At 62.9% G+C, this 57,671-nt stretch carries 48 protein-coding genes (2 of these 48 cut by a window edge); 26 read left to right on the forward strand and 22 right to left on the reverse strand.

All coding sequences use genetic code 11. From position 1 onward, the window contains the following. The 3 genes in view from P3T16_RS17865 to P3T16_RS17875 are tightly spaced (at most 4 nt apart) and all read left to right on the forward strand, a layout consistent with a single transcriptional unit that may run on beyond the window. A protein-coding gene (locus P3T16_RS17865) for an MFS transporter (protein ID WP_429258916.1) crosses the window boundary here: on the forward strand, positions 1-813 show its 3' portion. It extends 474 nt beyond the left edge of the window; the window shows 813 of its 1,287 coding nt (coding positions 475-1,287); its start codon lies off the left edge, out of view; it ends in the stop codon at positions 811-813. 4 nt (positions 814-817) lie between these two features. Then, positions 818-1,786: a 2-hydroxyacid dehydrogenase gene (locus P3T16_RS17870; RefSeq protein ID WP_429343268.1), complete on the forward strand. Its 969-nt coding sequence runs from the start codon at positions 818-820 to the stop codon at positions 1,784-1,786. Then, positions 1,783-2,829 carry a LacI family DNA-binding transcriptional regulator gene (locus P3T16_RS17875; protein ID WP_429343269.1) on the forward strand — a complete coding sequence of 349 codons (1,047 nt, stop codon included), beginning with the start codon at positions 1,783-1,785 and terminating at the stop codon, positions 2,827-2,829. The genes P3T16_RS17870 and P3T16_RS17875 overlap by 4 nt, the downstream gene beginning before the upstream one ends. Before the next feature lie 151 nt (positions 2,830-2,980). Here the strand turns inward: P3T16_RS17875 and P3T16_RS17880 are convergent, their stop codons facing one another. The 4 genes from P3T16_RS17880 to P3T16_RS17895 are packed head-to-tail and all read right to left on the reverse strand — an operon-like array spanning position 2,981 to position 7,636. Then, the gene (locus P3T16_RS17880) at positions 2,981-3,712 is read right to left on the reverse strand and encodes an ABC transporter ATP-binding protein (RefSeq protein ID WP_429258913.1); all 732 of its coding nucleotides are present in this window, start codon (positions 3,710-3,712) and stop codon (positions 2,981-2,983) included. Beyond that, on the reverse strand, positions 3,700-5,508 hold the full coding sequence (locus tag P3T16_RS17885) for an ABC transporter permease subunit (RefSeq protein ID WP_429343270.1): 1,809 nt from the start codon (positions 5,506-5,508) through the stop codon (positions 3,700-3,702). Before P3T16_RS17885 ends, P3T16_RS17880 begins: the two co-directional genes overlap by 13 nt. 3 nt (positions 5,509-5,511) lie before the next feature. Further along, positions 5,512-6,411 carry a branched-chain amino acid ABC transporter permease gene (locus tag P3T16_RS17890; RefSeq protein WP_429258911.1) on the reverse strand — a complete coding sequence of 300 codons (900 nt, stop codon included), beginning with the start codon at positions 6,409-6,411 and terminating at the stop codon, positions 5,512-5,514. A gap of 25 nt (positions 6,412-6,436) precedes the next feature. Beyond that, positions 6,437-7,636 (reverse strand): branched-chain amino acid ABC transporter substrate-binding protein, encoded by a 1,200-nt coding sequence (locus P3T16_RS17895; RefSeq protein ID WP_429258910.1) that lies wholly within the window; start codon positions 7,634-7,636, stop codon positions 6,437-6,439. A gap of 321 nt (positions 7,637-7,957) precedes the next feature. On the opposite strand from P3T16_RS17895, the gene P3T16_RS17900 reads away from it, so the two are divergent. Together P3T16_RS17900 and P3T16_RS17905 are read left to right on the forward strand one after the other, a co-directional pair. Next, complete coding sequence (locus P3T16_RS17900; RefSeq protein ID WP_429343271.1) at positions 7,958-9,202, forward strand: D-amino acid dehydrogenase; 1,245 nt, start codon at positions 7,958-7,960, stop codon at positions 9,200-9,202. Further along, positions 9,199-9,975, forward strand: coding sequence for a maleate cis-trans isomerase family protein (locus P3T16_RS17905; protein ID WP_429343272.1), 777 nt, complete (start codon positions 9,199-9,201; stop codon positions 9,973-9,975). The genes P3T16_RS17900 and P3T16_RS17905 overlap by 4 nt, the downstream gene beginning before the upstream one ends. 65 nt (positions 9,976-10,040) lie before the next feature. Here the strand turns inward: P3T16_RS17905 and P3T16_RS17910 are convergent, their stop codons facing one another. From P3T16_RS17910 to P3T16_RS17930, 5 genes are all read right to left on the reverse strand, one after another. Continuing rightward, a complete protein-coding gene (locus P3T16_RS17910) occupies positions 10,041-10,895 on the reverse strand; it encodes an urea carboxylase-associated family protein (protein ID WP_429343273.1) in 855 nt (284 codons plus the stop codon). Positions 10,896-11,005: 110 nt separating this feature from the next. Further along, entirely contained in the window at positions 11,006-11,680 is a 675-nt protein-coding gene (locus P3T16_RS17915; protein ID WP_429343274.1) for a GntR family transcriptional regulator, read from the reverse strand. 8 nt (positions 11,681-11,688) lie between these two features. Continuing rightward, positions 11,689-13,215: an amino acid ABC transporter permease/ATP-binding protein gene (locus tag P3T16_RS17920; protein WP_429258905.1), complete on the reverse strand. Its 1,527-nt coding sequence runs from the start codon at positions 13,213-13,215 to the stop codon at positions 11,689-11,691. Positions 13,216-13,288: 73 nt separating this feature from the next. Next, a complete protein-coding gene (locus P3T16_RS17925; RefSeq protein ID WP_429343275.1) occupies positions 13,289-14,158 on the reverse strand; it encodes an ABC transporter substrate-binding protein in 870 nt (289 codons plus the stop codon). Between the two features lie 503 nt (positions 14,159-14,661). Next, positions 14,662-15,240 carry a TetR/AcrR family transcriptional regulator gene (locus tag P3T16_RS17930; RefSeq protein ID WP_429258903.1) on the reverse strand — a complete coding sequence of 193 codons (579 nt, stop codon included), beginning with the start codon at positions 15,238-15,240 and terminating at the stop codon, positions 14,662-14,664. Positions 15,241-15,363: 123 nt separating this feature from the next. On the opposite strand from P3T16_RS17930, the gene P3T16_RS17935 reads away from it, so the two are divergent. Both P3T16_RS17935 and P3T16_RS17940 read left to right on the forward strand, forming a co-directional pair. Further along, complete coding sequence (locus tag P3T16_RS17935; RefSeq protein ID WP_429343276.1) at positions 15,364-16,341, forward strand: SDR family NAD(P)-dependent oxidoreductase; 978 nt, start codon at positions 15,364-15,366, stop codon at positions 16,339-16,341. Positions 16,342-16,705: 364 nt separating this feature from the next. Further along, positions 16,706-17,128: an ACT domain-containing protein gene (locus P3T16_RS17940; protein ID WP_429258901.1), complete on the forward strand. Its 423-nt coding sequence runs from the start codon at positions 16,706-16,708 to the stop codon at positions 17,126-17,128. A 404-nt stretch (positions 17,129-17,532) separates the two neighbouring features. Here P3T16_RS17940 and P3T16_RS17945 read toward each other — a convergent pair whose 3' ends face one another. The 4 genes from P3T16_RS17945 to P3T16_RS17960 form a co-directional block, all read right to left on the reverse strand. After that, on the reverse strand, positions 17,533-18,528 hold the full coding sequence (locus P3T16_RS17945) for a tyrosine-type recombinase/integrase (protein ID WP_429343277.1): 996 nt from the start codon (positions 18,526-18,528) through the stop codon (positions 17,533-17,535). Next, on the reverse strand, positions 18,521-19,453 hold the full coding sequence (locus tag P3T16_RS17950; protein ID WP_429343278.1) for a tyrosine-type recombinase/integrase: 933 nt from the start codon (positions 19,451-19,453) through the stop codon (positions 18,521-18,523). The genes P3T16_RS17945 and P3T16_RS17950 overlap by 8 nt, the downstream gene beginning before the upstream one ends. Continuing rightward, positions 19,450-20,697 (reverse strand): tyrosine-type recombinase/integrase, encoded by a 1,248-nt coding sequence (locus P3T16_RS17955; RefSeq protein WP_429343279.1) that lies wholly within the window; start codon positions 20,695-20,697, stop codon positions 19,450-19,452. The genes P3T16_RS17950 and P3T16_RS17955 overlap by 4 nt, the downstream gene beginning before the upstream one ends. Positions 20,698-21,234: 537 nt before the next feature. After that, positions 21,235-21,705: a cupin domain-containing protein gene (locus tag P3T16_RS17960; protein WP_429343280.1), complete on the reverse strand. Its 471-nt coding sequence runs from the start codon at positions 21,703-21,705 to the stop codon at positions 21,235-21,237. 226 nt (positions 21,706-21,931) lie between these two features. On the opposite strand from P3T16_RS17960, the gene P3T16_RS17965 reads away from it, so the two are divergent. Beyond that, entirely contained in the window at positions 21,932-23,329 is a 1,398-nt protein-coding gene (locus P3T16_RS17965) for a molybdopterin-dependent oxidoreductase (protein ID WP_429343281.1), read from the forward strand. A 352-nt stretch (positions 23,330-23,681) separates the two neighbouring features. On the opposite strand, the gene P3T16_RS17970 is transcribed toward P3T16_RS17965, so the two are convergent. The 3 genes from P3T16_RS17970 to P3T16_RS17980 are packed head-to-tail and all read right to left on the reverse strand — an operon-like array spanning position 23,682 to position 28,138. After that, positions 23,682-24,113, reverse strand: coding sequence for a hypothetical protein (locus P3T16_RS17970; RefSeq protein ID WP_429343282.1), 432 nt, complete (start codon positions 24,111-24,113; stop codon positions 23,682-23,684). Beyond that, positions 24,076-25,020, reverse strand: coding sequence for a hypothetical protein (locus tag P3T16_RS17975; RefSeq protein ID WP_429343283.1), 945 nt, complete (start codon positions 25,018-25,020; stop codon positions 24,076-24,078). Before P3T16_RS17975 ends, P3T16_RS17970 begins: the two co-directional genes overlap by 38 nt. After that, positions 24,998-28,138: a hypothetical protein gene (locus P3T16_RS17980; RefSeq protein WP_429343284.1), complete on the reverse strand. Its 3,141-nt coding sequence runs from the start codon at positions 28,136-28,138 to the stop codon at positions 24,998-25,000. Before P3T16_RS17980 ends, P3T16_RS17975 begins: the two co-directional genes overlap by 23 nt. A 1,194-nt stretch (positions 28,139-29,332) precedes the next feature. On the opposite strand from P3T16_RS17980, the gene P3T16_RS17985 reads away from it, so the two are divergent. From P3T16_RS17985 to P3T16_RS18015, 7 genes are all read left to right on the forward strand, one after another. After that, positions 29,333-31,387, forward strand: coding sequence for an eCIS core domain-containing protein (locus P3T16_RS17985; RefSeq protein WP_429343285.1), 2,055 nt, complete (start codon positions 29,333-29,335; stop codon positions 31,385-31,387). Then, positions 31,384-32,085 (forward strand): hypothetical protein, encoded by a 702-nt coding sequence (locus tag P3T16_RS17990; protein WP_429343286.1) that lies wholly within the window; start codon positions 31,384-31,386, stop codon positions 32,083-32,085. Before P3T16_RS17985 ends, P3T16_RS17990 begins: the two co-directional genes overlap by 4 nt. A gap of 249 nt (positions 32,086-32,334) precedes the next feature. Then, the gene (locus tag P3T16_RS17995; RefSeq protein ID WP_429343287.1) at positions 32,335-32,967 is read left to right on the forward strand and encodes a ProQ/FinO family protein; all 633 of its coding nucleotides are present in this window, start codon (positions 32,335-32,337) and stop codon (positions 32,965-32,967) included. A 382-nt stretch (positions 32,968-33,349) separates the two neighbouring features. After that, the gene (locus P3T16_RS18000; protein WP_429343288.1) at positions 33,350-34,531 is read left to right on the forward strand and encodes a quaternary amine ABC transporter ATP-binding protein; all 1,182 of its coding nucleotides are present in this window, start codon (positions 33,350-33,352) and stop codon (positions 34,529-34,531) included. Further along, complete coding sequence (gene choW, locus P3T16_RS18005; RefSeq protein ID WP_429258896.1) at positions 34,524-35,426, forward strand: choline ABC transporter permease subunit; 903 nt, start codon at positions 34,524-34,526, stop codon at positions 35,424-35,426. The genes P3T16_RS18000 and choW overlap by 8 nt, the downstream gene beginning before the upstream one ends. Before the next feature lie 7 nt (positions 35,427-35,433). After that, the gene (locus P3T16_RS18010) at positions 35,434-36,432 is read left to right on the forward strand and encodes a GlxA family transcriptional regulator (protein ID WP_429343289.1); all 999 of its coding nucleotides are present in this window, start codon (positions 35,434-35,436) and stop codon (positions 36,430-36,432) included. Between the two features lie 63 nt (positions 36,433-36,495). Beyond that, on the forward strand, positions 36,496-37,431 hold the full coding sequence (locus tag P3T16_RS18015; RefSeq protein WP_429343290.1) for a choline ABC transporter substrate-binding protein: 936 nt from the start codon (positions 36,496-36,498) through the stop codon (positions 37,429-37,431). Between the two features lie 60 nt (positions 37,432-37,491). On the opposite strand, the gene P3T16_RS18020 is transcribed toward P3T16_RS18015, so the two are convergent. Further along, entirely contained in the window at positions 37,492-38,574 is a 1,083-nt protein-coding gene (locus P3T16_RS18020; RefSeq protein ID WP_429343291.1) for a GlxA family transcriptional regulator, read from the reverse strand. 351 nt (positions 38,575-38,925) lie between these two features. Here P3T16_RS18020 and P3T16_RS18025 point away from each other — a divergent pair, with 351 nt between their 5' ends. The 6 genes from P3T16_RS18025 to P3T16_RS18050 all read left to right on the forward strand — a co-directional run bounded on the left by P3T16_RS18025 (position 38,926) and on the right by P3T16_RS18050 (position 46,083). Further along, positions 38,926-40,326, forward strand: coding sequence for an L-serine ammonia-lyase (locus P3T16_RS18025; protein ID WP_429343292.1), 1,401 nt, complete (start codon positions 38,926-38,928; stop codon positions 40,324-40,326). A gap of 37 nt (positions 40,327-40,363) precedes the next feature. After that, complete coding sequence (locus P3T16_RS18030) at positions 40,364-41,608, forward strand: sarcosine oxidase subunit beta family protein (RefSeq protein ID WP_429258891.1); 1,245 nt, start codon at positions 40,364-40,366, stop codon at positions 41,606-41,608. 205 nt (positions 41,609-41,813) lie between these two features. Then, positions 41,814-42,113, forward strand: a complete 300-nt coding sequence (locus P3T16_RS18035; protein ID WP_429258890.1) for a sarcosine oxidase subunit delta — start codon at positions 41,814-41,816, stop codon at positions 42,111-42,113. Then, positions 42,110-45,112: a sarcosine oxidase subunit alpha family protein gene (locus tag P3T16_RS18040; protein WP_429343293.1), complete on the forward strand. Its 3,003-nt coding sequence runs from the start codon at positions 42,110-42,112 to the stop codon at positions 45,110-45,112. Before P3T16_RS18035 ends, P3T16_RS18040 begins: the two co-directional genes overlap by 4 nt. Next, the gene (locus P3T16_RS18045; protein WP_429343294.1) at positions 45,102-45,758 is read left to right on the forward strand and encodes a sarcosine oxidase subunit gamma; all 657 of its coding nucleotides are present in this window, start codon (positions 45,102-45,104) and stop codon (positions 45,756-45,758) included. Before P3T16_RS18040 ends, P3T16_RS18045 begins: the two co-directional genes overlap by 11 nt. A gap of 61 nt (positions 45,759-45,819) precedes the next feature. Beyond that, the gene (locus tag P3T16_RS18050; RefSeq protein WP_429258887.1) at positions 45,820-46,083 is read left to right on the forward strand and encodes a hypothetical protein; all 264 of its coding nucleotides are present in this window, start codon (positions 45,820-45,822) and stop codon (positions 46,081-46,083) included. A gap of 216 nt (positions 46,084-46,299) precedes the next feature. On the opposite strand, the gene betA is transcribed toward P3T16_RS18050, so the two are convergent. Genes betA through betI form a run of 3 tightly spaced genes read right to left on the reverse strand, consistent with a single transcriptional unit; the run spans position 46,300 to position 50,089 of the window. Beyond that, positions 46,300-47,994 (reverse strand): choline dehydrogenase, encoded by a 1,695-nt coding sequence (gene betA / locus P3T16_RS18055; RefSeq protein ID WP_429343295.1) that lies wholly within the window; start codon positions 47,992-47,994, stop codon positions 46,300-46,302. Then, entirely contained in the window at positions 47,991-49,475 is a 1,485-nt protein-coding gene (gene betB, locus P3T16_RS18060) for a betaine-aldehyde dehydrogenase (RefSeq protein ID WP_429258885.1), read from the reverse strand. Before betB ends, betA begins: the two co-directional genes overlap by 4 nt. 26 nt (positions 49,476-49,501) lie before the next feature. Beyond that, positions 49,502-50,089: a transcriptional regulator BetI gene (betI, locus tag P3T16_RS18065; RefSeq protein ID WP_429343296.1), complete on the reverse strand. Its 588-nt coding sequence runs from the start codon at positions 50,087-50,089 to the stop codon at positions 49,502-49,504. 238 nt (positions 50,090-50,327) lie between these two features. Here betI and fdhA point away from each other — a divergent pair, with 238 nt between their 5' ends. Further along, complete coding sequence (gene fdhA, locus P3T16_RS18070; RefSeq protein ID WP_429343297.1) at positions 50,328-51,527, forward strand: formaldehyde dehydrogenase, glutathione-independent; 1,200 nt, start codon at positions 50,328-50,330, stop codon at positions 51,525-51,527. 146 nt (positions 51,528-51,673) lie between these two features. On the opposite strand, the gene P3T16_RS18075 is transcribed toward fdhA, so the two are convergent. Together P3T16_RS18075 and P3T16_RS18080 are read right to left on the reverse strand one after the other, a co-directional pair. Next, positions 51,674-52,669 (reverse strand): GlxA family transcriptional regulator, encoded by a 996-nt coding sequence (locus tag P3T16_RS18075; protein ID WP_429258870.1) that lies wholly within the window; start codon positions 52,667-52,669, stop codon positions 51,674-51,676. Positions 52,670-52,869: 200 nt separating this feature from the next. Then, entirely contained in the window at positions 52,870-53,094 is a 225-nt protein-coding gene (locus P3T16_RS18080; RefSeq protein ID WP_429343298.1) for a hypothetical protein, read from the reverse strand. Between the two features lie 9 nt (positions 53,095-53,103). Here P3T16_RS18080 and P3T16_RS18085 point away from each other — a divergent pair, with 9 nt between their 5' ends. The 4 genes from P3T16_RS18085 to P3T16_RS18100 all read left to right on the forward strand — a co-directional run. Continuing rightward, complete coding sequence (locus P3T16_RS18085; protein WP_429343299.1) at positions 53,104-54,378, forward strand: serine hydroxymethyltransferase; 1,275 nt, start codon at positions 53,104-53,106, stop codon at positions 54,376-54,378. Positions 54,379-54,396: 18 nt separating this feature from the next. Further along, a complete protein-coding gene (locus P3T16_RS18090; RefSeq protein WP_429343300.1) occupies positions 54,397-55,368 on the forward strand; it encodes a dipeptidase in 972 nt (323 codons plus the stop codon). Positions 55,369-55,415: 47 nt separating this feature from the next. Then, the gene (locus P3T16_RS18095; protein WP_429258867.1) at positions 55,416-55,952 is read left to right on the forward strand and encodes a DUF5943 domain-containing protein; all 537 of its coding nucleotides are present in this window, start codon (positions 55,416-55,418) and stop codon (positions 55,950-55,952) included. Positions 55,953-56,014: 62 nt separating this feature from the next. Further along, positions 56,015-57,671, forward strand: the 5' portion of a protein-coding gene (locus P3T16_RS18100; RefSeq protein ID WP_429343301.1) for an FAD-dependent oxidoreductase. 407 nt of this gene lie beyond the right edge of the window; only the first 1,657 of its 2,064 coding nucleotides appear in the window; its start codon is at positions 56,015-56,017; its stop codon lies beyond the right edge, outside the window.

The following is a 57,671-nucleotide window of genomic DNA, read 5'->3' on the forward strand; positions in this document are numbered from 1 at the left end:
GGCTATCTCGTGCATTCGTTCGGCTGGCGTCACATGTTTATTGCGGAAGGCGCGCCGGCGATCCTCTGGGCCGTGATCTGGTGGTTCATCGTGCAGGACAAGCCGGCGCAGGTGTCGTGGCTCGCGCCGCACGAAAAGAAGGCGCTCGACGACACGCTGCGCGCCGAGCAGGCCGCGATCAGGCCGGTGCGCAATTACAGCGAGGCGTTCCGCAATCCGGCTGTCATCAAGCTGTGCGCGCAGTATTTCTGCTGGAGCATCGGTGTCTATGGTTTCGTGCTGTGGCTGCCGTCGATCCTGAAGAACGGTTCGACGCTCGGTATGGTCGAGACCGGCTGGCTGTCGGCGCTGCCGTATCTCGCCGCAACGATCGCGATGCTTGCGGCCTCGTGGGCTTCGGATAAACTCAATGCCCGCAAGGTGTTCGTGTGGCCGTTCCTGCTGATCGGCGCGGTGGCGTTCGCGGCCTCGTATGCGCTCGGTTCGACGCACTTCTGGATGTCTTACGCGCTGCTCGTGATCGCAGGCGCCGCGATGTACGCGCCGTACGGCCCGTTCTTCGCGATCGTGCCGGAACTGCTGCCGAAGAACGTCGCTGGTGGCGCGATGGCGCTGATCAACAGCATGGGCGCGCTCGGATCGTTCGTCGGCTCGTATGTGGTCGGCTACCTGAACGGCGCGACCGGATCGCCCGCGGCATCGTATGCGTTCATGAGCGTGGCGCTTGTCGCCGCCGTGATCCTGACCCTCGCGGTCAAGCCGCAACCTGCGCAGCACACACCTGCACTCGCTACGCCGTTGCAAGGAAAATAAGCCGATGAAGAACAAGATTGTCGCGTACAAGCCGTTGCCCGCCGATGTCATGTCGTATCTGAGTGAACACGCAGACGTGGTCGAAGTCGACGCCGCGCAGCACGATGCGTTCGTCGCCGCGTTGAAGGACGCCGACGGCGCGATCGGCGCGAGCGTGAAGATCACGCCCGCGATGCTCGACGGCGCGACGAAACTGAAAGCGCTGGCGACGATCTCGGTCGGCTTCGACAACTTCGATGTCGCGGATCTCACGCAGCGCGGTATTCTGCTGGCGAACACGCCGGACGTGCTGACCGAATCGACGGCCGATACGGTGTTCTCGCTGATTCTGGCAACGGCCCGGCGCGTCGTCGAACTCGCGAATGTCGTGAAAGCGGGCGAATGGAAACGCAGCATCGGCGCTGAACATTTCGGCGTCGACGTGCAGGGCAAGACGCTCGGTATCGTGGGTCTGGGACGCATCGGCGGAGCGGTCGCGCGACGCGCGGCGCTCGGCTTCAACATGCGTGTGCTGTACACGAACCGCAGCCCGAATGAACAGGCGGAAAAGGCGTACGGCGCACAACGCGTCGAACTCGCGGAGCTGCTGGCGCAATCCGACTTCGTCTGCCTGCAGGTGCCGCTCACGAAGGAAACTCATCACCTGATCGGTGCGGCCGAATTCAAGGCGATGAAGAAAAGCGCGATCCTGATCAACGCGTCGCGCGGCCAGACCGTCGACGAAGCCGCGCTGATCGATGCGCTCAAGGCCGGCACGATCCATGGCGCGGGGCTGGACGTGTTCGAACACGAACCTGTCGGTGCGGATTCCCCGTTGCTGTCGATGAAGAACGTCGTCGCGCTGCCTCACATCGGTTCGGCCACGCACGAGACGCGTCACGCGATGGCGCGCTGCGCAGCCGAAAATCTCGTCGCGGCGCTCGACGGCAGCCTGCGCACGAATATCGTCAACCGTGATGTACTGAAGTCATGAGCACGCCCGTTCGCACGGCCGCTTTGCGGCGCGCCACCATCAGCGACGTTGCGCGGGAAGCGGGCACCGGCAAAACCAGTATCTCGCGCTATCTGAACGGCGAGACGAATGTGCTGTCGCCCGATCTGCGCGCGCGGATCGAAGCCGCGATCCAGCGTCTCGACTATCAGCCGAACCAGATGGCGCGCGGTCTCAAGCGCGGCCGCAACCGGCTGATCGGCATGGTGGTTGCCGACCTCACCAATCCGTACACGGTCGAAGTGCTGCAGGGTGTCGAAGCGGCGTGCCACGCGCTCGGCTACATGCCGCTGATCTGCCACGCGGCGAACGAAGTCGAGATGGAACGTCGCTTTCTGGCGCTGATGACGACGTATCGCGTGGAGGGCGTGATCGTCAACGCGCTCGGCGTCTGCGAGGAAACGCTGCGGCCGGTGGGTGGCGGCGGTATTCCGGCGGTGCTGGTCGACCGGACCGTGGAAGGGCTGAGCGCCGATATGGTCGGGCTCGATAACGCGGCGGCCTCGCAGCTCGGCACACGTCATCTGCTCGAACGCGGCTTCGACGAAATCTGCTTCGTCGTGCAGCCGTTCGACAACATCAGTTCGCGACGCCAGCGTGAAGCGGCATTTGGCGAAGTGATGCGCGGCGTGAGCGGGGCGCACGGTCTGACGGTCGTGCTCGATCTTGGCGACGAAACCGCCACCCAGCGCGCGCTGGACGCGCTCGACCACACGGTCGACGCCGCTGCCGCCGCGGGCAGACGGATCGCGTGGTTCGCGGCCAATGCGCCGGTCGCGCTGCGCCTCGCGCTGCATCTGAAGACGTGCTACGGCGCGCACTGGCAGGAGCGCGTCGCGCTGCTGTCCTTCGACGATCCCGACTGGGCCGAACTCGCCGGCATCTCGACGATCCGTCAGCCGACGTACGACATCGGCTATCGCGCAGTCGAGTTCCTGAGCCAGCGCATCGATGGTGCGACCGAGGCCGCGCGTGACTGTCTGCTGCCGGGCGAACTGATCGTCCGCGCGTCAACCGGGCGCTGATCTGCGATCATCGATTCTCAACGGTGCTAACAGGGTCCGAAAGTAACGAACGCTCAATGTCCCAACCACAATGCCGCCGAATGAACCGTCGGCCCGCGTAATGCGGCGACTGGGCGCGATGGTCCATTCCCCGTGGCGCAGTCTTGATTTGTCACTCTGTCGCGACGGCACTGCCGCCCAGATACGCTGCGCGAACCCGGCTATCCTGCGCCAGATCCTGGGCGGGGCCGGCGAGCGCGATGCGGCCGCTTTCCAGCACGTAGGCCCGATGGGCGATTCGCAGTGCCTGGCGTGCGTTCTGCTCGACGAGCAGGATCGAGGTGCCTTCGCTGCAGATGTCGGCAATCATGCCGAAGATCACCCGGACCAGTTTCGGGGCCAGTCCCATGGACGGTTCGTCCAGCACGACGACGCGCGGCCGCAGCATCAGGGCGCGTGCGATTGCCAGCATCTGTTGTTCGCCACCGCTGAGCGTGCCCGCCAACTGGCTGCGTCGCTCCCCGAGCCGCGGGAAGGTCCGATAGACCTCAGTCATGCGTTGTTCCAGCAAGGCGCCGTCGGCCCGGATCAGATAACCGCCGAGCCGCAGATTTTCCTCGACTGTCAGCGCCCCGAACATGCGACGGCCTTCCGGCACATGACCGAGACCCAGGGCCACGATCTGGTGGGCCCGCAGTCCGGTGAGCAGGTGCCCGGCCATCACGACCTGTCCAGCACGTGGGCGAATCAGGCCGGAAATGGCGCGTAGCGTCGTGGTTTTGCCCGCCCCGTTGCTGCCGAGCAATGCCACGATCTCACCTTCTGCGACGTCCAGCGATATGCCATGCAGAACCTCTACGTTCCCATAGCTCACGTGCAAATCGCGGATTTCTAGGAGTCCCACAGCGACTTCTCCCCGGCGGCATCGTCAGCCGCTTCGTCTATTCCGGCTGTACCGAGATACGCGTCGATCACACGCGGGTCGGCCTGGATCTCGATTGGCGGACCCTCGGCGATGATGACGCCATGGTCCATGACGATGATCCGGTCCGACACGCCCATCACCAGCATCATGTCGTGTTCGATCAGCAGCACCGTCACGCCAAGATCCCGAATACGCCGGATCAATTCCATCAGCGCGTGCTTCTCGGTCGGATTCATCCCCGCGGCCGGCTCGTCCAGCAGCAGGAGATGCGGGTTGCTGGCGAGCGCACGAGCGATCTCCAGCCGGCGTTGATCGCCATAGGGCAGGTCGGCCGCGCGTTCGCCCGCCCGGGCGCGGAGGCCGACGAAGCTGAGCCAGCCCAGGCCCTCTGTCGCGTGATCGGCCGCCTCGGAATGAGCGGAGGGTAGCGCAAGCAGCTCGGCGATCAGTTGCGTTCGGAGCCGATGGTCCATGCCGATCAGCACGTTCTCGAAGGCAGTCATGTTGGCAAACAGGCGGATGCCCTGGAAGGTGCGCGCCATGCCGCGGTGGACGATGCGATGCGGCGCTCCGCCCACTAGCGAGGCGCCGCGCCAGAGAACCTGACCGCCGGTCGGACGCGTCACCCCTGTGAGACAGTTGAACACCGTGGTCTTTCCGGCGCCGTTCGGGCCGATCAGGCTGAGGATCTCACCGCTGCGCACCGTAAAGCTGACGTCGCCGACTGCCAGCACCCCGCCAAAGCGGCGCTGCATGTTGCGCACCTCGAGCATGATTTCATCGGCGACGGTCTCCCGGGGCACGGGCTTTGCGGCGCCGGCGCCCTCGCGCGGCGGCGCCACGCGGCGCAGTGGCGCCGGCCACAGGCCTTGCGGCCGGAGCAGCATCAGGATCACCAGCCCGATCGCGAACCCGAAGATGCGCCAAAGGTTGAGGAAACGCAGCATCTCGGGCAGGCCGGCAACGATCACGGCGCCGAGTATCACGCCAGGAATGCTCCCTCGACCGCCAAGTACGACGATGATCAGGATCGTGACGGACTGCAGATAGGTGAAACCGGTCGGGTCGATCGTCCCGAAGCGCGCAGCGAACAGGCTGCCGCCAAAACCGCCGATCAATGCGCCCATGACGTAGGCCAGCAGTTTGACGCGCAGCGTCGGCACGCCGACGGCCTCGGCAGCCGCCTCGTCCTCGCGGATGCTGGTCCAGGCGCGGCCGAGCCGCGACTGGCCGAGCCGGATCGCGAACACCAGCACCAGCACGAGGAACGCGATGCCCAGTTCGTAGACCGCATGGGGCGAACTGATCTCATAGCCGAACAGGCTGGGGCTGTCGATGCCGTAGATGCCGTTCGGGCCGCCCGTAATCCGAAGGTTGGTGGCAATGATGCGCGTGATCTCGCCGAACCCGAGCGTGACGATCGCCAGGTAGTCGCTGCGCAGGCGCAGGGTGGGGTAGCCGATGACGATGCCCGAAGCGCCGGCAAACGCGAGGCTGAACGGCAGCGTTTCCCAGAACGAGAAGTGCAGCAGTGTTTCCAGCAGCGCCGTCGTGTAGGCGCCGATTGCAAAGAAGGCTGCATAGCCCAGATCCAGCAGCCCGGCATAGCCGACTACGATATTCAGCCCGAGGCCGAGGATCGAATAGGTGGCGATGGTCAGGCCGACATCGACGATATAGCTGCTGGCGACAGCCGGCAGCGCCACGGCAGCGACAAGAAGACCGGCGCCGGCCGCAGGGCGGCGCCAACGCGCTGAAGCCGGCGTCGTGCCCATGGCCTACATTCTCTCGACGACGCGTTCGCCGAACAAGCCAGTCGGCTTGATCACGAGCACACCGATCAGCACGCCGAACACCAGCACATCGGTCCACTGCGACGAGACATAGCCGGCGCCGAAGGCCTCGAGCAGGCCAATCAGGATGCCGCCGGCCATCGCACCTGGAATGTTGCCGATGCCGCCGAGAACGGCGGCGGTGAAAGCACGAAGACCCAGCACGAAGCCCATGAAGAAATTGATCTGGGTGTAGAAGAGCCCTTCCATGACCCCTGCGACGGCGGCCAGCACGGAACCTAACAGGAAGGTCAGCTGGATCAGCCGCTCGACATTGACGCCCATCAGACGTGCCGCGTCCTGATCGATCGCCAGCGCGCGCATGGCCGTGCCGAGGAACGTGTGATGGACGAAGAAATACAGCGCCAGCATCAGCGCAAGGCTCACCGCGATGATGCCTATCTGTGTGAAGCTGACCCGCACGCCGAGCAGATCGAATCCTGCCTGGCTGAGCACATGCGGATAGGTGTCGAAGCCCGCGCCGTAGAGCAGCAGCACGCCGTTCTCCAGCGCGAGAGAAACGCCGAGCGCCGTGATCAGAATCGACAGCCGCGGCGCGCGCAACAGCGGCTGGTAGGCCAGCCGCTCGATGGCGAGGCCGAGGGCGCCGGTGACCGCCATCGAAGCGACGAGCGCAATCAGCAGCGTCAGGGCGAGCGGCAGGTGCACCGCGGCGAGCGCCGTCAAAGCGGTCCAGCCGACGAACGCACCGACCATGAACAAGTCGCCGTGAGCGAAGTTGATCAGCCGGATAATCCCGTAGACCATCGTGTAGCCGAGGGCGACGAGGGCATAGAAAGAGCCGGTCGTCAGCCCTTCGACGACGAACTGGAAAAAGGTGCTCATGGCCAGGCCCGGCGCGCGTCAGGGCCTACTTCATCGCCACCCAGTGTCCACCTGAGTCAAGTCGCTGGTAAGGCGTGAAATTGCCGCCGCGCACGGTAATGACGATATACACCGCGTTGCTGCGGTCGCCTTTCGCGTTGAAGCCGATCGTCCCAGTCACGCCCTGATAGCCCGAGATCTTGTGCAGAGCAGCACTGACGGCCGCAGGCGCCGTCGATTTTGCGTCCGCGATCGCTTTTGCGGTGACTCCGACGGCATCGTATTCGTACACGGAATAGGGGCCGGGACCTTGCCCGTAGGCCTTCGTATAGTCGTCGACATAGCCGTGCGCGGCGCTCAGGAACTGCGCCAGCGGCGCCGTTGTGATGACCATGTCGTCGGCCGCGGGGCCGGCTGTTTTCATCAGCGTGGGGTCGTTGGTGGCGTCGCCGCCCATCAGCGTCATCTTCAGGCCCAGTTGCCGCGCCTCCTTCACCAGCAGGCCGGCTTCGGCGAAATAGCCGGTGTAATAGATAACGTCCGGCTTCAGTGCGGCGACATGGGTTAGCGTCGGCGAGTAATCCATCTGGCCGGGCGTGATCGCATCGTCGTAGACGACGTCGACGCCGTTCTTCTTCAGCGCTTCCACCGTGTTGTCGGCGAGGCCCTTGGAATAGGTCGTGTTGTCGTTGATGACCGCCGCACGTTTTGCGTGCAGGAAGTTCTTGATGAAGTTGGCGGCGAACGGGCCCTGCTCGTCGTCACGGCCGATCGTGCGGAACACGTTCTGGTAGCCCATCTCGGTCAGTTTGGGATTGGTCGACGCGTCCATCACGTAGGGAATGCCGACACGGTGAAAGGTCGTCAGTTCTGGCAGCGCTGCGCTGGAGCAGTAACCGCCTGCCACCGCGACGACGCCCGCATCGACAAGTTTCTGCGCCGCCTGCACCGCTGTCTGCGCGTCGCAGGCGTCGTCTTCCGGCACGAGCTCGATCTGCTTGCCGAGCACGCCGCCAGCCGCATTGATTTTCGCGGCGGCCAGCTTGGCGCCGTTGACGATGTCCTGGCCGGCATTGGCGCTGCTGCCTGATAGCGGCGCGGGCACGCCGATCTTGATGGTGGCGCCCTGGCTTCGGGCCAGGCCGGGGACCGTGCCGGCGAGCACGGCCAGAGCGGCCATGGCCGCGATTGTCGTTCGCCGCAAGACGCGAACCGCGTCGGGCGTGCCATTCTTCTGAGCAATCATGTTAGTGACTCCTTATTGTGAAAGGGATCAAAGCGATCCGCCACGCGGATAGACCGGTGACATCAGAAAGCGGACGAAAACGTGTGTTCGCGTGCAATGCATGATCTGCTGGATCAACAGCCTGGCGGGCAGGCTCACCGCGGCGCCGTCAGGAAAGTGCTCCTTTCATGATAGGTCTCGCCGCCCATTGGACGGGCTAGGGTATCCGCGTATAAACCACCATCCAACGCGCCGGCGGCGCTATATTTGAACGGCTGGCAGCTTTGCATGGGACCGGAGTAAGCGCTAAAGCGCTAACTCCGGTCGACACGGGAGTTACGCATGAAAAGCGTCGTACTGGGGGGCGGAATCGCAGGCGTCACGGCAGCCTGGTACCTCGCGAAAGAGGGGCGCGAGGTCACGGTGATCGACCGCCAGCCGGACGTCGCGCTCGAGACCAGCTTTGCCAACGCCGGCCTGGTCGCACCGGGGCATTCGTATACATGGGCCTCTCCGCGTGCGCCGAAAATCCTGCTGAAGTCGCTTTTCGTCGAAGGGCAGGCGCTGCGGCTCAAGCTCAACGCGGACCCGCACATGTGGATCTGGTGCCTCCAGTTCCTGCGAAACTGCACGGCGGAGCGCTCCCGCGTGAACACGACGCGCAAGGTCACGCTTTGCCGCTACGCGCAGACGCAACTGCAACAGCTGACCGCCGCCGAGCACCTGCAATACGACCGCATTAGCCGCGGCCTGTTGTATCTCTATCGCGACGAAGCGTCTTTTGCGCGCGGCAGGCAGAACATGTCGATCCTTAAGGACAACGGCCTGCCGCTCAAAACGCTCGATGCGGACGCGGTCGTCGCGCGGGAACCCGCGCTTGGGGCTGCGCGAGACAGGATTGCCGGAGCAATCTATTGCCCTACCGACGAAAGCGGCGATGCACACCTCTTCACCCGTGCCTTGAAGACGGCGTGCGAACGCCTTGGCGTGCGTTTCGAATTCGACAGGCCGATCAGTTCCATCGAGGCATCAGGCGACCAGATAGTCGGGGTGCATACGCCGGCGGGACTCGTGCGCGGTGACGAGTTCGTGCTGGCGCTCGGTTCCTGGTCGCCAGTTGTGGCGCGCCGTCTGGGCTATCGGCTACCCGTATATCCGGTAAAGGGCTACTCGGCCACTTTCCCGGTCGGGCCGGATCACCGTCCGCCGGATCTTGGCGGCGTCGATGAGAACAACCTCGTGGCGTGGGCGCGTTTTGGCCAGCGGCTGCGCTTTACTGCAACCGCGGAATTCGCCGGCTATGACACCCGCCACACACCCGCCGACTTCACGACCATGCTGCGGGCCGCACGCGAGCTGTTCCCCAGCGGCGCCGACTATGACAGGCCGTCCCACTGGGCCGGTCTGCGCCCGATGACGCCAGAGGGTACGCCGTTGATCGGCCGCACGCGGCACAGGAACCTGTATCTGAACACCGGGCACGGACACATGGGGTGGACGATGTCGTGCGGCACCGCGAAACTGCTGGTCGACATCATGGCCGGTCGTGAGCCCGAGATTGACATGACAGGGATGACACTGAAATGAACACGAGCGCACTGCCCAACGACGCCTACGCAAGACTCGATTTCGTGCTGGATGACGGCATCTGCCGGCGTGCCGCCATTGGCCTCGTGGTGCTCGCCACCGATCATACGATCGAACACGAATGGCGCAGGCTGCTGACGCAGGATGGCGTGGCGTTCTACGAAAGCCGCGTGTACAACTCGGCGGACATTACGCCCGAACGGCTGATGGAAATGGACTCCCGCATTGCAGCGGCGGTGGCGCTGATTCGCCCTGGCGAGCGGATCGATGTCGTGGCGTTCGGCTGCACGTCGGCCGCGATGGTGATCGGCGAGGAAAACGTGTTCGCGCGCATCCGCGAAGCACGTCCCGGCGTCGCATGCACCACGCCCATCACCGCTGCGCTCGCTGCGTTGCGTGCGCTCGGCGTGCAGCGGGCCGCACTGCTGACGCCCTATGTGCGTGCGATCAATAGCTTCATGCGGGACTACATCGAGGCGCGGGGTGTCGGAGTCACGCGTATGGCGTCATTCGAGCATGCAAACGACAACGAAGTTGCGCGCATTGACGCTGCGTCGCTGCGGGCCGCCGTCGAGCACCTTGCACAGAACGCCGACGTGGACGCTGTTTTCGTGTCGTGCACAAGTCTGCGCGTCGCCGGGCTGATTCCGGAACTCGAGGCGAGGACCCGCAAACCAGTGATATCGAGCAACTTCGCGATGGCCTGGCATGCGTTGCGGCTCGCAGGTGTGGAGGATTGCGAGCCTCATCTGGGGAGGTTGTTCGCGCTTTGATCGTTGAAAGCGCCGCGCCGGCCCAGGCAAATTGCCCGACCGGCAGCATTGGGGTCCACTAATGCTCAACACCCACACTTCCACTGAGGCTGCGCCAACGTCATCCCGTGCTGCCCCTTGTACGCGGCGACCGGGGGTGAGGTCCATCCCTCCAGCATCTGCGGAGCGAGCCGGTAGATCTCGATGCCGAGCGGACGGCATACCTCAAGCGGATCGCGCGCGTCTGGCCCCCACATCGGCAACGACAGATCGCCGCCCGGGCAGGTCGACAGCGCGCACAGCAGGTCGATTTCCGCGAAGAACTCAAGGTAATCCCCCTTCTTCGCGGGGCATGCCTTCATGAAGTACTTGTCTTCGAGATTCAGCCCGGTGCACTGGAACACGTTCAGCACGTCGTGCACGTCATATTCGGTCAAGCCATACGGAGCGATTGCGCGCGTCAGGTTCGAGTGGCAGTGAAAATGGAAATCCTCGCCAGTCAGCATGCGGTTCACGTACGGATCGCAACGCGTGCCGAGCAGGTCGTGAACGCGGCCGCCATGCTCGTCGACGCCGTAGTCGGCGAGGCTGTCGTCGGTGATCGTCACCATTGGACGCAGGAAAGGCAGCGTCGACCACAAACGGTCGAATGTGCTGACGTGCGCCTGCTGCAACTGGCGCGTGCGCGATGCCCACATGCGCTCGCGCGGGTTGTGCAGGTTCCACATGTTCAGGTCGGCCACTTGCGGACCTTCGATCGTGACGATGCGAAACACATGACCGGCCGGTACGGCCCACGCCTGACCCGAGCGGATCGGCACGACGATCGATTCGACCAGCGTGCGCGTATCGTGCTCAGAGGCGATACGTTGATAAAACGCTTTGTCCGGGTCGAGCGCGGATCCCTTGGTGGACTGATAGGCGGCGGGGTAATTCAACATGATGGAGACTCCTTCATAAGACACACGGACAGGCTGCGCCTGTTACGCGCTGTTGCCTGTTCGAGCAGTGGCCGTGAATCGGTGAATAAAGCTGGAATGAGGAACACGAATTAAAGGTAGTCGAGCAGCGCGTGCTCCGATTGCTTCAGGTAACCGGCGAGCGCGGCGCTCGCCTCTGCGGTGCGCCCGCTCGCGATCAGCTCCAGAATCTGCTGATCCTTCGCGATCCAGGGACGCTGGAAGCGCCGCTCGTCGGGGGCCGAGGCAAACACGAGGCGCAGTTGCGCCAGTATCGTCGTGAAGAATGTGTCGAACAGCGGGCTGCCGAGCAACTGCACGATGCGCCGGTGAAACAGCAGGCTGTAGGTGCCAACGCTGCGCCAGTCGCCTTCGTCCGCAGCCGTTTGCGCGTGCACGACTGCGTCGCGCATCGCCGCGATTTCATCTTCCTCGATCGGGTCCTCGCGCATCAGGGCTTGCAGTTCGAGCGTGCGCCGCACCCGGTAGATGTCGCGCACATCGTGGCGCGTCAGGGTGCGCACGATCACGCCGCGATGCCGGTAATGCACCGCGAGCCCTTCACGGCACAAGAGACGCAGCGCTTCACGCAGCGTGTTGCGCGAGACGTCGTGCGCCTGGGTGAGATCGTTCTCGACGAGTGCGGTGCCCGGCGGCAATTTGCCTTCAATGATCTCGTCGCGGATCGTCGACAGGATCCGGTCCGTGACTGATTGCTCGGGTTCCTGGCCAGTGAGGGCGGTAACAGTTGAGTGCGAGGTGGGCATACGGTGTTTTATGCAAGATGGACGTCTTTGAGGAAGCTGGCGATCCGCGAAGTCTTGTCGAGCGTCGCCAGTTCGTGCGGTGGCGCGTCGCTCACGATCGTGCCCGCTTCCATGAACACGATACGGTCTGAAATACGGAACGCAAAGTTGATTTCGTGTGTGACGATGATCATGGTCATGCCTTCCCGGGCGAGTTCCTCAATGACCTTCAGTACTTCGTTGACCAGTTCCGGATCGAGCGCCGAGGTCGGTTCGTCGAACAGGACAATCGACGGCTGCATCGCCAGTGCCCGCGCAATCGCGACGCGCTGCTGCTGACCGCCGGACAACTGATGCGGATACTTGTGCGCATGCGCGGCCATGCCTACCTTTGCCAGCAAGCGCATGCCGGCTTCGTCGAGCGGGGGCCCGTTCAGACGCCCGTGATAGTGGGGCGCGAGCGTCACATTCTGCAGCACCGTCTTATGCGGGAACAGGTTGAAGCTCTGAAACACCATGCCGATATCGAGGATGCCGCGCATGTACTGCGCATGCGGCACCTTGCCATGCCTCGCGCGTGGCGGCCACAGGAACGCCTTGTCATGCAGGCGCACTTCGCCGCCGTCGAGCGTCTCGAGGCCGTTCAGCGTGCGGATCAGCGAAGTCTTGCCCGAACCCGACGGGCCGATGATCGACACCACTTCTCCTGCGCGCACGGTCAAGTCGATCCCCTTGAGCACTTCATGATCGCCGTAGCGTTTGCGGATGCCGAGGGCTTCCAGCGCACGCACCGCGCTGCTGGCTCGCGCTGTGCGAACGCCGTTCGCTGCGTGCACGGGCCGTGGTGTTTCCACAGGAATGAAGGCGGCCCCAGCCTGCGTGCGGCGCGTGACGTCGAGGTGCTTCTCGAGCATCTTCAACGCATGGCCGAATACGGTGACAATCAGCACATAGTAGAACGAGACGGCCAGCATCGTCTCGAGCACCTTGAAGTTCTGCGTGTACAGGCGTTCGCCGACCAGCAGGATTTCCGCCAGCGAAATGACGGACACGAGCGACGTCAGCTTGACGATCGTAACGTACTCATTGATGAGCGCGGGCAGCGCGACGCGAAACGCCTGCGGCAGCACGATCAGCCGTTGCAGGCCGACGAAGCGGATACCGAGCGCCTTGCCCGCTTCGAGCTGCCCCTTGTGGAGCGACAGCAGGCCGCCACGATGGATCTCGGCGATGTAGGCCGCTTCGCTGATCGAGAGCGCCAGCAGACCGGCCCAGAACGGGTCGGACAACAAGGCGCCCGTCCAGGGCAGCACCTGCGGCAGGTTATAGACAAAGATCAGCAACACCAGCAGCGGCAGGCTGCGAAAGAGCCAGATGTAGGTGCTGCACGCGACGCGTAGCGGCATGAGGGCGGACTGCTTGCCGAGCGCAAGTGCGAAGCCTGCCACAATGCCGATCAGCCAGGTCGCGGCGCTCAATTCGACCACGAGCCAGGTGGCTTTCCAGAAAGCGGCGTCAAACAACAATGAAGCCGTGTAGTGCCAGTCGAATACCATGTGCTTCCCCTCACGGCGTGCAGCCACGAGGGCGCGGGCGAGTGCCCGGCCTCAGGCTGCGCGCGACGTGCCGTTAGTTCTGTGCCGTACCGAGCGCCACGGCAATGTCATTGCCGGTCGGCTCGGCGACGTTGTACTGCTTGAGCAGTGCCTGGTATTCGCCCGCCTGCTTCATCGACGCAAACGCAGTCTTCAGCTGGGCGAGCAGCGCGTCATTGCCTTTCTTGACGCCGAGACCGATGACGACCGGATAGAGCGGGGTGGTCGACGTGATCGCCACGCGTCCGCCGAGCTTGTTGACGGTCATCTGCGCCACGGCCGAGTCCTCGAACTGCGCGTCGACGGCGTGCGAGAGGACGGCCTGGGCCGCTTCCGGCGAAGTCTCGAACTCGCGCACGTCGATTGCGCCGCGGCCGGCAGGCGTACAGATCTGCTTCGACACCTCGTTGAGTTTCGGAATCCACGACGCACCCTTGATTGAGCTCACGCGCTTGCCGCACAGATCTTCGGGCGTCTTCGGTGCGAAACCGGAGTGGCTCATGGCGAGCAGCGAGCCGCCGGTCTTCAGGTAGGGCACGAAGTCGATCTGTTTCGCGCGCTCCGGCGTCACATAGAGCGCCGACGCGATCACGTCGAAGCGGTTCGCGTTGACGCCGAGGATCAGGTTGGCGAAGCGCGTATCGACGAAGCCGGGCTGGAGCTTCAGGTGCCCGGCGAGCTTCGTCATGAACGCGGGATCGAAGCCGGCAGGATCCGCGTCCTGCATGTAGTCGTAGGGCGGATACGTCAGATCCGCGCCGATCGTCAGCTTGCCGGGCGCGACGGTCGGCGCGCCGCTCGAGGCGAACGCGTGAGACGCGGCGCACAGCGCGAGCGCAGCGGCGCACTTCGCGACGCGCGGAAGGGAGGACAGGACAGGTTTCAGATCAAGTTGGGCTTTCATGGAGTTCTCGCTCGTCCGGGTGGTGACAATATACATTGTTGAACAATTAAAAATATATTGTTCAACAATAATTCATGCTTATGCATGACGCGTGCCAAGGGACTAGCGAGGTTGGTGAACATCCTGTGATGTGGGTCTGGCGCGGCTGTGCAGGAGACGCAGCCTGGTCTTCGAAAGAGGCGCGGCCATCGTCGACGCACCAGTTCCGGGCACCTACATGCGCGTGAAACTAGCGAACGCGTTCAGGAACGGTGCATTTCGTGGCGAAGAATGGAGTGTGAGCTTGAACGCTCGCGACCACGATTCTCAAATGATCGCGCCGGGATGAGCACGCGGGAGCCGATGGAAGACCAGTGCTTCTCGCAAGGCGCGACAGGGCGCTGCCCAATGGCCGCCAGAACGATAGCGAATCACTGAACACCGTTCGCCAACGTCGGGTTTGTGGGTCTCAGCGGACTTGTTTCCTCACAGTGTGACTGGCGGGTTCGGGTCGGTCGCGGAAACTACTCGGGTGGCCTGGATCCAAGCAAAAGTATTTCGACCAGCCTCTTTGCACTTTTCTGCCAGTCCGGAGCTGACGCGACATTCGAAACGCCGACGAGAGCGCGAAGCAGATCCAATGGCTCAAGATCAGGGCGGATGTCGCCACTTGCGATTGCGCGTATAACGAGCGACTGGATTGCGTCCTTGATCTGCGCGCCGGACGATTCGAATAGCTTCGTCGGTCCGCCGACAATCGAATTCAATGCGGGTGCGATGATCTTCTTTGTAGCGATGTAGTCGATGAAGAGCAACATCCAGGATCTCAACGCATCGAGCGGGGGCAGCGAATCGGACAGTCTCCGCTCCTCTTCCGCAAGCTTCGCCACCTCGGCACGGTAGACGCTCTCCAGTAGGGCCTCGCGTGTAGGAAAGTGCCGGTACAGCGTGCCTACGCCGACGCCCGCCTGGCGGGCGACGTCCTCCAGGCTGATATCGCCTCCGGCGCGCGTGAACGCCGTTTTCGCTTCTTCAAGGATGCGCTCGCGATTGCGCAGCGCGTCGGCTCTGGGTTTTCGTTCTTTTGGCGTCGAATCGTTCATTTGCACGTTGAATGCTTGCAAACGGAGGGTTACTCCGTTTAGTATCGAGGAAAGCGGAGTGAGGCTCCGTTTTTATCCCGGGTTGGGAATGACGTCAACCTTCATTGTGCTGGAGCGGCGGAAATGACTGAGAAATTTGGTGCGACTTCGACGACGGACGACGTGCTCGCAGGCGTCGATCTTCATGGCAAGCGAATTCTTGTAACGGGTGTGTCCGCGGGACTGGGCGTGGAGACGGCGCGGGCGTTGGCAGCGCACGGGGCCAGTGTTATCGGCGCGGCCAGAGACCTGGAAAAAGCAAAGCAGGCGATCGCTGACGCGCGGCGCGAGGCCGCCGCGGCAGGCGGCAGCATCGAGCTGATTGCGCTCGATCTCGCGAGCCTCGAGAGCGTCCGGGCTTGCGCCCACAGGCTGCAAGAGGACGGCAAACCGATCGACGTCATCATCGCGAACGCGGGCGTGATGGCAACTCCTTTTGGTAAGACAGCAGATGGGTTCGAGACGCAGTTCGGCACGAATCATCTGGGGCATTTCTTGCTGGTGAACCGGTTGGCGTCGCTGATCCCGTCTGGTGGTCGAGTGGTCATGCTCGCGTCGTCGGGGCACCGCTTCGCGGACGTGGATCGCAACGACCCCAGCTTCGACCATACGCCTTACGATCCGTTCGTTGCATACGGGCGCGCCAAGACGGCGAATATCCTCTTTGCGGTGGCTTTCGATCAGCGACATCGGGCGCGCGGCGTGCGCGCAACCGCAGTTCATCCCGGCGGGATTCACACAGAACTGGCCCGTCATATGGACGAAAGCCAGATGACGGCGCTACTCGAAACGATCAACAGTCAGCTTGAGTCAGAGGGGCAGGGGCCGTTTCAGTTCAAGACCGTGTCACAAGGGGCGGCGACTTCCGTCTGGGCTGCGGTGGTGGCGTCAGCCGAAGACATCGGAGCCAGATACTGCGAGAACTGCCATGTGAGCGAAACCGTTGCCGACGATGTTGTCATTACGCCCGTCAGCGAAGGCGTTCGACGCTATGCGCTTGACGCTGCGGGCGCTGATGCGCTCTGGCGCAAGAGTGAAGAAATGGTTGGCGAGTCGTTTTGAAACGACGCTTCGGACGCCATTGAAACGGTTCTCGTCCGTGCACGAATAAATACTTTTTGTGGCGGCGGCACGTTAGTCCCGCCCCGCGCGCGAGCGGTGCATGCATGTACCGCATCCCTTGCAGACGGGGACGCCGCAACCTCTCGGGCGCGACTGGATGGTCGGCGCCGGCTATATCGGCAGCTTGCCGGCAAGAAGCGTCGCATGACGACAAACAAACCGAAACGGGTAGTTTCCTGGGCGCACAGTGCCGGCTCCGGGGATTCCGGGCATTCCCGTGTGTCGCTTACGCTGCCGGCCTTGCTCGCGAGCCGTTAGTGAAGTAGATTTTTATTGGGCGATGCATCACGCGGGAGGGACTGCCATGGAACTGAGCGTAGAACGCGTCGATGTTTGGGCCGCTACCATCGACGACAAACCGGGCGGGCTTGCGCAAGTATTAAGCGCTTTGCGGGATGCGGGCGTAGACCTGCAGTTCATCGTCGCACGTCGCACGCCGGAAGCATCGGGCAAGGGGGTCGTGTTTGTCGCACCGCTGCAGGGGGAGAGGGAGATCCAGGCCGCGACACAGGTGGGGTTCACCGTCACCCCGAGCCTTCACTCCGTCCGTGTAATGGGTTTGGACCAGATGGGGATCATCGCGCAATTGACCCAGATGCTGGCAGACGGGGGGATCAACCTCCGCGGCGTTTCCGCTGCTGTACTTGGCACACAGTTCATTGCTTATCTCGCGGTCGACTCGCTGGACGATGCCGAAAAGGCGATCGACATTCTACAGAGGGCCTGAAGAGCGCATGCCGGACCGCGAACTGGCCTGATTCTTCCTGTCGAGGCGACCGGGTCGCCCTGTCTGTGCCCTGGACAACTACTTCAGCTCGACGGGCTGCGCAGCCGTGCGTGCACGCGAGCGCGAAGCGGCCTGGTCTCAGTCCGGTAGAGTCGAGATGTGACGCAGTGACTGTAGGCTGGGTTTGTCTGTTGCCGCCTCTTTCGTCTGGCGGTGCCCGAATAACCTGACCATGGTTCCGTTTTCACACCCCGCTCATCGAACCGGACATGCAGATCTCCCGCATCAAATGAGTTCGATCACATTTAGTGCGATATGTGGTGTTGGCTCAAATGTGGTCTTGCGGCGCCCGAGCCGCGATCCTGACAGGATCCGGCCGGCTGAACGCCACATAAAAAAGCCTGCTACAAGGACCGGAGAAACGCCATCAGCGCGGGATCTTTGGCCCACCGCCTGTTCGCCTTTCGATCGCTGGGGATAGTAAGCCGCGCCAGGGCGTTGGCCTTCATCTCCAAATCAATTTCGGCGTAAACGTTGGTCGTATCGATGGAGACATGACCAAGCCACGCCCGTACGGTATTGATATCGACGCCGGATCGAAGCAGGTGGGTCGCAGTTGAATGTCTAATGCTGTGCGGGCTGACGCGCTTGGATGCGAGCGAGGGCATATTGGCTCGCGCCTTGACAGCGTAACGCTCTACGACCGCGTGAATACCGAAACGCGTCAGGGGTTGCCCACAGCGATTGAGGAATACCCGTTCCTGCGGTGGACGTTGGCCAGCGAGGTTGCACAACTCTTGCACGGTGTCGGGCCATAACGGACACTGGCGCTGTTTGCGTCCCTTGCCGAGAACGCTCACGCTGCTGGAGATCGCATCGACGTTGCCGATGGTCAGGTGGGCCGCCTCGTCCGCCCGCGCACCGGCATTGTAGAGAAACAGCAACAGGGCGTAGTCACGGCGACCTTGAGATGTACGTCGATCTGGACAGGCAAGGAGCGCATCCATTTCAGGTTTGTCGAGATAGGGTACCAGCGCTCTTGTAGTCTTCTTGTAGGGGATGCAGCGCAGCTGGGTGCACCATTGGATATGTTCCGGGCTGTGCTCGCCAACGAATCGAGCCAAAGCGTGGATAGCAGCCAGGCGCTGATTTCGCGTCGCGACGCTGCATCCGCGACAGACTTCGATATCTGAGAGGAAGTCCCGGACGATCTCCGCCGACACATCTGTCATTGCCAGCCGGTCGACCGGTTTGTGGGTGCGACCTGAAACGAAAGGGATCAGTTGGCACAGCGTGTCGCGATAGCTCTGCTGGGTGTTGCGAGCGAGGTTCCGCTCGCCGATCAGGTGCTCGAGCAGGAAACGCCGGACCCATGGGCCAAGTAGCATTGTGTCACGCATGGTCACCTCCCCGGGCGTAGCGCTCGAAGCGTAAGCTCGCCTGTCGCAGCAGCTCCGGCGTCATGGTCAGGTAGTGTTGGGTGGCGGCAATATGCACGTGACCAAGATAGGTTGCCAGCTGAGGCAGCAAGCGTTGTACATCGGCGCCTTCGCGATACCAGGAGACCAACCGGGTAACCGTATAGGTGTGCCGAAGGTCATGAAGTCTTGGCTGATACCGCGCGCTATCGTCACGACGTACCTGTGCGCGGTCACGCAATTGTTTGAAGGCATACTCGGCGCCGGCTCTGGACAGGCGCTGTCCGCGTTCCGTCAGCAGGAAGGCAGCGTTGGGGTTGAGCGGCGGCCATTTGTTGCGTTCGGCGGCATACTGAACCAGCACCGATGTCAGATCTGGTCCGGTCGGCACCAGCCGTGTCTTGTAGAACTTGGTTTCACGGATGCAAAGGATTCCAGAGTCCAGATCCACATCCGCCAGATTCAGACCGACAGCCTCGCCGATGCGAAGCCCGGTACCATAGAGCAGTAGCAGGAGCGTGCGGCAGGTTAGCGATGACAGATTGCAGCGCTCACGATTCGCCGTCGCCGCCAGTAGACGTTTCATCTCTTCTCGCGAATAGATGTACGGCACGAAGGTCCGGTGTTCCTCTGGTACCGTTAAGGGTAATGGCGAACTGGTCGTGTAGCCGCGAGCAATGGCAAAGCGGTAGAAGCCACGTAGGGCGCTGAGCTTGCGATGCCAGAAGGTCGTGACGGCATCATTGCCGGCAAGGAACGCATAGACACGATTGGCGTCGACCTCGTGCATATCGATGGCGCCGAGCGTTCGATAAAAGGACTTCAGGGTACGCGCCTCAGTGGCAAAGCGCATCCCCAGGGACTGTTTGTAGGCCACGTATGCGGCGACGGCTTCAGGCAGTTTCATAGCAGATCTCCCAGGGCATAGTCTGCAACTTGTCTCAGACCGGCGAGATCGACTTTGGCATAGGTGCGTGTTGCATAGGCGCTGCGATGGCCCAAATGGTCACCGATCTCCTTGAGTGAGAGTCCCTCAGCCACGAGGCGGGTCGCGCACGCGTGTCGAAGTGAATGCGGTCCACCACGGCGGCAACTGATATTCAGAACCCGCAATCGTCGGTTGACCAGGTAGTGCAGACTCGTAGGCGCGAGCGGACGAAACGGGGCTCGTATGGTGAGAAACAAGGAGCGCGAGACAATATGCGGTCGCACCTGTTCCAGATACCGCAGAATTGCTTCACCTACCTCGGCTGCAAGCGGGTAGTCCTGCTTGCTCCGCTGCTTTGGACGGCTGATGTGAAGGATGTCGTGTTCCCAGTCCACGTCGTCCAGAGTCAGGGCAACGACTTCACCCCTTCTCAGCCCGTAGACCGCTAGGAGCAACAGAATGGCGCGGTCCCGGATATCATGGGGACCGTCCGTATCGGTGCTGCGAATGAGTCGCTGCACGTCTTCCCACTTCGGCCCGACTGGAAGCGTCTCGTGGCTGAACAGACGCGGTCCTTCGATACCGGCGGCGAGTTTCTTCGAGCACCAGGTTTGTTCACCGGCGTAGCGGAGGAAACTTCGCAGCGCGCCGGCAAGGCTGGCCATCGATACCCGGGACCAGCCTTGCATTCGTCTCAGTGCAAAAAAGGCGTCGACCTGTTCGAGTCGCATCTCGCCGATGCTGCTTCCTTGCTCGCTGAGCCAGCACAAAAACGCCTGAACGTGCCAGCATCGATTGTGGATCGTGTGTGACGACAGGCCGCGCTCCTCGCGCAAGTAGCTGTCGAACCGTTGAACCAGATCGGCGAATGGCGGCGTTTCAGGTTGCTGCTCCTGCAGTCGTCCCAGGAAGCGAAGCCAGGCCGTAGCGGTCTGAACAAACCGTTCCCGCGAGAACCTTCCCGTCAGGATTCGCTGATGCCGTCGCTGGTAACGAACCCAGCGATCGGCTGCCATCTCGACCTCCGCAGACGGAATCAATCGCCCGTTGTCGAGCGCGATACGCCGGGAAATAGCCAGGAGCTCAGGTGCAAGGCCCAACAGCGTTGAATGGGCTGCACCACCCTGTGCGCAGTGGGCCAGATAGCGTTCTCGATCATCGGCCGATGGACCATTGCGATGACGAGCCAGTACACGAGGGTAATGAAACAACGTACCGAACATGATCGAATCTCCGAGTTAACCTTCGGATCTCCGACGCTACTCCGGCGCTAATTTATGTGGCCTTCAATAGGCATACACCGCTGACGAACCTCGTCCCGTCCCCGCAAGACCACATTTGAGCCAACACCACATATCGCATCCGGCTCTCGGACAGGACATCATGCTCGCGACACTGAGCTGCCTCTCGGCGATTTCGATTTCGCCGAAGAGGCGCAGCACGGCGCTTTTGAGGCTGAGAGTGGGCCCGACATGTGAGAGTGATTTCGCTGTTCGTGGGGTCTCCCGTCGGATGCCGCGACGGTGAGCCGTGTCTTCGCCGGTTCAATCCGCGAATGGCCGGGTTGCAACTGTCTGCAGCTCGTCCCCGACGTTGAATGAATGGCTTACGCGGTTAGCCACAGCTTTTGGGAGATCATTACAGCGCCCAGGCTCCCCTTATGCACAGCGCTGATCGCTTGACCGACGGTCATTTGTCGTCACCTTCAGAGGGTCCCGAAAGGCGACTCCGGAACTGACGGCGGAACCGGGTAGCCGCACTTACGGATGCGGATGAATCGGATCGACCCAATAGACATCGTCCGGCGGCTCGGCGGGCTCGATATCCAGGTTAACGACTATCGGCTCTTGACCGCTACGGACCACAACGCAACTGAGCACCTCGGTCTTGCTCGCATTGATCTCTTGATGGGGTACGAACGGGGGCACATAGATGAAATCGCCAGGCCCTGCCTCTGCGGCGAACTCGAGATGTTCTCCCCATCGCATACGTGCCCTGCCACGCACAACGTAGATGACGCTTTCCAGTTCACCATGATGGTGGGCGCCCGTTTTGGCGTCGGCGTCGATGGTGACCGTACCGGCCCAAAGTTTGCTGGCGCCCGCCCGGGCGTGAGTGATTGCAGCTGCTCTCGTCATGCCAGGCGTTTGGGGCGTATTCATATCGAGGCGGGAACCCGGAATGATCTTGACGCCGTGATCGCGCCAATTCGGCTTAGCCTGAGAATTCATACCATGCTCCCCGGAACGCTGAGGGATCCCCGACACAGCTGCGAAAAATTCGCGAACAGGACGATCGCGAGACCAGGCGGCTTTGGGCTGCGATCTGTTCTCCTGCGCGACTGGCTGCAGGCTGTGGATTCCATAAACCGGACCATCTGCGTTCGATCTTTTCTGAGCTCGACTTTGACCACCGACCCGCAGTAAGCTGATCGAACCGACGTCCCGGGAAGCGACCATGGCACTGTTCGTTGTGCGGCATCAGCACGCGGCCGAGCGCTGCCCCGCTCACGATCCCTATATGGGTGCCATGCTATTGAATCACCTGAGTCGCCCAAACGTCAGGCGGCACGGGGTGGAGATCCGGGGCGAAGCCGTCGTGCAGGGTGAGCACACCTTGTACCTCATCGTGGAAGCTGAGGACGAGGGCCACCTGCGCGAGTTCATGAAGCCGTTCCAGATGGTCGGCAGCCTCGACATCTATCCCGCCTCGACGTGCGCACGCGTGGTCGCGAGCGGCGGCTGTGGCGCAGCGCTGCCCGTAAGCGAACTCGTGCCAGCGCTAGATCCCGAGACCGCCTGCCAGAATGCGATTGAAGCCGGCCTGGTGGTCCATCGCGCGCATCCGCTCAACTGTGAGACTTCGATTCCTGCACTGATCGGCGGCGTGGTCATGCCGAACGCGCACTTCTATGTCCGCAATCACTTCCAGATCCCCGACCTCGACCCGGCCGCCTTTCGGCTTGCCGTTGGCGGCCTCGTAGAACGGCAATTGAACCTAAGCTTGCGCGACCTCCACAACATGCCGTCGCAGACGCGGATCGTGACCCTCGAGTGCGCCGGAAACGGCCGCACGAAGTTCGACCCGCCCATCGAGGGCGAGAAATGGGATCTGGGTGCCGTCAGCACGGCAGAGTGGACCGGCGTGACGCTGGCGGAAGTCCTGGACCGGGCTGGCGTGCGCACGGGCGCGACCGAGGTGATGTTCCGGGGCGCGGACGGCGGAACCATGGAGGGCCACGCAGGACCGTTGCACTTCGAGCGCAGTCTCCAGCTTGGTCATGCTCGCGATCCTGACGTGTTGCTGGCGTACGCGATGAACGGCGAGCCGTTGCCTGTTCAGCACGGCTATCCCGTGCGCCTCGTCGTCCCGGGTTGGTATGCCGTGGCGTCGGTCAAATGGCTGACGGATATCGAGCTCATCGACTGGCCGTTCGCCGGGCATTACCAGGCCGACAAGTATTGGTATGAATGGGAACGCGATGGCCAGACCGTCCGCGAGCCGGTCACGCTGCAGCACGTGCGGGCTTTGATCACCGAGCCAGCGCGTGATCAGGAAGTCCGGCGCGGTGAGCTGGCCATTCGCGGTGTAGCCTGGTCCGGTGCCGCTCAGATTGCGCGCGTGGACATAAGCGTGGGCGGAGGAAGCTGGCAGGAGGCTCGTCTCGTGAGCGAGCGCAAGCGTCACAGCTGGCAGTGGTGGGAGCTGATCACACGAGCCCATGAGCCGGGCGTCGTCACCTTACGCGTCCGGGCCACCGATCTTGCCGGCCGCACTCAGCCCGAACACGCCGAATGGAACCGGCTAGGTTACGGCAACAACGTTATCCACGAAGTGCCGGTTCGGATAGTGTAAGCGGTCGACTCGATTTTCCGTGCTGAACGCCTCCCGTCGATATTTTCTCTTTGACCAAAGTTTTCCGACGTCCGCGCATGGCTGCTTTCTTTCAGTCTCGAAGGTTGGCAGAGGCAGGCGAGCGAGCGCTAAACGGAGGAGCATCTGCAATCGGCTCATCTCAGCCGCAAAGCGGACGGCCGTCATTGCTGTTCGAGTGACTCTCCCGGGTCGGCTACGGAAGTTCGGCATCGGACCGAGTCCGGCCGTCAAGAGTCGTTCCGACTGACCACGATCCGGACATTCGGGCGTCGAGTCCGCACCGGGTGTCGGTCTTTCGGTTGTTGCGCTTCGCGCTCGCAGCTTACGCGTTTCAGCCAATGTCACCAAGGCGTCCGGCAAAGACGCCGATCACCTCGCGAAGATCCTCGGGCGGCAAGTTGCGCACCAGCACAAGGATCGTTCCGGAAAACACCTTGCCCTTCCAGAACTTGAACACGAGTGAGGCCAGCGCGCTCAGGGACACGCCGGTCGCGGCAAACAGCGCTGTGATTGCCGGCACGTTATCGCGGTTGAGGAACACAAGCAGACAACCACCGAGGAACATGATCGCCGTCATCGCGATGCACAGTTGGAAGTACTTGTCGCTGCGAGACTGGACCAGTGCCAGGTCCGCGACGAGCCGCTCCTGAGCGGCACGGCGCTCGCGCTTCGTCTCCTCCGCCGCGGCGCGATCGGTGGGAACGCCCGCAATGGAGGCCGGATCTTCACCGAAATGCGCGCTGCCCAGAAAGCGGTTCAGCACTTTTCTTATTTCTTTCACGGTCGACCTCCGACTGAATGAGCGCGCGAACTTTGAAAACAGTGTCCTCGAAGGATCCCGGCGTCGCCGAGAGCAGATCTATCACGCGCTGATAGATCAATAGGCGCGGCAGCGGATAAGTCCAATGTTCGTTACATGCGACGTAGCAACGGGGTGCCCGTTGTTTGATGCGCGTCGCCATCAGCACGCATGTACAGACGGTCAGATCAAGCAACCGGTCGAACGAAGGCGGAACGTTCGCGACGATGGTTTCGACGGTTTTAAAGCCGTCTGCCAGTTCTACCGAGGCCCCACCTCGGAAGAGATGTGGCGCACACGATTCGAGAAGCAAGCGCCGCTCGTGCCAAAGCGTCTGCAAGGTGCTTTGCCGGCCCGGCGCCGAGTCTGCGTCATTTTGAATCGGCACATCGCCCGCGCTACTGAAGAGCGCCCTGTTCAATTCGGCGAGCCGCTCCTCGCCGTGCGGCGGAGCGCCAGTCAGAGCCCTCACCGCGCGATGAAGTGCATGGGCGGAATCGCAAAGCGCGGCGCCGACCGCCTCCGGATCGCGCAAGTCGCTTGCGCGAAAAAGCGCACTGCGCCAGTGAGAAAACACCGTGACCACTTCGAAGCGGTCCATCAGCACGAGAAGGTCATCCAGTACCGCGTCGCGCTGAACCTTGACGCCTTTGCGTTCGAGTCGCTTCAGCCCCTTTTCGATCTGCCCCGCCTTATCGCTCCAGCGGGACCACGCGGCGTCCGGATCGCGTTCGCGCAGATTGCCGCCGAGAACGCTTTCGAAGATGAAACTGCCTTCTTCGCGGGCTAAAAAGCGCTGTACGAACCGGTCGCGGGTGAGCGGTACGCCCACGGCCATCGCGCAATCGCTAGGCGAGACGATCGTTTTCATCAGGCGTGTCCGGACTCGGGCGGCTGACCACGTAGAAGTCCTTGTTCTGCTTGTCGACGAACTGAATGGACGTATCGTCGAATGACCCGTAGGCCACGTGCAGATCGTGGCGCAGCTTGATCGACGCAACCATGACGTCGGGACTTTGAATGTTGTGCAGCATCGCCTGGATATCCGCCAGCTTGACCTTGACTGCGTCGCCAAGATTGGTGAAAAAGAGCCGTATTCTCACAAGCAGCGACGGGCCGGTTCCGAGCGCCTCCACTTTCATCTCGACGTCGACTGCGACATGGTCTCCGACCTGGATGGGCTCGGAAATGCGCACCGATTCGGCTGCCTTAGTCCAGTCGTAACTAGTTTCGAGTACGGCCTTGATCGCCTGCGGTTCCATCGTACCGTCGCTCGTGGCGATCAGGCGCACATCCGTTGACGGGTCCTGCAGCTTCACGGAGTTCAACAGGGAGCGTGCAGACCTTTCGTCCATGTTGTGAAAATGTAGATGCACGAGTGCGTCGGGATGCTGGGCGGCAAGCTGGCGCAGTGCGTCGACGGTTGCCGGCGGATTGGTCGCCTCGACGAACAGGCCGTCTGGACCATGAACGGAGAATTGCATGTTCTTGTCGCGTGAGACGATAAGCGGCACGGACAAGCCATGATCTTTTTGAGTGGTCGCGAAGGCGGAGAGCAGTTGTCCGTCCGAACTGCCACCCGGTTCCGGCGCAAAGCTCCAGCCCGAACGGTATCCGCCCGGTGGGATGCTGCCGTCGCCCATGCCGCGTTCCGCGCCTTGGGCGATGTCGGCCGAAAGATGCAACGTCTCGCTGACGTTGCGCGCGTCTGTCTGCGCCTGCCCGAACGCGCTTTGGACATCCTGCTCGATCAGGGCGGAATCGCGGCTGCCCGCATCGCGGCCGACGATGCGCTCTACGGTTGGCAGGCCGTCCGTATCCGCGCCGTTATACAGCACAACGGTGTGGCCATTTTGCTCCGCCACTTTTACCGTGCCGCGGACCACACTCGAGTCGGCTTGATACTCAAAAATGGCCGACGATAGATTGTGTCCTCCCTGCACATCGGAGCCGGGAACGCTGGCGAACGAAACCACTACCGAAGGCGTGCGAATCCATCCATGCGGAGGCCGTTTGTCCCACTGCTCGACATATGCCTTTGCAACAGCGACTTTCACATCGTTGTCCCGCGACAGATTTTGAAGCGCATCCGCGACGTGCACAACGACCTTAAGCATCGCGTGTGTCTGCTCATCACTCTTGCCTGTTGCCAGGCGAAACGCAACTGGGTCGGCGATCGCGTCGATCAGCCCCTCGCGCTGCGCCTCCGTGGCGGTTTTAAGGTAGGCGCGCAAGTCGCTTTGCGCCTTGCGCGCGTCCGTCAGCATTTTGGCGAAATCGGGATGAGCGGCCTCGAGCGCGGGCGAGGACAGGTCCGCGGACAGAAAATTCTCAAGTAACTCCGCCGCAGTCTCGCGCGCACCTTCGAACCTCGGCGCGGTTTGCACGGGCCCGGCGGTGGCATGAATATCGAAGTGCACGAACAATTGATACAGCGCCGCATATTGCACGACGCGTGCGAGGTTGGCGTCGCCGAGTGTGCCGAACCAGTCATACGCGAGATCTTCGGCTTCGCGCACGTTCGAATCGTCACCCGCGAGATAGTCAATGGGCAGCGCACCGGTGCGGTGCAGCGCATACACATCGAAGTCGCCTTGCTGAACGGCGTAGCCCGCGCCCTTGGTGTTCCAGTTGAAGGTAACGGAGCCGCCTTCTATCATCGCTTTCGTCAGTACCGGTGTGGATGGCGAAAACGAAGGTGGGTCAGGATAGCGGAAATTGACGTAGTGAACTTTGCCGCCCATCGACCACGACTTGAGCATCTGATCAGTCACGTTCAGCAGACTGCCGTACTCGGTGTCGATGAGCTGGTCGCTCAGATAGATCGGCGCCCAGTCGAGCTTTCGCCTGTTGTCGATGCGGCCCGCGAAAGCGAATTTTCTCTCGTAGCTTTGGGCGAGTTCTGCCTGGTCGGCGGAAGCGAGCAGCATGATGGTTTCGACGCGCAACGGAGGTAGCGTGTCGACACGGTTGATCCGTTCACGCCCAATGATCGCTACGTATCCATTGGCACTGCCGACGCCGCCCAACACGAGATCGGAATCCAATGCGAACTCGTGCGCCTGTGCGCGTGATTTCGCCAGATCCTTGTCCATCGCGACGCACCAGACTATGAAGCCACGCTCCGTGGATGCATATACGCCCAGCGCGCCGCGATCGAGGATCTGCTGCAGCGTCACGGCGGGCCCCCCTTGCAGCGATCGCAGACGAAAAACGCCTTGAGACGGCGGGACTTCGCTCTCGGGTGCGGTATTTCCCACGATCGACGCGCCGACGCACACCAGAATCGCAGCCAGGATGAAACGCCGGCGGCGAATCGTCTGATAGATCAAGACCGCGCCGATCAGGACCGTCAGCAGCGCGATCGTGACATTTTGCAGGGTCCACGCGCCTGCGTGGCGCTCACGGTTGTCGCCTATGAACCAGCTCCCGATCTGTTTCGAGGTCAGGGTGATGTCAAGTCCACTCAGACGGGAAGCCGGCTGGGTGTCGGCGATCGGCAGCGCGTACGCTTTATACGATGTGCCGTAGAGTCGGGCTGAGAGCATCGCGACGAGCGAATCGACTTCCGCTTGCGAGGCTGGCGGCAGATCGACGACTGCATCGGTCAGAACGCCGTTGTAGCCGATCCGTGATTTCTTCAACGAGATCGCGCTGAGCAGCGGCGAAACCAGCTTCAGATCATCCAGAGTGACATCGGGCGGCGGCTCCGAGATCACGAGTGTCCTGTGGCCATGCTCATCCGGATCGGATATTGCAATGACCTGCATGTTGAGCGGATAGGTTGTTCGAAAGCGCGCCCAGTCGTTCTGCGTCTTGTACGCGTCAGCCCAGGCGGTAGGCGCGAGCAAGAGGCCAAGCAGTGCCGCGAGGTAAAGCAGGAACGAGCGCGCGACAAGTGACGGGCAACCTCGTCCCAAAGCGCGTCGCGAGCCCAGTCCGGGTTGAACCGGGTCGGCCACCGTGTCGTGTTGACTGTCGGAGTGCATAGCGCCTCCACCTGCGGTAGGGTGCAACGGAGATCGTGGCTACTTCTGGAGTGTCGTCCTGTTGAGAACGATGAAGTGGGTCGATTTTTTAACGGGAAGATGGGTAAAAGCGGACGTCCTTGACTATTCGAAAAAGCCGACAGCACGACAGTCCACCTCGGTCGAGTATTCGCGCTCAGGAAGCAACCTTGCGGATGACCATCGGATTTGGGAGCTGCAGTTGAAGTGGAACGGAGGCCACAGGCCAGATCGGGTTGGGTATCGGCGGTCGCGGGAAACGTCAGTCGGCCAACTCGGGTCGTTGGCCTGCGCTTTCACACGGACGTCATTCGGGACCTGACCGTTAAAGTGACTTGCGTGAAGGTGCGGCTGCCGACCGACTCACCGCCGGTTCTATAACGACCGCGCAGCGCGCCTGCGTCATATCCCGAACGCGGTTGCATGCGGCGTCGAATAGTCAGGCTGAATAGCCGGCCGGTCATAACTGTCGGCTCGAAGCCTAAGGTCAAAAGAGATCGTGCGGATGAGGCGCAACTTTGCGTTGCCCGACGCAGGGCCGCCGTCGATCTTCGTGACTTTGCATTGAACGGTTCGGCGCGGGTCTTCGATTGAATTTCCAGGCATGATCCGATATGGGTGACCGTCGCGATTGTTCTAGTTACAGACCCGTTACGTGGACATATCATGGAAAGACCAATCCTGCGTGTCGAGGCAGGTCTTTGACCGTCGACCCAATCGGGTTTCGCCATGCGTACTTTCACAAAGAAGCAGGAAGTCGTTCACCGGACTCGACCCACCCCGTCGGCCATACCCAAGGCACGCGTCTCGCACGGCCCCGAGGTGAACTCGATCCTTCGATTGCAGCGCGCCGTTGGTAATCGTGCAGTTCAATCGAGGCTGAAGAATAGCGCTCTGGAACATGTAATTGAATTGCTCGGTATCACGTCACGTCGCGCGGGCCTGCCGGATGATGCGGCCGATAAAGTGATGCGGATGGTCGGGCGAGAACCGGTCGGCTGGGTACCCTCCGGCGAACAGACGGGGGCAGCGTTCGATTCACAGACGAGCAGTGCCCCTGGCGATAGACACGAGGCCGAAGCCGAGCGCAGCGCCGACGAAGCGGTTGGCCGCCTGGACGATGCGCGATCCGGCGCACCCAACCAACATCCTAAGCCACAGGCCGCGGCGACGGCCATGCCTGGGCTGGGCGCCGGACGTGCTCTGTCGACCGGCCTGCGCAGGCGCTTCGAACGGGCATTCGACTGGGACTTCTCAGGAGTGCGGCTTCACGCTGGCCCCGCGGCCGGGGACGTTTCGAGGCGACTTGGCGCCCGCGCTTTCGCCGAGGGCCGTAACATCGTCTTCGGCAAACAGGTTGCGGATCCGGAGGCAACTGACCACCGTCACCTACTCGCGCACGAACTGACCCACGTCGTGCAGCAGGACATGGGCGCCGGCGTGCATGCATCGCCCGCGCTGCTGTCGCTGTCACCGGCTGCGCCAGCAAGCGCGCAGGCGGCGCCGCTCGTGACCAATGTGGTGACCTCGGCGGCAGAACTGGGTGTCGGCGGCCGCGACATTACGGCGACGGCAACGGTCGGAGGGAGGGGAACCAGGCTGACGTGGAGCGTCAGTCCAGGTGGCGCCGCGCCTGCCGGCGTGAGTGTGGTCGGCAGCGGCCGCACGGTACGGATTCACGCAGCTCAGCCGGGCGGCGGCGCTGTTGTCGGTGGGACGCCCGTTGTTGTCCGCGCCGCGGTGGCGGGCCCGGCGGGAGCCGGGGACTTTTTCGACTCCGCGCCCATTGGCCTCGTGCAGGTCGTGAACACCACCTATGCCGCGACGCCGCCGCTCGCTCCGGTGCCGTCGCTGATCCCGGGTGTGCCGCCCGCCAACAGCGCAGAGCCGAACCGCGACGGCATTGCGGGCAACACTGCCCTGGTCAACGCCGTGACCGCTCCCGCTGGCCGGCCCGTTACCGTCGCGCTGCGCCGCCCGCTCGGCGCCGCAGTGGCCGGGAACGTCGTCACGCCCGGCAATCGTACCGGCGACATCGGTTTGCGCATTTCCGACACGGCCACCGGGGCCCGCCTCGACGAGACACAGCCGTCGGCGGCCGGACCTGCCGCGCGCATGGCCAACCTGACCGTCAACGCCGTTCCGACGCGGGTGAGTGCACTCGCCGGCGCCGGGGCACTCCCGCCTTATGGCGTGATCAATGCGATCACCTTCGCGCCGTCGGATGCGCAGCATCCGCCTCTGACGCGCATCGTAGGCGAACTCATTACCAATGGCGGAGACGACTTCAACATCGCGCCACCAAACGGCGCATTCAACCCTGCCTTCCAGCTCGCTCTCGCGGTTCCCGCCAACTCCTGGAACGATCAACTGGCTACGTCTTCCGCGGTGCTCAACGTGGCCGACGGGCGCCAGGCCATCGATGTGAACCGGTTCGTTGGACCAGGTGTGCCGCAACTTCCGAGGCGACTGATTTACCGGCAGAGCTTTCAGTATGCGTCGTGGCAGGGCGCTGGCGCCGTGGTCAGCAACACCATCGCCAGCGGCCAGCACATCCGTTCGCTGATCGGTGGGCCGGGCGCTTTTCGCTTCAGGACCGAGCATCGTTTCGGCGGAGTGGCCGCGCCGGCGCACAACGAGCCCTATGTGGGCAATCCGCTTATCGTTTTCAACAGCGTCGCGGCGACGCCGACGGCCGCTGGGGCGACGGGGCTTGCCGCCGACGGAGTCGCCACCGCGAACCTCTCGGTGAATTGCACTGTGGCCGGTCGGACCGTCAACTGGAGCGTTCTCGGCGGCAGTATCACGATCACCGGCGGCAACCCTGCGACGCTGCCGGCAACTGCGCAATTGCAGGCGGGCAACGTCTCGGGCAACTTCCGCGTCCGTGCGTCCGACTCGATCTTTCCGAACCGTCGCGTCGACGGAAGTGTGCGGGTGGTGCCGGTGCGGTTGCGCAATCTGCGCGCGGCACCGCAGCGCGTGCCCGCAGGCACCTTGATAAGCAACGTTTCCGTCAATGCAGAGCCGGGCGCCCGCACGCTGAATTGGGCGGTCGACGCGACAGCAGCATCGGCAGGCGTAACGGTCTCACCTGTCGTGACGGGCCCAGGCCTCGCGATGAACGCGACGGTGACCCGCCCGGCGGGATTTTCAGGCCGCGTTACTGTTACGGCGACCGACGCGGTGTTGGCCGCGCGCAGGGAAACTGTTCGGATCCTGTTCCTATGAATACGCATCCGCCCGAACGACGCGATGGCGCTGTTAACCTGGCCGTGAATGATATCCGCGTGCATGCCGGGTTCAGAGTCGTCACCGAAGACCTGCTTGCAGGGGGGCCGATCGAGCTTGAGTTTTTCGCCGAGAGTTGGGGTTCCACTGCGCTTCAACTCGCGGTCAGTGGTGATCGAATGACCCAACGGCCCGGACAGTTCCGTTTTGCGGCATTGTTCGAAGGCACGCAGCTCAAAGATCCGATGGCGAGGATGCCGGTACTGGGCGGCCCCGTGGGTGTCGTACAGGTGACGCCTGAGCGCGCGTGGTGCCAAACGCTCATACTCAATCAGTTCGTGCGCCTCGAAGACACGATAGGGCAGCTCGAACATGGGGCGGCTGGCCGGCTCGATCTGGCTTGCCACAGACCGCTTGTTCCCGCAGCAACCGAGGCGGAGGCGCTGTCAACCGATGGGGCCCGGATCGTGGCTGTCGATCTCGCGGTTGCTCTGCGCCGCGACGATGCGGCGTTGACGGCGCTAGCCACCGGTCTCTTCGGCGAGGTGATGCAGAATCCTGCGGCTTCGCGCGAGCGGCCGCTTGCCCTTCTGCTCGCGATGCGCTCAGGCGCGCGTGACCAGATCGACGCATTGGCGCGCCATCCTGAAACGGCTGTCGCAGAGCGCGCGCAACGGGTTCTTGCGACGCTTTGCTGAACCAGTCGGTCAGCAACCACTGCAAAGCTTTCGCCTCGCCGTATTTGCTGTTGTCTTCACTATACGAGCCTGCAGCCTTCGAACTCACGATAGCATCGGGCCCAATCGATACCGTGCCAATGCATCGCGCTATCGGAGGACGCACCGATGCCGGGTTGCTGCGCTATCTGCTGGTGCCGACAAAATATTGACCGGTAAAAAGTGGCATCGACGACGACGGTCTCCTGTCAGGTTGCAAGCGGACGGATGATGATTCAGCTTGAATGGCGCAGTTGGGTCGTCAACGGTCTGATGAACTGCTCGAAAGCAGCCATGTGGGTACCCCACATTTACAGGAACCGCGAAACATGCCTGCTAGAATTCGTCATCTTTTCTTCAGGGTGCAGCATGGGTTTCGAACAACTGGTGGAGTTGAAAAAACAGCTCACCAAGGAAGCAGAGCAGAAGACGGCAGCAGCTCGACGTCAACCCAAAAATGCCCGCGGTCCCAGGACGAGGCAAACGGCGGTCGATCCGGTGGTGCTCGTCATTGGCAAGCTGCAGAAGCGCTTTCCCGCAACCTTTCCGCGAAACCCCGCTCCGAAAGTACCGTTGAAGCTCGGGATACTCGAGGACATCCTTTTGCATGCCGGCCCGCTCGGCTTGAGTGAAGCCGAGATACGTGAAGCGCTCGGCACCTGGTGTCGAGGCAGCCGTTACTGGGCTGCCCTGATCGACGGTGCGGTTCGCGTGGACCTGACCGGCGCCGCAGCGGGTCAGGTTACGGCGCGTGATTCGGCGTTCGCACGGAGCCAGACGAAACGCGCCAGGGCTCCTGGAAAGGGCGGCGGGTCGGCCGCGCCGGAAACGCTCGATAGTGACGCTGACCCTGCAGCAGCGTAATCATCTGTCATTGGCATCAGCCTCGGGCGTTCATCACGGTCGCGCGGGATGCTTGCGTCGGTCAACTGCGGCGTTGTAGTACAAACTTACTTCCGAAACCGTCCAGCTTTTACTTCATCGGGTGGCCGCGACGCCTTCCAGGCCGCGGTTTCTTCCTCAATACGTGCTTCACCTGCACGCGGGCGACACGCCCGGCTACGCCGGCCAACACCCGCCAAAGCCTTGTCCAGCAAGGCTTCTGCTGCCATCGGCCGGCGTCCTGGCACAACCCGTGTCGCATTTCCACATGTGCCTGTCGCAATTCGTCGGCTAGGCGTACTTTTTTCTGGCAACTATGTATGCACAGCGCGGACGCACGTCCGCCACGCTAGGAGAGTATTCGATGAATTCCCCCAAGGTCGTGGTCGAAGGGCTGTGCAAGGTATTCGGCACCAACCCGAAACAGGCGATCGGCATGCTGGCAGGCGGCGCAACGAAAGAGGAAGTGTTCGCGCGCACCGGTCAGATCGTCGGCGTCCATAACGTTTCCTTCGAAGTCAAGGAAGGCGAGATCTTCGTGCTGATGGGCCTGTCGGGCTCTGGCAAGTCGACGTTGATCCGCCTGATCAATCGCCTCGTCGAGCCGACGGCCGGCAAGGTGCTGATCGACGGCCGCGATGTGGCCAGCGTGCCGCGCCCGGAATTGACGGCGCTGCGCCGCAAGGACATGAGCATGGTGTTCCAGTCGTTCGCGCTGATGCCGCAACGCAGCGTGCTGTCGAACGCGGCGTTCGGGCTCGAAGTGGCGGGCGTCGGCAAGAAGGAGCGCGAGCGGCGCGCGATGACCGTGCTGGAGCAGGTCGGCCTCGCGCCGTTCGCCGAAAAGCTGCCGGCGCAGTTGTCGGGCGGCATGCAGCAGCGCGTCGGGCTCGCGCGGGCGCTGGCGGTCAATCCATCGCTGATGATCATGGACGAGGCGTTCTCCGCGCTCGATCCGCTCAAGCGCAAGGAAATGCAAAACGTGCTGCTCGATCTGCAACGCGAGCAGCAGCGCACGATCCTGTTCGTCTCGCACGATCTGGAAGAAGCGATGCGGATCGGCACGCGGATCGCGATCATGGAAGGCGGCAAGGTGGTGCAGATCGGCACGCCGCAGGAAATCATCACGAATCCCGCCGACGACTATGTGCGCGCGTTTTTCGAAGGTATCGACACCAGCCGCTATCTGACGGCCGGCGATCTGATGCAGACCGATGCCGTGCCGCTGATGCACTCGCACACGACGCAGATCGACGCATCGAGCGTCGCGGCGACGCTGAACGGCAGCGCCGACTACGCGTTCGTGCTCGACAGCGAGCGCAAGATCCGCGGCTTCGTATGCCGCGATGTGACGGGCGGCGCGTCGCCGCAGCTCAACGACGTCAAATGCATCCTCCGCACCACGCCGCTCGACGACGTCGTGCAACGCGTGGTGGCGAGCCGCGCGCCGCTGCCGGTCGTCGAGGCGGACGGCTCCTACTGCGGTTCGGTCAACAAGACGAACGTGCTCAATGTCCTGACGCGCCATCGAGGTTCCCATGTCTGAAATCATTCCGCTCGGCACCTGGGTCGACCACGGTGTTCATTACCTGCTCGATCACGACGCGCAAACCTTCGATTCCATCGGCAAGGTCATCGAGAGTTTTGCCGCCTTGATCGAGCATGGCTTGCAGACGGTGCCGATGTGGGCGCTGATGGCATTTTTCGTCGGCATCGGTTTGTGGCGAGTGGGCTGGCGGTTCGCGTTGTTCACGCTGCTTTCGATGCTATTGATCTACGGCACCGGCTTCTGGGATCAGATGGTGATCACGCTCGGCCTCACGTTGTCGTCGACCCTGATCAGCCTGCTGCTCGGCGTGCCGCTCGGCATCTGGACCGCGAAGAGCCGCACCGTCGAGATGGTGGTGCGCCCGGTGCTCGATCTGATGCAGACCATGCCCGCGTTCGTCTACCTGATTCCGGCCGCGATGCTGTTCGGCCTTGGCCGTGTGCCGGGGATTCTCTCCACGGTGATCTTCGCGATGCCGCCCGCGGTGCGCCTCACGTCGCTCGGCATCAAGCACGTGAACCGCGAAATCGTCGAAGCAGGGCAGGCGTTCGGTTGCACGCCGTGGCAATTGCTCTACAAGGTGCAATTTCCGAACGCGCTGCCGTCGATCATGACCGGCGTGAACCAGACGATCATGATGGCGCTCTCGATGGTGATCATCGCGTCAATGGTCGGAGCGGGCGGTCTCGGCAACGACGTGCTGGCGAGTATTCAGCGGCTCGACATCGGGCTCGGTTTCGAAAGCGGTCTCTCGGTGGTGATGCTCGCGATCATTCTGGACCGCATCACGGAGAGCTTTGGCCGGTCGCCGGGCATGGCGCGCGCGCCGCTGCTGTCGGGCCTGCGCAGCGTGATGAAGGTGCGCCGCGCGCCGGCGACGCAGCACGGCTGAGCCGCCCATGAAGCGCGACGCGATCGTCCCTGTCGAAACCCCGGCCGAATCGCCGCTGTCCGGGCTCACGCACTTCGGCTTTCTGACGCTGCCGAATTTTTCGATGATCGCGTTCACGAGCGCGGTCGAAGTGCTTCGCATGGCGAACTACGTGAGCCGCGCGCAACATTACAGGTGGTCGGTGATCACGCCGAATGGCGAACCGGCGCGCGCCAGCAACGGCATTACCGTGAAGCCCACCGCGACGCTCGCCGAAGCCGGCATGCCGGATGTGCTGTTCGTCTGCGCTGGCTGGCACGTCAGCGATTACGTCGACGCTACAGTGATTGCGCTGCTGCAGGATGTCGCGTCCAAAGGCATTCCACTCGGCGGCATCTGCACCGGTCCGTACGCGCTGCTAGCCGCGAATCTGCTCGACGGTTATCGCTGTACGGTGCATTGGGAAGACATGTCGCCGCTGCACAAGCGCTACCCGCACGTGCGTTTTGCCGACGAACTGTTCGTGATCGACCGCGACCGGTTGACCTGTACCGGCGGCACCGCGCCGCTCGATCTGATGCTCAACCTGGTCGGCATGCGCCTCGGCCGCGCGCTTGCGGCGCAAGTGTCGGAACAATTCGTCGTCGAGCGGATTCGCGGCTCGACCGATTATCAGCACATTCCCGTCGATGCACGGGTCGGCTTCACGCGCGGGGAGCTGGTCGAAGTGGTGCGGCTGATGGAAGCGAATATCGAAGAGCCGTTATCGCTCGATGAACTCGCGCGGCTCGTCAATCTGTCGCAACGGCATTTGCAGCGCATGTTCAAGATGTTCCTGAACGTGTCGCCGACGCACTATTACCTGACTCTGCGTTTGCGTCTCGCGCGTGAACTGCTGCGCAATACCGACGCGTCGATTGCGCGCGTGACGTCGGTGTGCGGTTTTCATTCGCCGTGTCATTTCAGCAAGGCTTATCGCGCGCAGTTCGGCCACGCTCCGAGCGTCGAACGGCGCTTATCGGCGTAAAGAAACGCGTAGCAAATTCGCGTAATAAAACCAGTCCAGCATCAATCACTCAGAGGGAGCGCCATGAAACGTTTATGGGCCGCGTCGTTGTGCGCGCTGTCGATATCGTCTGTTTTCGCAGCAGAACCCGCCACCTGCCGGGACGTCCGGTTTGCCGACGTCGGCTGGACCGATATCGCGGCCACCACCGGCCTCGCGTCGATCGTACTGGAAGGGCTCGGCTACAAGCCGACCAAGACGATCGCCTCGGTGCCGATCACCTTTGCGGGCGTGAAGAGCAAACAGATCGACGTGTTCCTCGGCTACTGGTCGCCGACCATGGACCCGATGATCGACCCGTTCAGAAAATCCGGCCAGCTTACCGTGCTGCCCACGCCGAATCTGACCGGCGCGAAATACACGCTGGCCGTGCCGGACTATGCGTACCAGGCGGGCATCAAATCATTTGCCGACATCGCGAAGAACTATGACAGGCTCGACGGGAAGATCTACGGCATCGAGCCGGGCAACGACGGCAATGCGCTGATCAAGAAGATGATCGACACCAACCAGTACGGCCTCGGCAAGTTCAAACTGGTGGAATCGAGCGAGGCGGGCATGCTGGTCGAAGTGAATCGCGCGGTGCGCGACAAGAAGCCGATTGTGTTCCTCGGCTGGGAACCGCATCCGATGAACGTGCAGATGAAGATCGATTATCTGTCCGGCGGCGACGATGTGTTCGGCGCGAACTATGGCGAAGCGAAGGTGCTGACGGTCACGCCGAGCGACTACTCGGCGCGCTGCCCGAACGTCGCGAAGCTGGTGTCGAACCTGCAGTTCACGACCGATATCGAGAACCACGTGATGCTGCCGATCATGAACAAGACCGATCCGAACAAGGCCGCGCGCGCATGGCTGAAGGCGAACCCGGCGGTGCTGGACAAGTGGCTCGCAGGTGTGAAGACCATCGACGGCAACGACGGCTTGCCGGCGGTCAAAGCGTACGTGGCAGGGAAGTGATGGTTTGACCCTCGCGCCGCTCGATCGGATCGAGCGGCGCAAACCGCGTGAAAGCCGGGTTCAGATCGCCTGAGCCCGGCCCGGAAAGGTTTCGTCATACCCGGCGCCGTCTTCCGCTTCGGCCGCTGTGCCGCGTTGCTCGCGGTACATCATCGGCGGCAGGCCGAATTGCTTGCGGAATTCGCGGCCCAGATGCGATGCGTCGGAAAAGCCGCAACTCGACGCGATGTCCGCCACCGTTTTATCCGAGCTTGTCAGCAGCCACGCGGCCGTCCGCAAACGTACCTGCTTCGCGTAAGCCTGCGGCGCCTTGCCGGTTTGCGCCTTGAAGAGCCGCTCGAGTTGACGCGCAGAGAGATCCAGCCTGCGCGCCAGTTCATCGAGCGACAGCGAACGGCCCACGTGCTGTTCCATCAGCAGAATCGCCCGCTTCACCTTCGGATGCGCGGCGGGCGCGAGACCAGGTGGATGCGGCTGCGGCGCGTTGCCTTTCTGCATGTCGTCGACCAGCAGAATGCGCAGCGCCTTTTGCACCGTGGCGGTTTCGAAGTGGCGTAGCAGAATCGCGGCGGCGACGTCGATCGACGCGCGTCCGCCGGAACACGTAATGCGCCGGCGGTCGATCACGAACAACCGGTCCGCGACCAGCGCTTCTTCATTCACCGACGGAAAGCGCTCGATGAAGTCCCAGTAATGAAACCAGCTCACGCAAATGCGGTGGCCGTCCAGCACGCCCGCGCGCATCAGTGAAAACACACCCGTGCACATGCCGACCAGCGTCGCTTCGGTAGCGGCGGCGCGGCGGATGAACGCGAGCGTCGCGTCGCTGGCCGCCGGTCCCGAATGCAGCAGGCCGCCGACCACGACGACATAGTCGAACGGCTCCGCGTGATCGAAGGTTTCCCACGGCGTGATCTGGATGCCGCAACTCGCGCGCACCGGCGCAAGGGTTTCCCCTATCACGCTCCACGAACAGCGTACGGGCTTGCTGAAATCGCCTTCGTCCGCCGACAGGCGTAACAGGTCGACGAAACCCGAGAACGCTGTCAGCGTGAAGTTTGGCAGCAGAACGATGCCGAAGCGGATGCGCTGCTTCGACGTGCCGTCGATGAATCGAAGGGGATGCGGTTCAGCGGAATTCATGCACACAGCCGGCAAGGAAAGGGGTGAATCAAGCATAGCACTCGTAGTCGGCGTGGAATCTGGCCACGGAATCTGGCCGTGCGATCCGGCTGCGGAAGCACACTGTGCAATGCGCCATGGCAATCGTGCCCCAGCATCGCCAGTAGCGTTCCACGCGCCTGTCGCAAATGCGTCAGAAGTCTTCGTAAATCCGCCGCCGCGCTTTGCGGACGCGCAGTTTGACGCCACTATCCCACCGTGATGCCGTTTTTATTCTATCGGTCCAGATTGACGTTTGGTGCAATGGGGGCAAGTACAGGTCATACCGGGCAAAGCCCGCCAACCCCAGCATCGCAACGCATAAGGCACGTCATGAACGTTAGCGTCTTCGATCTGTTCAAGATCGGTATCGGTCCTTCGAGCTCGCACACCGTCGGGCCAATGGTCGCCGCCTGCCGCTTCGCCTCGCATATCGAAGACGCCAACCTGCTCGGCTTCGTGCGCCGCGTGAAGGTCGAACTGTACGGCTCACTCGGCGCGACCGGCAAGGGGCACGGCACGGATAAGGCGGTGCTGCTTGGCCTCGAAGGCAATCTGCCCGATCTGATCGATCCGGACGTTATCCAGCCGCGCCTGCAGGCGATCCGCGAAACGAAGCAGCTCGTGCTGCTCGGCAAGCATGCGGTCCGATTCGACGAGCGCGAACACCTCGGTTTCTTCCGCAAGCTGATGCCGGGCGCGCCGGGCTCGAACATCGTGCATCCGAACGGCATGCGCTTTCAGGCTTTCGACGAAAACGGCCAGCTGCTGGTGGAGAAGGAGTATTACTCGATCGGCGGCGGCTTCGTCATCAATCGCGAAGGCGATCGCGTGAATGGCCTGCGCGCCGGCGCCGGCGCCGGCGCACCGTACCCGTTTCGCACCGGCGACGATCTGATGCGCGTGTGCCGCGAAACCGGCCTGTCGATCGCGCAGGTGACGCTGCGCAACGAATGCGCATCGCGTACCGAACAGGAAGTGCGCGAAGGGCTGCTGGCGATCTGGCGCACGATGTCCGCCTGCGTCGAACGCGGCTGCGAGGCGCGAGGTGAATTACCCGGCCCGATGCACGTAAAGCGCCGCGCCGCTGATCTGTGCGAGCAATTGCGCTCGCGCTCGGAAGAGTCGTTGCGCGATCCGCTGTCGATGCTCGACTGGGTCAACCTCTACGCCATGGCCGTCAATGAAGAGAACGCCGCGGGCGGGCGCGTCGTCACGGCGCCCACGAACGGCGCGGCTGGCGTGATTCCCGCCGTGCTGCACTACTACGTCAAGTTCATGCACGCGTCGAACGACGCCGGCATCGTCACCTTCCTGCTGACCGCCGCCGCGATCGGCATCATCTACAAGGAAACCGCGTCGATCTCGGGCGCCGAAGTGGGTTGCCAGGGCGAAGTGGGCGTTGCGTGCTCGATGGCCGCCGCGGCGCTCGCGGCCGTGATGGGCGGCACGCCGGCGCAAGTGGAGAACGCCGCCGAAATCGGCATGGAGCATAACCTCGGCATGACCTGCGACCCGGTCGGCGGACTCGTGCAGATTCCCTGCATCGAACGCAATGCGATGGGCGCGATCAAGGCGCTGAACGCTGCGCGCATGGCGATGAAGGGCGACGGCCAGCACTACGTGTCGCTCGACAACGTGATCAAGACGATGCGCGAAACTGGCGCAGACATGAAGACGAAATACAAGGAGACGTCGCGCGGCGGGCTGGCCGTGAACGTCATCGAGTGCTGAACGACTTACGAAGCAAAAGTACTGACAAGGACCGACGATGAGCCGCTATTCGATATTCAGCCTGTTGCGCAACGGGATGTCGTATCACGAGAACTGGGAGCGACAGTGGAAGAGCCCCGAGCCGAAACGTGAATACGATGTCGTGATCGTCGGCGGCGGCGGGCATGGACTCGCCACCGCGTATTACCTCGCGAAAGAGCACGGCGTGCGCAATATCGCCGTGCTGGAGAAAGGATGGATCGGCGGCGGCAACACGGCGCGCAACACGACCATCGTGCGTTCGAATTATCTGTGGGACGAATCGGCCGCATTGTACGAGAAGGCGATGAAGCTGTGGGAAGGTCTTTCGCAAGATCTCAACTACAACGTGATGTTCAGTCAGCGCGGCGTGATGAATCTCGCGCACACGTTGCAGGACGTGCGCGATACCGAACGGCGCGTGAATGCGAACCGGCTGAACGGCGTCGATGCCGAATTTCTCACGCCCGGGCAGATCAAGGAAATCGAGCCGACCATCAACCTGAATAGCCGCTATCCGGTGCTCGGCGCGTCGATCCAGCGGCGCGGCGGCGTGGCGCGGCACGATGCGGTGGCATGGGGCTTTGCGCGCGGCGCGGACCAGGCCGGCGTCGATATCGTGCAGAACTGCCAGGTCGTCGGCATTCGCCGCGACGGCAGCCAGGTGACCGGCGTGGACACCACGAAGGGTTTCATCAAGGCGAAGAAGGTCGCGATTGTCGCGGCGGGCAACACATCGACGCTCGCCGACATGGCCGGCGTGCGGTTGCCACTCGAAAGCCATCCGTTGCAGGCGTTGGTGTCTGAGCCGATCAAGCCGGTCGTCAACACGGTGGTGATGTCGAATGCAGTGCACGCGTATATCAGCCAGTCGGACAAGGGCGATCTGGTGATCGGCGCGGGCGTCGATCAATACACCGGCTTCGGGCAGCGCGGCAGTTTTCAGATCATCGAAGGCACGCTGGAGGCGATCGTCGAGATGTTCCCGGTGTTCTCGCGCGTGCGGATGAACCGGCAGTGGGGCGGCATCGTCGACGTGTCGCCGGATGCGTGCCCGATCATCGGCAAGACCGACGTGAAGGGGCTCTATTTCAATTGCGGCTGGGGCACAGGCGGTTTCAAGGCGACGCCGGGTTCGGGTTGGGCCTACGCGCATACGATCGCAAAGGATGAACCGCATCCCCTGAACGCGCCGTTCTCGCTGGATCGTTTCTACACCGGCCACCTGATCGACGAGCACGGCGCAGCCGCCGTCGCTCACTGACATTCACGCACCGCAACGCGTTGCATGGGACCAGAAGTGCTTTGCATGGGACCAGAGTAAGAGCTTTGCATGGGATCAGAGTAGCGCGCTAAAGCGCGGACTCTGATCGACAGCTAAAGCGCCAACTCTGGTCGACCGCAACAAGTTGCATGGGACCAGAGTAAGGCGCTAAAGCGCCAACTCTGGTCGACAAAGGAGAACACAGATGCTGCTGATCGAATGCCCGTGGTGTGGACCACGCGCCGAAACCGAATTTTCCTGCGGCGGCGAAGCGGATATCGCGCGTCCGCTCGACACCGAAAAGCTCACCGACAAGGAATGGGGCGACTACCTCTTCATGCGCAAGAATCCGCGCGGCGTGCATCGCGAGCAATGGCTGCACACGCAGGGGTGCCGCCGCTGGTTCAAGGCGCAGCGCGACACGGTGAGCTACGAGATTCAGGGCTACGAGACGTTTGAGCGTCCGCTGCTCGCGATGGATAGCAATGAGGGCAAGACAGCATGAGCCAGAAAGACCGACTGCCCAGCGGCGGGCGCATCAACCGCGCGATCGTGCTGAACTTCACGTTCAACGGCCGCAAGTATCAGGGTTATCAGGGCGACACGCTGGCTTCCGCGCTGCTCGCGAACGGCGTGCACTTCGTCGCACGCAGCTGGAAATATCACCGGCCGCGCGGCATCGTCACGGCGGGCGTGGAAGAGCCGAATGCGGTCGTGCAACTCGAAACCGGCGCCTACACCGTGCCGAATGCGCGTGCGACCGAAGTCGAGTTGTATCAGGGGCTCGTTGCGACCAGCGTGAACGCGAAGCCGAACATCGAGAAAGACCGCATGGCGGTCAATCAGAAGATCGCACGGTTCATTCCGGCGGGCTTCTACTACAAGACGTTCATGTGGCCGCGCAAGTTCTGGCCGAAGTATGAGGAAATGATCCGCGACGCGGCCGGTCTCGGCACGGCGCCCGAAGAGAAGGACGCGGACCGCTACGACAAGTGCTTTGCGCATTGCGACGTGCTGGTGATCGGCGCCGGCCCGACCGGCCTGGCAGCGGCGCACGCGGCGGCGCTCTCCGGAGCGCGCGTGACGCTGGTCGACGATCAGCCGGAACCTGGCGGCTCGCTGCTGTCGTGCCGCGCGGAGATCGACGGCAAATCCGCGCTGCAATGGGTGCACAAGATCGAGGACGCGTTGCGGCAGATGCCGGATGTGAAGATTTTGTGCCGCAGCACGGCATTCGGCTATCAGGACCACAACCTCGTGACAGTTACGCAGCGGCTCACCGAGCATCTGCCGGTGTCGCAACGCAAGGGCACGCGCGAGTTGATGTGGAAGATCCGCGCGAAACGCGTGATTCTCGCCACCGGTGCGCATGAACGGCCGATCGTGTTCGGCAACAACGATCTGCCGGGCGTGATGCTGGCCTCGGCGGTGTCGACGTATCTGCATCGCTATGCAGTGCTGCCGGGTCGCAATGCGGTCGTGTTTACGAACAACGACGATGGCTATCAATGTGCGCTGGACCTCAAGGCGGCCGGTGCACAGGTGACGGTGGTCGATCCGCGCGCGGCGGAGTCGAAGGGCACGCTGCCGGTGCTGGCGCGGCGCTATGGCGTCAAGGTCATGAGCGGCGTGGTCGTCACGGCGGCGCACGGCACGCTGCGCGTGGCGTCGGTCGAGCTGGCGTCGTATTCGAATGGACAGCCCGGTGCGAAGCAGGGTGATCTCCCGTGCGATCTGCTCGCGATGTCCGGCGGCTGGAGCCCGGTGCTGCATCTGTTCGCGCAGTCGGGCGGCAAGGCGCACTGGCATGACGACAAGGCCTGTTTCGTGCCGGGCAAGGCGATGCAGGCGGAAACCAGCGTCGGCGCGTGCGCGGGCGACTTCACGCTCGGTCAAGGCATTCGCTTTGCCGTCGATGCCGGCGTCGAGGCGGCGCGCGCTGCCGGGCATATCGCCGCGCCGCCGGATCCGGTGCAGGTTGCCGACATTGCCGAGGCGAAGATGCAGCCGCTGTGGCTGGTCGGTGGCCGCGAACTCGCCGCGCGAGGACCGAAGCAATTCGTCGACTTCCAGAACGACGTGTCAGCGGCGGACATTTTCCTCGCCGCGCGCGAAGGCTTCGAATCGGTCGAGCACGTGAAGCGCTACACGGCAATGGGCTTCGGCACCGATCAAGGCAAGCTTGGCAACATCAACGGCATGGCGATCCTCGCGCAGGCGCTCGGCAAGACGATTCCGGAAACCGGCACGACCACCTTCCGCCCGAACTACACACCGGTCACGTTCGGCACGTTTGCCGGCCGCGAGCTTGGCGAGTTTCTCGATCCGGTGCGCAAGACGGCGGTGCACGAATGGCACGTCGAAAACGGCGCGGCGTTCGAGGATGTCGGCAACTGGAAGCGTCCGTGGTACTACCCGAAGCCGGGCGAGGACATGCACGCGGCGGTCGCGCGCGAATCGCTCGCGGTGCGCACGAGCGTCGGTATTCTCGACGCCTCCACGCTCGGCAAGATCGACATTCAGGGCCCCGATTCGGCGAAGCTGCTGAACTGGGTCTATACGAATCCCTGGAGCAAGCTCGAGGTCGGCAAGTGCCGCTACGGTCTGATGCTCGACGAAAACGGCATGATCTTCGACGACGGTGTCACGGTGCGCCTCGCCGACCAGCACTACATGATGACGACCACCACCGGTGGCGCGGCGCGCGTGCTGACCTGGCTCGAACGCTGGCTGCAAACCGAATGGCCGGACATGCGCGTGCGGCTCGCGTCCGTCACGGATCACTGGGCGACGTTCGCGGTGGTCGGTCCGAACAGCCGCAAGGTGTTGCAGAAGGTCTGCCACGACATCGACTTCGCGAACTCGGCGTTCCCATTCATGAGCTATCGCGAAGGCACGGTGGCCGGTGCGGCCTCGCGCGTGATGCGAATCAGCTTCTCGGGTGAACTCGCCTATGAAGTGAACGTGCCCGCAAACGTCGGACGCGCGGTGTGGGAAGCGCTGATGGCCGCTGGCGCGGAGTTCGACATCACGCCGTACGGCACCGAAACCATGCACGTGCTACGCGCTGAGAAGGGCTACATCATCGTCGGTCAGGATACGGACGGCTCGATGACGCCGTACGATCTCGGCATGGGCGGACTCGTCGCGAAGTCGAAAGACTTTCTCGGCAAGCGCTCGTTGACACGGAGCGACACCGCGAAGGCAGGGCGCAAGCAACTGGTCGGGCTGCTGCCGGACGATCCGTCGTTCGTGATCCCCGAAGGCTCGCAGATCGTCGCCGGTCCCTTCCAGGGCGACACTGCGCCGATGCTCGGTCATGTCACGTCGAGCTATTACAGCCCGATCCTGAAGCGCTCGATTGCGATGGCGGTGGTGAAGGGCGGACTCGACAAGATCGGCGAAACCGTCACGATTCCGCTCGCGGGCGGCAAGCAGATTGCGGCCAGAATCACCAGTTCGGTGTTCTACGACAGCGAAGGAGCACGTCAACATGTGGAATGAAACAACAGGGACGCCGTCGATGGTCGATCGCGCTGTCGGCAGGCAAACCGGTGTGTGGCAGGAGTCTCCGCTAGTCGGTGCGGACGCGTTGCTGAAGAAGCATCAGGCAACAGCATCGTCCGCGTTTCGCTTGAGCGAGCGGCCGTTTCTGGAACTGGTGAACGTGCGGGGCGATACGCGCGACGCGGCGTTCATGCGTGCAGTGGAAAGCGTGCTGGGCTGCCGTCCGCCGGAAAAGCCCAACACGACGGCGCAAGGCAACGGTTACGACATGATGTGGCTGGGCCCCGACGAGTGGCTGGTACGCTCGGCCACGGCGCACGACGCCACGCGTACCGCGCCGCTGCAGGCGAAACTCGGCGCCGCGTTTGCGGGCGTGTTCGCGTCGGCAGTGGATATCGGCAGCGGCTATACCGTGCTCGACATCAGCGGCACGCGCACGCGTGAAGTGCTGGCGCGCGGCTGCCCGCTCGATCTGCATCCGCAGTTGTTCGCCGCCGGACAGTGCGCGCAAAGCCACTATTTCAAGGCTTCGATCACGCTGTTGCCCACCGGTTCGGATAGCTTCGACATCGTTGTGCGCCGCAGCTTCGCGGACTATTTCGTGAAAATCATGCTCGACGCGGCCGAGCCGCTGATGTCGTGACGCGCCGCGAGCGGTGCCACGCCGCATCGCTCGCTTCGCACTTTTCCTGCTTGTGACCGACATGACGTCGACACGTCTGACCACCGCGCGCCTCACCGAGCGCGCGTGCCATCAAGGCGATGCGCACGCCGCGCTCGCGTTACTCGATCAGAGCATCGTGTTGCGGCACCGGCGGATCGCGCTAATCCGTTATCTGCTCGCGCAGCAACTCGGCGCCGAACTGCAGCCGCGACATCACGACTACGTGCAGAAGATCGCCGCACGGCTGAGCGCGGAGGCGCTTGCGCGCATTGCCGGCGCCGCGCGCGCACGGCTGCGACCGTAAAGCTCGCTTTTGCGCCTGCGCGGCTGCGCCTCGATCAAGAGCGAATTCCATCTGTCGGGCGCGACGGCCAGGCGGGCTATGCGGTAACGAAGCCGGTGCTGACACGGTGCTGATTTCTCCCGGCGGCATGCCTGGTTCCTGTGTGCGGCATGGCGGGTCGAGCGCTGGGGACGCAAGCCGACCTGCATCGCGTCGCTCGCCGGTTGCAAACGCGCGCTACGAGACTTGAGCCGCCGCAACTTTCCGCTTCCTCGACGGCATCCCACCCGCAACGAAGTAAGGCGTCTCGACCCGCGCCAACGCTTCCCGTCCACGGATCCGGTCCGCGATCTTCTCCGCCAGCATGATGGTGGGCGCGTTCAGATTGCCAGTGGTGATCTGCGGCATGATCGACGCATCGACGACGCGCAGGCCCTCCATGCCATGCACGCGACCTTCGTTGTCGACCACAGCCATCTCGTCATAGCCCATCTTGCATGAACACGACGGATGAAACGCGGTCTCCGCGCGCATGCGGATGAACGCGTCGAGTTGCTCGTCGGTTGTCAGCTCCGCGCCCGGATTCAGTTCGCGGCCGCGATAACGGTCGAGCGCGGGCTGGCGCATGATCTCGCGCGTGATGCGGATGCCGTCGCGGAATTCGCGCCAGTCGAGCGGGTCGGCCATGTAGTTGAACAGGATGCCCGGATGCGCGGTCGGGTCGCGCGATTTCAGTTTCACGCGACCGCGGCTCGGCGAGCGCATCGAGCCGACGTGCGCCTGGAAGCCGTGCATCCTGATTGCGTTCGAGCCGTTGTAATTGATCGCGACCGGCAGAAAATGGTATTGAATGTTGGGCCACAGATCGTCGTCGCGCGTGCGGATGAAGCCGCCCGCCTCGAACTGATTGCTCGCGCCGATACCGGTGCCTTTCGTCATCCACTCGAGTCCGATCGCCGGCTGATTCCACCACTGCAAAGCGGGGTACAGCGACACCGGCTCCGTGCACGCGTACTGGATATACATCTCCAGATGGTCTTGCAGGTTTTCGCCGACACCGGGCAGATCGTGCACCACCGGTATACCCAGTTCGCGCAGCCACGTCGGGCAGCCCACGCCCGAGCGTTGCAGCAGTTGCGGCGAAGCAATCGCGCCGCTGCACACCAGCACTTCACGGCGCGCCTGCGCGGTGACTTGCGCGCCCTGATGAAGATAGGCAACGCCAACCGCACGCTTGCCCGAGAACAGCACGCGGTCGCTCAGCGCATGCGTGACGATGGTCAGATTCGGACGCGTCTTCGCACGATCCAGATAGCCACGCGCGGTGCTCGCGCGCCGCCCGTTGGCGGTGACCGTGCGATCCATCGGGCCGAAGCCTTCCTGCTGATAACCGTTCAGATCGTCGGTGCGCGGAAAGCCCGCCTGCACGCCTGCGTCGACCATCGCGGCGAACAGCGGGTTGTTGCCGGGCTTGCTGGTGGTCACGTGCACGGGGCCGTCGCCGCCGTGATACGCGTTCGCGCCGACGTCGCGCGTTTCGGCCTTGCGGAAGTAGGGCAGACAGTCCAGATAGGTCCAGTTTTCCAGGCCCTGGCGCGTGGCCCAGCCGTCGTAATCGAGCGCATTGCCGCGGATGTAGCACATGCCGTTGATCAGCGACGAACCGCCGAGCCCCTTGCCGCGTCCGCATTCCATCCGGCGATTGTTCATATGCGGCTCGGGGTCGGTCTCGTAGGCCCAGTTGTAGCGTCGCCCTTGCAGCGGCCAGGCGAGCGCCGCGGGCATCTGCGTACGGAAGTCGAAGCGGTAGTCGGGGCCGCCTGCTTCGAGCAGCAGCACGGTCACGTCCACGTCTTCGGTCAGGCGCGACGCGAGCACGTTGCCCGCCGAACCCGCGCCGACGATGATGTAGTCGTATTCTTTGAAGGTCATCGCCGTTGCTCCTGGAAAACGGGTTGGTACGGGCCGAGTTCCACCTGCACGGACTTGATGCGCGTGTAGTGCTGGAGCGTGGTGATGCCGTTCTCGCGGCCGACGCCCGATTGCTTGTAGCCGCCCACCGGCATTTCCGCAGGCGACTCGCCCCACGTGTTGATCCAGCAAATGCCCGCTTCGAGCCGATGAATCACGCGATGGGCGCGCGCCAGGTTTTCGGTCACGACCCCGGCGGCGAGTCCGTAAGCGGTATGGTTTGCGCGCGAGATCGCTTCGTCTTCGTCGTCGAACACGAGAATGCTCATCACCGGGCCGAAAATTTCTTCGCGCACGATGCGCATGTCGTCGCGGCAGTCAGTGAAAACCGTGGGCTCGACGTATTGGCCGTTGCCGAAATGGCCGTTCGTGATGCGTTTGCCGCCCGCGAGCAAACGGGCGCCTTCCTGAACGCCGCTGTCGATATAGCCCAGTACCTTTTGCAATTGCGCGGCGCTGACCAGCGGGCCGAAGTTCGTTTCAGGCGCGCCCGGCGAGCCGACGCGAATGCGCTTCACGCGCTCCAGCAGAAGCGCTTCGAATCGTTGATAGACGCTGCGTTGAACGAACACGCGCGTGCCATGGGTGCACACCTGGCCCGAGCTGAAGAAGTTGGCGCTCATCGCGATGTCGGCGGCGCGTTCGAGACTGGCGTCGTCGAACACCAGCAACGGCGACTTGCCGCCCAGTTCCATCGTCACTTCTTTCAACGACGACGCGCCCGCCGCCGACATCACCTTCTTGCCCGTTTCGACGCCACCGGTGAACGAGATCTTCTCGATGTCGGGATGCGCGGCGAGCAGCGCGCCGACGCGTCCGTCGCCCTGCACGACGTTGAACACGCCCGCCGGTACGCCAGCTTCGGTGTAAATTTCCGCGAGTTTCAGCGCAGACAGCGGCGTGATTTCGCTCGGCTTGAAGATCATCGCGTTGCCGGCCGCGAGCGCGGGCGCCGACTTCCAGCACGCGATCTGGATCGGGTAATTCCATGCGCCGATGCCCGCGCATACGCCGAGCGGTTCGCGCCGCGTATAAACGAACGACGACGGCCGCAGCGGAATCTGCTGGCCTTCGATCGCCGTCGCGAGCCCGGCGTAATACTCGATCACGTCCGCGCCGGTGACGATATCCACCGCCAGCGTCTCGGCGATCGGCTTGCCCGTATCGCGGGTTTCGAGCGCGGCGAGTTCGTCGTTGCGCTCGCGCAGCAGCTCGACGGCGCGGCGCAAGATGCGCGAGCGCTGCATCGCCGTCAATGCCGCCCACTCCCGCTGACCTTCACGCGCCGACTGCACTGCGCGATCGACGTCGGCCGCCGACGCCTGTTGCACTGTGGCAAGCGTTTCGCCGGTGGCGGGGTCGAGCGTGTCGAAGGTTTCGCCGCCTGTCGCGTCGACGTAGGCGCCGCCTATATAAAGACGTTGTGTTGCGAATGCCGGCATGGCGTACTCCCTTCAATGAGAAAAATCTAGTTGCGCACTGCGAGGACCCGGTCGATGTAGTCGTTGGCCACGCGCAGCGCTGCTTTGGTGTCGAACGGTTCGCCCGACAATGCGCCGCGTAGCCACAGTCCGTCGATGAGCGCGGCAAGGCCGCTCGCCGCACGGCGCGCAGCGGCGCGCGGCAGCGCTTTGGAGAAATCCGCGCACAGATTCGAGTTCAGACGGCGCGTGTTCACGTATTGCAGCCGCCGCAGTTGCGGCTTGTGCATGCTTTCGGACCAGAACGCGAGCCAGGTTTTCATCACCGGGCCGCTGGTCTGCCCAGAGTCGAAATTCGCCGCGACCACTGCGCGCAGCTTCGAACGCGGATCGGCTTTCGCCGCCCGGCGACGGCGCGCGGTGGCTTGCCACAGATCGCGCAACACATGACGCATGGTGGCTTCGAGCAGACCGTCCTTGTCGCCGAAATAGTGGCTGACGATGCCGGTGGAAATGCCCGCGCGCTGCGCGACCGAGGCGAGCGTCGCGCCGGCGAGGCCGGTTTGGTCGATCGTCAGCAAGGTCGCGTCGATGAGCTGCGCGCGGCGGATTTCGCGCATTCCAAGTTTGGGCATGATGTGACGAGGCAGGGTCGTGCGGATTCGCCAGACGATGTTATGTTTTTTATATTGAACGGTCAATCAATAAAAACCGGAGTGCATCAGCATGCATGGCGGTTGCGCCGCGCATGTCGGTTCCGGCCAAAACGGTGTCGCGTTCGGGTTATGTCCTTTGTTTCAGCGGGCGTTACGCTCGTTAGACGGCGCCTGACTTCGAATCGGCGCGCCGCTCACAAGACATGGAGACAGGCAAATGAGCAGCAATCGCGGCGTCGTGTATCTCGGGCAGGGCAAGGTGGAAGTGCAGTCGATCGACTATCCGAAGATGGTCGATCCGCGTGGCCGCGCAATCGGCCACGGCGTGATCCTGAAAGTGGTGAGCACGAATATTTGCGGCTCCGACCAGCACATGGTGCGCGGCCGCACCACGGCTGAAGTCGGCCTCGTGCTGGGTCACGAGATTACCGGTGAGGTGATCGAAACAGGCCGCGACGTGGAAACCTTGAAGATCGGCGATCTGGTGTCGGTGCCGTTCAACGTCGCTTGCGGCCGTTGCCCGACCTGCAAGGCTCAGCATACCGGTGTGTGCCTGAACGTGAACCCGTCGCGCGCGGGCGGCGCTTATGGCTACGTGGACATGGGCGGGTGGATCGGCGGCCAGGCCGAGTACGTGATGGTGCCATACGCCGACTTCAATCTGCTCAAGTTCCCCGACTACGCGCAGGCGATGTCGAAGATCCGCGATCTGACCTGCCTGTCCGACATTCTGCCGACCGGCTATCACGGCGCGGTGATGGCCGGCGTGAAGCCCGGCGCGACCGTCTACGTTGCCGGCGCCGGGCCGGTCGGGATGGCGGCGGCGGCTTCGGCGCGCTTGCTGGGCGCGGCCTGCACGATCGTCGGCGATATGAACGAAGCGCGGCTCGCGCATGCGCGCAAGATGGGTTTCCAGACCATCGACCTGTCGAAAGACGCCATGCTCGGCGAGCAGATCGAGCAGATTCTCGGCAAACCCGAAGTGGATTGCGCGGTGGACTGCGTCGGCTTCGAGGCGCACGGCCACGGCAGCAGCGGCCAGCATGAAGAGGCGCCCGCCACGGTGCTGAATTCGCTGATGGAAATCACCCGGGCTGCAGGCGCGATCGGCATTCCGGGGCTCTATGTGACGGACGATCCAGGTTCAGCCGATGCCGCCGCGCGCAAGGGCAGCCTCAGCATCCGCTTCGGGCTCGGCTGGGCCAAGTCGCACTCGTTCCATACGGGGCAGACGCCAGTGATGAAGTACAACCACAATCTGATGCAGGCGATCTTGTGGGACCGTCTTCCGATCGCGGACATCGTGAACGTGACGGTCGTGTCGCTGGACGACGCGCCGGAAGGCTATCGTCAGTTCGATGGCGGCGCACCGAAGAAGTTTGTCCTCGACCCGCACGGTTTGCTGAAAGCGGCTTGACGCAGGGGTTTTTTGCTTTTGACCGGGTTCGGGCTTTCGTCCGAACCTCAAGAACCTGGCGAACCACGCACGCGTTGAGCAGTTTCCCGTTCAACGCGTGCGTTTGTTTTTTCAGGCTGGAAAGGCCCTTGTTGCGCGCAGCAGTATCAGGCCACCATCGCCGGCGCGGCGGCCAGCGAAGGCGCCTGTCTGCGCCGCTCGCTCGTCGGCGCGGTGCCGAAGGCGTCGCGATAGCTCTTCGAGAAGTGGCACGCCGACTGGAAGCCGCACGCCATCGTGATATGCATGATCGACATGTCGGTCTGCAACAGCAACTCACGCGCGCGCCGCAGGCGCAGCGTCAGATAATAATGCGTGGGCGTCATCCCGAGATGCTCGCGGAACAGGCGCTGCAACTGCCGTTGTGACATGCCCGCGAGCCGCGCGAGTTCTTCGCGCGACAGCGGCTCTTCGATGTTGTTCTCCATCAGCGCGATCACTTCGAAGAGTGACTTGTTGGCCGAGCCGAGCCGCGCGACCAGCGGCATTTTCTGTTGCGCGCTGGTATCGCGCACATGTTCGACGATGAACTGCTCGGCGATCTGCGTGACCCGCGCAGTGCCTACGCGCGGCGCAATCAGGTTCAGCATCATGTCGAGCGGCGCGACGCCGCCGGTGCAGGTGACGCGATCGCGGTCGATCACGAACAGTTCTCTCAGAAAGCGCGTGTCGGGAAACTCTTCCTTGAGCGCCGACATGTTCTCCCAGTGAATCGCGCACGCGTAGCCGGCCAGCAAACCGGCGCGCGCCAGTGCATACGTGCCCGTGCACAGGCTGCCGAGCACGCTACCCATGCGGGCGAAGCGGCGCAATGCGGAGAGGTGTGCGGGCGTGGTGGCGCGCTGCACGTCGATGCCGCCGACCACAAACACGATATCCGGCTGGCCGACGCATTCGACCGGCCCGGTGTCGACCGACAGCCCGTTGCTCGCCATCACCGGCCCGCCTTCGGGGCTCACGATCGACCAGCGATAAAGCGTTTGCCCCGTCAGGTAGTTCGCCATGCGCAGGACTTCGATGGCGTTGGTGAACGCGATCATCGTGAAGTTGGGCACCGGCATGAATGCGAAATGCGACAGCGACGCAGTGCGATCGGTGGACATGGGAGGAATGATTCCTTCGAATCTGTAATATCGCGTCGCCGTGGGGAAGCGGCGACTCCTGCGATTTTGAGGACTAGGGCAACTACCGTGCCATCGGGCTAAACCCTCGGTTGCGCGCGGATCGCGCTGGGATCGCCGGGCAGGCAGCACCACAACAGCGCTGCTGCCGCGCCGATACGCACCTGAACTGCGCACGACGATCAGCTGCAGTGCAACATCAGCCCGGTCGTTCGAAAACCGGTTGCGGCGACGCTGATGGCGACTTGTCGAAAAAGGTCGCGCATGGCGGAAAAGGCAAAGAACGCGTCTGAATTCATAAATTGACGTGCGTGCCGAGCGTCAAGAATAGAAGCCATGCAGACCGGTTGCGGCAGGGTTTCAAGGCGGCTTCCGGCACTCGTTGACGGCTTGTTTCCTGAACTCACGGACCTTCCATGTCGAACCTGAATCCCTTCTTTGACGAATCGCTGGCGACGCGCGATACGGCGGTGCGCGGCGCCATCTTGAAAGAGCTCGAGCGCCAGCAGTCGCAAGTCGAGCTGATCGCGTCGGAAAACATCGTGTCGCGCGCGGTGCTCGAAGCGCAGGGCTCGGTGCTGACCAACAAGTATGCGGAAGGGTATCCGGGCAAGCGTTACTACGGCGGTTGCGAATACGTCGATGTGATCGAATCGCTCGCGATCGACCGGATCAAGCAGCTGTTCAACGTGAAATTCGCCAACGTGCAGCCGCATTCGGGCGCGCAGGCAAACGGCGCCGTGATGCTCGCGCTGCTGAAGCCGGGCGACACGGTGCTCGGCATGTCGCTCGACGCGGGCGGCCACCTCACGCACGGCGCGAAGCCGGCCCTTTCGGGCAAGTGGTTCAACGCGGTGCAATACGGCGTGAATCGCGACACGATGCTGATCGACTACGAGCAAATCGAGGAACTCGCGCACCAACATATGCCGGCGCTGCTGATCGCCGGCTTCTCGGCCTATCCGCGCGCTCTGGATTTTGCGCGGCTGCGTGCGATCGCCGACAGCGTCGGCGCGAAGCTGATGGTGGACATGGCGCACATCGCGGGCGTGATCGCGGCGGGCCGTCACCAGAATCCGGTCGAGCATGCGCACGTCGTCACGTCGACGACGCACAAGACGTTGCGCGGTCCGCGCGGAGGCTTTGTGCTGACGAATGACGAAGAGATCGCGAAGAAGATCAACTCCGCGGTGTTTCCAGGTTTGCAGGGCGGCCCGCTGATGCATGTGATCGCCGGCAAGGCGGTGGCGTTCGGCGAGGCGCTGCAACCCGGTTTCAAGACCTATATCGACAACGTGCTCGCCAATGCGCAGGCGCTCGGCGAAGTATTGAAGGCGGGCGGCGTCGATCTGGTGACGGGCGGCACCGACAACCACCTGCTGCTGGTCGACCTGCGGCCCAAGGGGCTCAAGGGCAACCAGGTCGAGCAGGCGCTGGAACGCGCCGGCATCACCTGCAACAAGAACGGCATTCCTTTCGATACCGAGAAACCGACGGTGACCTCCGGCATTCGCCTCGGCACGCCGGCCGGCACGACGCGCGGCTTCGGCGTAGCCGAGTTCCGCGACGTGGGCCGCCTGATCGTCGAAGTGCTCGACGCGCTGCGCGACCATACGGAAGGCCATGCCGCCACCGAACAACGCGTGCGCCGCGAGATTTTTGCGCTGTGCGAACGCTTTCCCATCTACTGAGCACGCCTGGAGCAAACGATGAGCACTCTGCACGACAACAGCATCATCATCGACGGTCTGAACATTTCGAAGTTCGAGCGCTCGGTGTTCGAAGATATGCGCAAGGGCGGCGTGACCGCGGTGAATTGCACGGTGTCCGTCTGGGAAAGCTTCCAGAAGACCGTCGACAACATCGCTGAAATGAAGCAGCAGATCCGCGAATACGGCGAGATCCTGACGCTCGTGCGCACCACGGACGACATTTACCGCGCCAAGAAAGAGAACAAGACCGGCATCATCTTCGGCTTCCAGAACGCGCACGCATTCGAGGACAACCTTGGCTATATCGAGGCGTTCAAGGACCTTGGCGTGAACGTGGTTCAGCTTTGCTACAACACGCAGAACCTGGTGGGCACGGGCTGTTATGAACGCGACGGCGGCCTGTCCGGCTATGGCCGCGAAGTGATTCAGGAGATGAACCGCGTCGGCATCATGGTCGATCTGTCGCACGTGGGCGGCAAGACCTCATCCGAAGCGATTGCCGCTTCGAACAAACCGGTGTGCTACTCGCACTGCTGCCCGTCGGGCCTGAAAGAACATCCGCGCAACAAGAGCGACGAACAGCTGAAAGAGATCGCGGACGCAGGCGGTTTCGTCGGCGTGACGATGTTCGCGCCGTTCCTGAAGCGCGGCCCGGACGCGACCGTCGAAGACTATATCGAGGCGATCGAATACGTGGTGAACCTGATCGGCGAAGATCAGGTGGGCATCGGCACGGACTTCACGCAGGGCTACAGCACCGAATTCTTCGACTGGATCACGCACGACAAAGGCCGTTATCGCCAGTTGACGAACTTCGGCAAGGTCGTGAATCCGGAAGGCATCCGCACGATCGGCGAGTTTCCGAACCTGACGGCGGCGATGGAACGCGCCGGCTGGAGCGAGACGCGTATCAAGAAGATCATGGGCGACAACTGGGTGCGGGTGTTCGGCAACGTGTGGAAGGTCTGATCTCCACTCGCTCACAAAAACCACCCACCTGACAACGGAGTCTCCCCATGCAACCTCAACTGCCCATCGATGTCGATCCGGACACCGGCGTCTGGACCACCGACGCGCTGCCGATGCTGTACGTGCCGCGCCATTTCTTCACGAACAACCATACCGCCGTCGAAGAAGCGCTCGGCCGCGACACGTATGCCGGGATTCTATATACGGCCGGCTACCGGTCCGCGTATTTCTGGTGCGACAAGGAAGCGAAGCAGCACGGCATTGCCGGCATGGCGGTGTTCGAGCATTACCTGAACCGTCTGTCGCAACGCGGCTGGGGTCTCTTCAAGATCACCGAAGCCGATCCGTCCAGCTCGCACGCGCGCATCGAACTGCATCACTCGTCGTTCGTGCTCGCGCAGCCGGGCAAGCAAGGCAAGCTTTGCTACATGTTCTCCGGCTGGTTCGCGGGCGCGCTGGACTGGGTCAACGACACGGCGCCGGATTCGGCACGTAAAGGTCCCCCGTCATATTCGAAAGAAGTGCAATGCGCGGCCGAAGGCCACGATCACTGCGTATTCGAAGTGTCGCCGCTGACGTCGTAACAGCACACGAAAACGCGCACAAAACACCGCAACAAGCCTGTTCATTCCGAGGGTCGATCGCGATGCGTTACCCGAATCTTTTCAAGCCTCTCACGCTGAACCAGCTGACCTTGCGCAACCGTATCGTCAGCACCGCGCACGCGGAGGTGTATGCGGAACCCGGCGGTTTGCCCGGCGACCGTTATATCCGTTACTACGAGGAGAAGGCGAAGGGCGGCGTCGGCCTCGCGGTGTGCGGCGGCTCGAGCCCGGTGTCGATCGACAGTCCGCAGGGCTGGTGGAAGTCGGTCAATCTGTCCACCGACAGGATTATCGATCCGCTCGCGCGCCTCGCCGAGGCGATGCACCGGCACGGCGCGAAGATCATGATTCAGGCGACGCATATGGGCCGCCGTTCGGCGTTTCACGGCGAGCACTGGCCGCATCTGATGTCGCCGTCCGGCGTGCGTGAGCCCGTGCACCGCGGCAACGCGAAGATTATCGAAGTGGAGGAGATTCGCCGCATCATCAGCGACTTCGCGGCCGCCGCGAAGCGCGTCAAGGATGCAGGGATGGACGGCATCGAAATCTCGGCCGCGCACCAGCATCTGATCGATCAGTTCTGGAGCCCGCGCACGAATTTCCGCACCGACGAATGGGGCGGCTCACTCGAAAACCGTTTGCGTTTCGGGACCGAAGTGTTGAAAGCGGTGCGCGAGGCGGTGGGCGCGGATTTCTGTATCGGTCTGCGCATGTGCGGCGACGAATTCCACGAAGACGGCCTCGATCACGAGCAGTTGAAAGAGATTGCCCAGGCGATGTCGGAAACCGGTCTGATCGATTACCTCGGCGTGATCGGTTCCGGCGCGGACACGCACAACACGCTGGCGAACTGCATGCCGCCGATGGCGCTGCCGCCCGAGCCCTTCGTGCATCTCGCGGCCGGCATCAAATCGGTCGTAAAGCTGCCGGTGATGCACGCGCAGAGCATCCGCGACGCGGGCCAGGCTGAACGTCTGCTCGCCAGCGGCATGGTCGATCTGATCGGCATGACGCGCGCGCAGATCGCCGATCCACATATGGTCATCAAGATTCGCGATGGCCGCGAAGATGAAATCAAGCAGTGCGTCGGCGCGAATTACTGTATCGACCGGCAGTACAACGGGCTGGATGTGCTGTGCGTGCAGAACGCGGCGACCTCGCGTGAAGCAACCATGCCGCACGTGATCGCGAAGACGCGGGGGCCGAAGCGCAAGGTGGTCGTGGTCGGCGCGGGTCCGGCGGGACTCGAAGCGGCGCGCGTGGCGAAGTCGCGCGGTCATGACGTGGTGCTGTTCGAGAAGAACGACTACGTCGGCGGCCAGATCATGCTGGCCGCGAAAGCGCCGCAGCGCGAGCAGATGGCGGGCATCGTGCGCTGGTTCGATATGGAAACCAGGCGCCTTGGCGTCGACCGCCGTCTTGGCGTTGCCGCCGATCAGGCCACCATCATGGCTGAGAACCCGGACATCGTCGTGCTGGCGACGGGCGGTTCGTCGTTCACGTCGCAAGTCGCCGCGTGGGGCGTTGAAGCAGGACTCGCGGTCAGTTCGTGGGATGTGCTGTCGGGCAAGGTCGAGCCGGGCAAGAACGTGCTGGTCTATGACGGCGTGAGCACGCATGCCGGTGCGGGGGTCGCCGACTTCATGTCGAGCCGCGGCTCGAACGTCGAGATCGTCACGCCCGATGTGAAAGTGGCCG

Source organism: Paraburkholderia sp. GAS42 (assembly GCF_050436565.1).
Taxonomy (GTDB): Bacteria; Pseudomonadota; Gammaproteobacteria; order Burkholderiales; family Burkholderiaceae; genus Paraburkholderia.

Bases quoted from the DNA above. Each gene is read 5' to 3' on its own strand.
- P3T16_RS17870 (WP_429343268.1), top strand. From the start codon at position 818: ATGAAGAACAAGATTGTCGCGTACAAGCCGTTGCCCGCCGATGTCATG.
- P3T16_RS17875 (WP_429343269.1), top strand. From the start codon at position 1,783: ATGAGCACGCCCGTTCGCACGGCCGCTTTGCGGCGCGCCACCATCAGC.
- P3T16_RS17885 (WP_429343270.1), bottom strand. From the start codon at position 5,508: ATGGGCACGACGCCGGCTTCAGCGCGTTGGCGCCGCCCTGCGGCCGGC.
- P3T16_RS17890 (WP_429258911.1), bottom strand. From the start codon at position 6,411: ATGAGCACCTTTTTCCAGTTCGTCGTCGAAGGGCTGACGACCGGCTCT.
- P3T16_RS17895 (WP_429258910.1), bottom strand. From the start codon at position 7,636: ATGATTGCTCAGAAGAATGGCACGCCCGACGCGGTTCGCGTCTTGCGG.
- P3T16_RS17900 (WP_429343271.1), top strand. From the start codon at position 7,958: ATGAAAAGCGTCGTACTGGGGGGCGGAATCGCAGGCGTCACGGCAGCC.
- P3T16_RS17905 (WP_429343272.1), top strand. From the start codon at position 9,199: ATGAACACGAGCGCACTGCCCAACGACGCCTACGCAAGACTCGATTTC.
- P3T16_RS17910 (WP_429343273.1), bottom strand. From the start codon at position 10,895: ATGTTGAATTACCCCGCCGCCTATCAGTCCACCAAGGGATCCGCGCTC.
- P3T16_RS17915 (WP_429343274.1), bottom strand. From the start codon at position 11,680: ATGCCCACCTCGCACTCAACTGTTACCGCCCTCACTGGCCAGGAACCC.
- P3T16_RS17920 (WP_429258905.1), bottom strand. From the start codon at position 13,215: ATGGTATTCGACTGGCACTACACGGCTTCATTGTTGTTTGACGCCGCT.
- P3T16_RS17925 (WP_429343275.1), bottom strand. From the start codon at position 14,158: ATGAAAGCCCAACTTGATCTGAAACCTGTCCTGTCCTCCCTTCCGCGC.
- P3T16_RS17930 (WP_429258903.1), bottom strand. From the start codon at position 15,240: ATGAACGATTCGACGCCAAAAGAACGAAAACCCAGAGCCGACGCGCTG.
- P3T16_RS17935 (WP_429343276.1), top strand. From the start codon at position 15,364: ATGACTGAGAAATTTGGTGCGACTTCGACGACGGACGACGTGCTCGCA.
- P3T16_RS17940 (WP_429258901.1), top strand. From the start codon at position 16,706: ATGGAACTGAGCGTAGAACGCGTCGATGTTTGGGCCGCTACCATCGAC.
- P3T16_RS17945 (WP_429343277.1), bottom strand. From the start codon at position 18,528: ATGCGTGACACAATGCTACTTGGCCCATGGGTCCGGCGTTTCCTGCTC.
- P3T16_RS17950 (WP_429343278.1), bottom strand. From the start codon at position 19,453: ATGAAACTGCCTGAAGCCGTCGCCGCATACGTGGCCTACAAACAGTCC.
- P3T16_RS17955 (WP_429343279.1), bottom strand. From the start codon at position 20,697: ATGTTCGGTACGTTGTTTCATTACCCTCGTGTACTGGCTCGTCATCGC.
- P3T16_RS17960 (WP_429343280.1), bottom strand. From the start codon at position 21,705: ATGAATTCTCAGGCTAAGCCGAATTGGCGCGATCACGGCGTCAAGATC.
- P3T16_RS17965 (WP_429343281.1), top strand. From the start codon at position 21,932: ATGGCACTGTTCGTTGTGCGGCATCAGCACGCGGCCGAGCGCTGCCCC.
- P3T16_RS17975 (WP_429343283.1), bottom strand. From the start codon at position 25,020: ATGAAAACGATCGTCTCGCCTAGCGATTGCGCGATGGCCGTGGGCGTA.
- P3T16_RS17980 (WP_429343284.1), bottom strand. From the start codon at position 28,138: ATGCACTCCGACAGTCAACACGACACGGTGGCCGACCCGGTTCAACCC.
- P3T16_RS17985 (WP_429343285.1), top strand. From the start codon at position 29,333: ATGCCTGGGCTGGGCGCCGGACGTGCTCTGTCGACCGGCCTGCGCAGG.
- P3T16_RS17990 (WP_429343286.1), top strand. From the start codon at position 31,384: ATGAATACGCATCCGCCCGAACGACGCGATGGCGCTGTTAACCTGGCC.
- P3T16_RS17995 (WP_429343287.1), top strand. From the start codon at position 32,335: ATGATTCAGCTTGAATGGCGCAGTTGGGTCGTCAACGGTCTGATGAAC.
- P3T16_RS18000 (WP_429343288.1), top strand. From the start codon at position 33,350: ATGAATTCCCCCAAGGTCGTGGTCGAAGGGCTGTGCAAGGTATTCGGC.
- choW (WP_429258896.1), top strand. From the start codon at position 34,524: ATGTCTGAAATCATTCCGCTCGGCACCTGGGTCGACCACGGTGTTCAT.
- P3T16_RS18010 (WP_429343289.1), top strand. From the start codon at position 35,434: ATGAAGCGCGACGCGATCGTCCCTGTCGAAACCCCGGCCGAATCGCCG.
- P3T16_RS18015 (WP_429343290.1), top strand. From the start codon at position 36,496: ATGAAACGTTTATGGGCCGCGTCGTTGTGCGCGCTGTCGATATCGTCT.
- P3T16_RS18020 (WP_429343291.1), bottom strand. From the start codon at position 38,574: ATGAATTCCGCTGAACCGCATCCCCTTCGATTCATCGACGGCACGTCG.
- P3T16_RS18025 (WP_429343292.1), top strand. From the start codon at position 38,926: ATGAACGTTAGCGTCTTCGATCTGTTCAAGATCGGTATCGGTCCTTCG.
- P3T16_RS18030 (WP_429258891.1), top strand. From the start codon at position 40,364: ATGAGCCGCTATTCGATATTCAGCCTGTTGCGCAACGGGATGTCGTAT.
- P3T16_RS18035 (WP_429258890.1), top strand. From the start codon at position 41,814: ATGCTGCTGATCGAATGCCCGTGGTGTGGACCACGCGCCGAAACCGAA.
- P3T16_RS18040 (WP_429343293.1), top strand. From the start codon at position 42,110: ATGAGCCAGAAAGACCGACTGCCCAGCGGCGGGCGCATCAACCGCGCG.
- P3T16_RS18045 (WP_429343294.1), top strand. From the start codon at position 45,102: ATGTGGAATGAAACAACAGGGACGCCGTCGATGGTCGATCGCGCTGTC.
- P3T16_RS18050 (WP_429258887.1), top strand. From the start codon at position 45,820: ATGACGTCGACACGTCTGACCACCGCGCGCCTCACCGAGCGCGCGTGC.
- betA (WP_429343295.1), bottom strand. From the start codon at position 47,994: ATGACCTTCAAAGAATACGACTACATCATCGTCGGCGCGGGTTCGGCG.
- betB (WP_429258885.1), bottom strand. From the start codon at position 49,475: ATGCCGGCATTCGCAACACAACGTCTTTATATAGGCGGCGCCTACGTC.
- betI (WP_429343296.1), bottom strand. From the start codon at position 50,089: ATGCCCAAACTTGGAATGCGCGAAATCCGCCGCGCGCAGCTCATCGAC.
- fdhA (WP_429343297.1), top strand. From the start codon at position 50,328: ATGAGCAGCAATCGCGGCGTCGTGTATCTCGGGCAGGGCAAGGTGGAA.
- P3T16_RS18075 (WP_429258870.1), bottom strand. From the start codon at position 52,669: ATGTCCACCGATCGCACTGCGTCGCTGTCGCATTTCGCATTCATGCCG.
- P3T16_RS18085 (WP_429343299.1), top strand. From the start codon at position 53,104: ATGTCGAACCTGAATCCCTTCTTTGACGAATCGCTGGCGACGCGCGAT.
- P3T16_RS18090 (WP_429343300.1), top strand. From the start codon at position 54,397: ATGAGCACTCTGCACGACAACAGCATCATCATCGACGGTCTGAACATT.
- P3T16_RS18095 (WP_429258867.1), top strand. From the start codon at position 55,416: ATGCAACCTCAACTGCCCATCGATGTCGATCCGGACACCGGCGTCTGG.